The organism is Bacillus sp. NTK071, from assembly GCF_017303315.1.
Taxonomy (GTDB): domain Bacteria; phylum Bacillota; class Bacilli; order Bacillales; family Guptibacillaceae; genus Guptibacillus.
Window position 1 is genome coordinate 173015 of record NZ_JAFKOI010000004.1, and the last position, 57671, is coordinate 230685.

Sequence of the window (57671 nt, forward strand, 5' to 3'; positions counted from 1 at the left end):
TTGGCTTAATGTCGAGCGAGCTGAAACATAAAGATGAAACACCAAAAGCTGGTCTTGTCACAGTGGTTGCACTTACCTTTCTCTACATTCTATCGCTTTTCTTTGTGCTGTATATGGTTTCTTGGAGTGTCATTACGGAAGATGAAAGTCCATTCGTTACTGCTCTATCTCAATTCCACATCCCTTTTATCGGATCTATTTTCACTGTGATTCTAATTACTGCCGCATTCTCCACAATGGTTGGCGCTCTCTTTTCGATTACAAAAGTGATGGTTTCCCTCAGTCGTGCCGGTGATGCTCCAAAGGGGCTCAAAGTCCATACGAAGCGAGGCGTTGCCACAAGAGCCTTAGCTGTCAATGCTGTTGCACTCAGCTTCATGATTGTCATCTCATACGTTCTTCCAGATCAAGTATATGAATACTTAACAACGGCAGCAGGTATTATGCTTATCCTGAACTGGGTTGTGATCCTCGCTTCCCAAATCAAAAACCGTCGCCACTATGCTGAAGCTCCTACTAAGAAAACATATTTTAAAATGATGGGAGCACCTTTCACCTCATACCTTGGGATTGCTCTCATTGTAACAGCGATCGCAGGAGCAGCTTTTCAAGAAAGTGAACGGGTCGGTTTACTTATTAGCGCTGGGGTGATTGGAGCTATTTTCTTATCGTACCTATTTGTTAGGAAAAAGCAGGTATGAGATTTCTCCCCTCTCTTCATCTACTATATAAAAACATTGACTTTCAGCTCCGTTTGAATAAAACGAACTTTGAGAACCGATAATTGAATTTGAAAGGAGCTGATGTTGTTGGAAAAGAAATTACCTATTCTCTTAGCAAGCTGCTTAATAGCTGGGACGCTACTCGCTGGCTGTGGTTCGAATAGTTCTGAGGATAACAGTAGCCAAACGGAGAATAATTCTCCTAGTACTGGCATGGAGAACAATAGTGTGACGGAAGATTCTGCCGGTGGAGAAGGTGCCGGTAACGTGAGCGCTGATAGTGGAGTACAAGAGAATAAATCGGTTAACTTGGACGAAGGAATCAATACCGTCCTTACAAATCTTGAAGAATTGAAAAGCACGCTTGAAAATGCAAGCGATGACTTTGGTAAAATCAATGATTTGGGCATGTCTATCGATTCAAGTTGGGATGAAATCGAATCCCAGATCGAAGAGAACTATCCTGACGAATATAAAACTATAGAAGAAAGTCTTTATCCACTTATTGATGAAGCGAAAAAAGATAAGCCTGATGCTGATAAAATGAATCAGTTGCTAGATGAGACAGTTAAGAAAATGAATGAATTTAAAGAGAAGATGGCTACTTAAGAATTAGAAAGCCCCCTGCCTGATTACACTTAATCAGGCAGGGGGCTTTCTATATGTTAATACAATTTACCATGGCGATAGAGGATATTTGATAGCTTCATCACAGTGTGAATATAGCAGTTCTGTCTTAATGGGAATGGATCGCTGAAGAATTGTGGATAGATCGTATCCATTGTCTCCTTCATTTTCTTAAACAGCATTGTAAAAACTTCTTCTTCGCTGTAGAACTGCGTTTCCCTGCCCTGCAACCATTCGAAATAACTGACAATAACACCACCAGCGTTTGCAAGGATATCAGGGATAATTAGTACGCCATCGTCACTTAACTTACGATCGGCATCGAGCGTAATCGGACCATTTGCACCTTCAACAATCATGCGTGCTTTCACTTTGTCTACGTTATCTTCACGAATTTGATCTTCAAGCGCAGCAAGAATTAACACGTCTGTGTCGAGATAGAGTACGTCTTCTCGATCTTGAATTTCCGCTTTAATGTTATTCTGACTCAGCGCTTCGTTTGTTGTAGGCAAGTCACCCTCATGATTTGAAGTGAACTCAATTAGTCCTTTAATATCGAGTCCTTCTTCATTATATAGGGTTACGTTCCGATCGCTTACTGCAACCACTTTTGTATCGAGATAATTACAAGTGTACGATTCAAGAGCAGCGACTGAACCAACATTACCAAAGCCTTGGATTCCGATGGTTAACTGACGTTTTGTATGGTTCAGGGCTGTTTTCGCAAAACGGTTATCGTTTTTCTTAAACCATTCTTCGTTCTCGTTAACAAAATTATGAAGCATATAGCGTAGTGTATAGTACACGCCCTTACCTGTTGCTTCTCTTCGGCCTAATGATCCACCGTTTACCTGACTCTTCCCTGTAAAGCTTCCTCGGTATGGCCGACCGGGATGAATGCTTTTATACTCTCCCATCATCCAGTCCATTTCACGCTCTCCTGTTCCAACATCAGGTGCTGGGATATCCTTATCAGGTCCAAGAATGTCACTAAAATTATGAACGTACTTTTTGGAAATGGTATGTAATTCTTTTTCTGTGAATTCACGTGGATTAATCACCACGCCGCCTTTTCCACCACCAAACGGAACATCATGCAGGGTGTTTTTCAAAGTCATGAGTGTAGCAAGATTAATCACTTCATCTTCCTTTACCGTCTCATGAAATCGAATTCCGCCTTTATATGGCCCGACGGCGTTATTGTGCTGAACACGAAATGCTGGAATTCTGAGAATTTTACCGTTCTCAAGCGGCACACGTAGAAAGGATTTCTGAATTTGATTTGGTGTAGAAAGAATCGATTCAAGCGAAGTGAACGCTTTCTTTCTTTCCTCGTCTTTGAAATTAGGTAAAAATGATTCATCTTCTAATAGTGCATTTAATGATTCTTGTACGACTTCCCCATATTTACTAGCCAATTTCATCCCTCCAATAGTTGTCATCTATTAATATCGTACCCGTTTGAATCTAGTTCAAACGGGCTGAATGAAAAGGCTTACTACTTATTAACTATTGTCTGCCGGAAAAACCACACCGATTTGTTTGCGCGCTTCATCCATCACTTCAATTGAGAGAAGCGAATTTTCATGCGAATTGATATCTGATTCCGTCTTACTAGATTGAATCAATTCGATAAACTCCTTTGCTTCATACATCATCGTGTGTTGTTGAGGCTGACTTAGGTCTTCGACTGATCCATCCCGATACTGGATCTTCACATTCATTGGAGATCCAATTTTATCAATAAGGATGCTACCGTTCTCCCCCTGAATTTCAGATGGCATATGGGAATCTGTAATTTTAGAAAACATGATAACAGCCTCTTTATCATCATATCCAAGTAAAATACTGCCTTCACCATCAACACCAGAGTCTAGCATGACTCCTTCTGCTTTAATCGAATTCGGTTTACCGAGCATTGACACAACAGGGTAGACGCCGTACACTCCGATATCCATAAGGGAGCCGTTCGAGAACTCAGGGTTAAATGCATTCAACACTGTTCCCTCTTTATATGCATCATAGCGAGAAGAGTACTGTCCGTAATTCGCTACAAAGCGGCGAATCTTTCCGATCTTATGTAAATTCTCTCGCACCATTTGCATATTCGGCATAACAGTCGACTTCATCGCTTCCATGAGAAGAACTCCGTTTTCTTTGGCCACTTCAATCATTTGTTTCACTTCCCTCCCGTTTGACGCCATCGGCTTCTCACAAAGAACGTGCTTCCCAGCGTTCATAAAAATAACCGATTGCTCAGCATGAAGTGAATTTGGACTGGCGATATAAACAGCGTCAATTACATCACTATTCGCCATTTCCTCAAGACTTGTAAACGTTGCTTCTGCACCATGCTTCTCAGCAAACGCCTTCGCTTTTTCCTCTGTTCTAGAATAAACCGCAGCGAGCTTAAACTCACTTAACTCACTAGCCCCTTCCAGAAACATCTCTGTAATTTTGTTTGTCCCTATCACACCAAAACGTACCATCATAATTTCCTCCTATATTTCGACAAGTGCCTGGCACTACAGGAAGAAAGTCCTATGTTCACAGGCACCACTCGGATTTTGTCACTTTTTGTTCTATGGTTTAGTTTAGTCTTCTCTGATAGAGGATTCAATAGGGAGCACTTGAATAGAGTTTCCTGCGTTCACAAACTGATAGGTCTATGGAAGAAATCGTTCAACATAAACAATGGATAACTATGTTTAAAAGCGATGCCGCAATTAAGGCATCGCTTTTAAACATTCTATTCTATAAACCTACTCGCTCTTCACTTTCTCTTCCTCATATCGTTCATAGAAAGTTAGTAACATTCTCAGACTGTTCTCAAACGTTCCATGAAGATTGTGGTACTGAGTTTGTAACGTATCCCTTGAATGAGTTTCGGAGTCCCTTAAGTCATATACACTCTCTTCAATAGCAAGGCAATTTTCAATAACATATTTCAATTGGCTTATGACATTAGGTGAGTAGGTTTCTTCAAATGCTAGGGTAAGTAATAGATTTCGCGCTTCTTTCACGTCTAATGCAATCTGATCGATATCAGCTTGATTCATTTTGGCAGACTCTTCACTCATCATCCACTCCTGATCGTACATTTGGAGAAGATATTGTAGGTGATCATTTGTCATATCCTCACTCGAAACAGACTCAAAGTTATTAGTAAGATCATTCAATTGCTGCACGTAGTCCTCCACTAAATATGGGTCCGCATGATAAGTGAGAGATTTATTCAAGCTAAGTTCTGAATACGGATAGAACCAGCTTATGCCGAAGAAAAAAAGAATAATCATCCCTACTATAGAAAGGGCTATAACGTTGAGTTTGCTTCGCATTAACGTCCTCCCGAATTCGCAGGTGACAGGCACCACCCGGTTTATGTCAAACGTTGTCGAACATCTAGATCAAGCGCACACCTAGTTTTGCTTCAAGCCATTTTGGCACGACGAATCTTGCTGTCATAAGGGGATCGACGACCTGGCAGACTTCTACCTGTCCAATCGCACTCATGAGCATTGTAACTTCCCCAATCGGCATTCCAGTTCTCTCAGCAATTCGATCGATCATAAGCTCTGTTGCTTGTTTAACCGCTTCATCGAGGGTTTCTGCTGATGCAATCTGAGTAACAACTTCTTCATTCTCGAGCATCGGTTGAGACATAGGTTCGCCCTTGATTACTTCAAGTTTCACTGTTGCTCTTCCGGGCACTTCAATTCCGGAGACGCTCACTTCACCGTCTCCCATCGCAGCATGGAAATCACCAAGTCCAAATAGGGCACCTTCTGCGAAAACCGGGAAATATAGCGTTGCCCCTTCAGTAATCATCTTGTTATCCATATTTCCTCCATGAGCACCTGGTGTGCCACATGAGACACCTTCTCCTTCAGGTGCCACTCCGATTACACCGATCATCGGGTTTAACGGAATTTCGAGTTCATTAAATAGCGCTTTACCATTTTTAATCGGAATAATTTTTGATTCCATCTCTTTCAATCGATGCCCCATCACGCCAAGGTCTGGGCCAACAACCATGACACCCTGCTCCCCAATTTCAAGCTTTTCTATCGTTACCTTTAATACGTCACCAGGCAATGCATCCTGTACATAGATAGGACCAGTCGCAGGATTAACACGATCCCAATCAATCCCGGTAATTTCCGTGTCCTCCGTTTGTAGCTGGTTTTCGAAGCAATCGTAAGTCAAGATCTCAATCGTGGCACCTGAAGGCACCACCTTAACGGGCTGGTGGTCTTTATTAAAGTCATAAATAACCGATTCATTTGAAAGCAATTCCATCGTATGTATCCTCCTTTTATTGCTTTTGAACTATTATGACAATTTTATCAGTATTTTCATTTTTTTACACCATTTCGTCTTCGCTATTTTGGTACACCCTATCTATTGAAAGCTTTATATAAGCTATACGCATGAAAATATCCCTATGAAAAAAGACATACCTAGCAGGAATATCCAAGGGGTAATCCATTTATTAATCGACCTTTTCTACCAATTACGTCTAAACGTGTTGCATTCATGACGTCGTTTTCATTACGATCTAATTGGGAATGCAACTGATTATTATACAAAGATATTTTGACAACAAGACCTAATATTCGCTCTCATCACCTATTCTACGACCACATCGTTCGTCCCTATTTTCTTAACACAAACCTAACAATCTATTAATATCGCCTTTATCTTGGTCACGTACACTGTGGGGTGTGAGACAAAAACAATTCGGGAGGATTCATATATGTTTATCAAAAACGCTAAGAAAAAAATTATTCCTTTCGCAGTGATTTCGTCACTAGCGGTTGCAGGATTTGCTGGAAATGCACCGGGTATTGAAGCAAAATCTGATAAAGACCATAAAGATAAGAACGAAATCGAGAACGTAATTTTCTTAATCGGTGACGGTATGGGGCCAGCTTATACGACAGCGTACCGTTCTTTTAAAGATGATAAATCAACACCATATATGGAAGAAACAGCTTTTGACCAACATCTTGTTGGTGCTCAACAAACGTATTCTTGGGATCCTGAAGAAACTGTAACCGACTCTGCAGCAGCTGGTACAGCAATGGCAGCTGGAATTAAAACATACAATGGTGCTATCTCAGTTGACGTTGACAAAGAGGAAGTAAAAACAGTTCTTGAAGAAGCAAAAGAAAACGAAAAAGCAACAGGACTTGTTTCCACTTCACAAATTAATCACGCAACACCAGCATCATTCGGTGCACATGATGAGTCTCGTAATAACTATAACGATATTGCAGATGATTACTATGATGAAATGATTAACGGTGAACATAAAGTAGATGTTCTTCTAGGTGGAGGTACTTCTTACTTTGAACGTTCCGACCGTAATCTTACTGAAGAGTTCAAGAAAGACGGGTATAGCTATGTTACATCTAAAGAAGAGCTTGCTAAGGATAAGAACGAACAAATCCTAGGTCTTTTCGCTCCAAAAGGTTTGGATAAAGCGATTGATCGTACTGAAGATACTCCTTCATTAGAAGAGATGACAGATGCAGCACTTGACCGTCTGAAAAAAGACGACGACGGCTTCTTCCTAATGGTTGAAGGGAGCCAGATTGACTGGGCTGGCCATGATAACGATGCGGTTGCAGCCATGAGCGAGATGGAAGACTTCGAGAAGGCTTACCAGAAAGCAATTGAATTCGCGAAGAAAGACAAGCATACACTTGTTGTCACTACAGCAGACCACTCTACAGGCGGAATGACGATGGGTCGCGATGGTGAATACCAATGGAATCCTGCTCCACTTAAAGCAGCGAAAAAGACACCTGACTTTATGGCAGCTCAAATTGCTGAAGGTGCTGATGTAGAAGAAACATTGAACAAATACATCGACCTTGAACTTACTTCTGAAGAAATTGCCTCTGTAAAAGAAGCAGCAAAGACTGAAAAGACAGTAGAAATCGACGACGCAATTGAGAAAATTTTCGATCTACGCTCTGGTACTGGCTGGACAACTGGCGGGCACACAGGTGTTGACGTAAATGTATATGCATACGGTCCAGAATCTGAGAACTTCATCGGCCTTCACGATAACAGTGAAACAGGACAAATGGTTATGGATCTTTTAAATAAAAAGCAAGATAATGATCACCATAACAAAGATCACGACGATGATGAGGATCATAATAAAGACAAAGGTCACCGTAATAAGCACTAAAAAGAAAAACAAAAACTCCCGCTGCTTTAGTAAGGCAGCGGGAATTTTTCTTCATGATGAAGGAGGTCATTATAATGAAATATGTACTTCTTATTTTCCTATCGGCATCCCTTTTTCTTGGTGGATGTGCCGCAAATAACGAACAACAGAACGCTGGGTCTCAGGATGAGTCTTCAACAAATACAGCAGAACAATCCGATACGAATCAGAACACAGGCTCATCAACAAAAGAGTCCACTGAGAACAAGAACATCGTCGATAGCCCACAGGCTCCAGATGACAGCTCATTAACTGAAGTTGGTCAAACATTTGAGGATCAAGATGGCTCGATTACGTTAAAAGCAATCTCAGATTACAATGAAACCACTACCGTCGGAGATGTTGAATTAACTATTTCAGACGTGAAAGTGATGAACTACTCCCCTTCTCCAGATCTAGTTGATTTCTTCCATGGCTATTCAGATAATGAGACTCAGTTTAACTACGTGAAATTACGCGTAAGTGTGAAAAACACGTCAGATCAAACAGTTAACTTCGCGCCAGTCTCTGTTCTCGAAACGAACAATGAGAAAAAAGGTTTTGATGAAGACTTCTATCTGGAGAACTTATATGGAGACTTCGCACCTGGTGAAGAGAAAACTGGTCAGCTTGGCTTTGTCTTAAATAAAACGGATGTTGAAAAACTAGAATCTATTACGGTACACACGAGCGATGTATTCGATGAGAATAAAGAATCATTAACAAAAGCCAAATCTATTACAATCCCATTCTAAAGACTCCCCTTTGGGGGTCTTTTTGTTAGATTAGTGGATGTCCTCTAGCAATAGCTCCTTATTCAGACACACCCTTATACCCTTTCGATACAAACCAGAAGAAGTAAGTAACAAATGATAGACCGAGACCACTGAAAAGAAATACCGACTGAAGTCTGTACCCTTTATTCTCAACCATCCAATCCATCGCCAAATGAAAAACCGCTGCTAAATCTAGCATCAACATCTCCTCCTGAGTGTTTGATTACTAGATTATAAGCAAGCGGTCTTAAATATATGACTATTATTTATTGAATTGAATTAAGACGGTCGGTTAGTTCCATAAACAACTCTTGGTTACGCTGATCAAGAGCTTCGTCAATCTCTTTCTTAAGTTCGTCTTGTCTTTGTTCTATAGTGGAAGCATTGATGTGTTCGATAAGTTGTTCAACCATTTCCTGTCTCTTTTCTGAAATCTGATTCTGGTACACTTTTCGATTCTCCATCGCGCAATCCTCCATTCATATTGATAGAAACGTTGCTACGTTTGCTATGCTGTTAATTCTATTCTATCCGATTTTTAGAGAATATAAACAATAGTTTAGAAGATTCTAATAAAAAAGGTCGAATTTTGTACTATTTTACTAGATTTAAGCGTTATCATTTTCCATAGGATACCAATTAGACGCTTTTTACTATCAAAAGGTGAAAATTTTCATATCATAATTTCTTATAAAATTGCTAGGCATGTCTGCTTGGATCTCTGATGCTTAATTAAAGGGACTTTCCTCCAAGCCTTTTTGCTACCAACCATATCTCTTCAATCTATATTCTTCGTCCATAACGTTATAGACTTCATAACAAGCCAATCAATACTCAAAAAAGGGTATCTCCGAAATCTTCGAAGATACCCTTTCTACTTGCATCACCTTACTTAGTTACCGTACCAGCTTTTGTGGGCTTCAATCTCATCGTCGTGATCTTGATCCCAGTAGTCTACACTGTAAGAATAGTCATAGTTCATAATGCACTTAATACCACTTCCTTGCGCATCGTGGCTAAGACCGTAGTTGTGAGAGAATTCGTGCTGTGCAGCATGCCATGTGTTTGTCGCGCCTTGGTCAAGGTTAACAGAAACTGCACTACCGTTAGGTGAACCCGGATATACGTATGCAATACCACCAGAATTGAAGTTAGGGTCTTTCGTGAAACCTACAACAAAGTCATACCCATTGCCATTCCAGTCGCGATCCATGTCTTGAAGGATTTCAGAAGCGTTTGCTCCTTGAGAACTCCACTGACCAAGTGCTTTGATTTCAAAATCAATATTGTGGTCACGAGTAAATCCGTTATCTGCATTCTCAACAATGTTTTGTGTTAGTGTTTGCCAATCACTATGTGCCGCTCGATATTCTTCGTCAGCAGCGATCAATACCGTTACGACTTTAGCAGAGCCAGCTGCAGGCTCTTCTGGTGGTTCAGTTCCACCGCCACCACCGCAGAGGAAAATGCATAGTTCGCCTTCTGTTGCTTTACCGTTCTTTTTCTTTTCTTTCGCTGCTTTCTTTTCTTCTTTATCTACATTCTTGTTTATCTTCTTTTCGCTAAGCTTCTTCCCTTTTTCGTCCAATACGTCTACGACTGTTGAACGCTCAACTTTAGCAGGCTTATCGAACTTTTCCTTGCCTTCTGTTTTCGCTTTCGGAAGCCCATCGATTGTAACCTGAGTTCCTTGAGAATCTAAAGTTGTTGTTGCTGCACTTGCTTCACTGAATCCTGGAGCAATTAAAAGTGTTACTGCAAGAGATAGTGATGCGAATCCTTTAATCTTCATTCCTTTTCCCCCTAAGTTGTTTTTAGCACATCTCCTAATCTAGCATAGGAGCGCTAGAATTAAAGGGGCCAAAAGGTAGAAAACAGTCGAATTGTGTCTGGGGAAAAAGCACTCAATTTATTAACAATTCCACAATAATGTGAATCATTTCCTTTACAATTTCCTTTATGCCTCTATATCATCACTTGATTTAGGAATAAAGGTCTATCCTCTAATACCAAGGCACATAAGGACACAACCGTTTCAAAGTGATTAAAATAGGAGTTTAGTCACAGAACTCTATCATGTAAATTTCTCGAATGCCTACGGGAGCTTTAAATCTAGTATTGCTCAATCAAAATGAGAGGAAGAACGGATCATTTCTACAAACCTTCTTGCTGAAGGCGTTAGAGCATTTTCAGTTTCTAGACTAACCAAAGCTACCGATCGATTGATACCATGAAAATGGGTTGGCTCTAATCTAACTATTGTTCCGTTATCTATTAAATCTTGAGCTAGCGATTCAGTTAAGAGAGCAACGCCCTTTCCCCTTTGAACAAAATCTAATGCAGTTGAAGGCGGGAGTTCAATTGAATCCATTCCAAAAGAAAGCTGTGTTTTCTGCCAGTGCTTACTCTCTTCGCTCCAATCGGTCAAAATGTAAGGTTTACTATTTGCAAACACCTCTTCTACTGTGTAGCTTCTTTCTTTCCACTTATTAATTGGATGGTTTTTGTGAGCGACAAATATAAGAGGTTCTTTTATCAGATGAAGTTTTTTAAGATCACTATTGAAGAAAGGATACGTTATCAAGCCCATTTTAATAAAACCATCATAAAGCATCTCAATAATTTGTTGATTATGTCCGGTATGAATAACAAGATCGATCTCGGGGTAGTTCTCGTGCATGCTTGAGATCGTTGATGAGAACAAACCTGTTGTAAAAGTAGGTAAAGTACCTATTGTGATCTGTCCCCTCTTCCCTTCTTTAATCGATTGAGCCCTCTCCGCTCCTAAGACAAGAACTTCTAAAGCCTGACGAGCGTAGGGAAGAAACCCTTTCCCAAGGTCGGTTAGCTCCATCCGCTTCCCTACTCGTTCGAATAATGCTCCCTCTATGCTTTTTTCAAGCTCTTTTACTCGCAAGCTTACCGTAGGCTGCGAAACATCTAAATATCTTGCCGCTTTACTGAAAGACCCTAATCGAACAACATTGTCAAATGCTTTAAGTTGATTAATTTCCACAGAAACACCTCATCTATTAAAATAACTAATAGTATTTATATCTTTTATTATATTGTTTAATTGTAAGGATTTCATTACACTTCTACTAGCGCATTAAAATTAGCGATGAAAGAAGGTTTGAGATGAAACTATTAACCCAAGCACAGAGCATAATTGATAAGCAATACGGTAATCCCGAAGGGTGGCTAGGATGGTTCATTGGAGAGAAAATGGTAAGACAACATCGAATTGAAACGAAATGGACGATTAAACAATTACATCTTCAGAAAGACGAACATGTATTGGAACTCGGATGCGGTGGAGGGTACGCTATGAAGCTTCTCTTAACCAATCCAAATGTTCAGGAAGTAATAGGATTAGATGTTTCAAGAACTGTCATTCACTCGGCAACGATACGAAATCAGAAAGAAATCAAAAAGGAACGAGCTAAATTAGTGCATGGAAATGTCCATTACTTACCGTTTGAAGATAACCACTTTACTAACGTGTTTAGCATTCACTCCATTTACTTCTGGGAAGACTTACCAATAGCCGTTGCAGAGATTCATAGAGTGCTTAAACCAGGTGGAGCGGTTTCCATTGCGCTTTGCAACGGGAAAAACGGACAGGTGTGGGAAAGTGTAAATACGATGATCCACAACGAGCTTATCCCATTGATGGAGGATGCTAATTTTCAAGAAGTTAAACTAGTAAAAGGTCCTCTCTCGCGGCAGTATCAAACCGTTTTGGTTACAGGGGAAAGGTGTAAATGAAAGAAACAGAGCTCCAGTTTGGACCCCTGTTTCTAAACTTGTTTTTATTCTGACATAAACCCGTACTCTTTCAAAATATTCGTTGTAATCGTTTTGGCTTCCGTTCCTGAACCGTCGATCTTTGTCGCAAACACATACGAACGATCTCCTGTCTCAATAAACCCAACGAACCAACCAAGACCACTATCCGATAAGCGGGTACCCGTTTTTCCAAAGAGTGTATAATCGTTTGTCTCCTCTTGAATCATCATACGTTTAACGGTCTTCATGATCGTTTGATCAAACGGAAGCTCCTCCTCCACTAATTTCTCAATGAAATCCGCCTGTTCAAGTGGGCTGATTTCGAGCGAGCTATCTAGCCAGAATTGATCGATTCCGCCACTACTATTCATGTTTCCATATGATAGTTTCTTTAGCCACTCATCCATACGGGTGGCTCCAATATCACGCGCCATATCCTGATAGTACCAGATGACAGAGTAGCGCATTCCAGAGCCAAGTGTATGATCCTGATTCCAAATAGCGAACTCCCTTTCAACACCATCCCATCGCTTGACGTCATACTCGTCCCGAACGGCTCCCACTTGAAGGCCTATTAAAGCATTAGCCACTTTGAATGTTGATTCTGGAGTCTGTCTCTCGTTTGCTTGTTCTTCGTTATAGATGTAGGTTTTACCTTTCTTCAGATCGCGTAAAATAAACGTTCCTTCATAATCTCTGAAGTAGGATGAGACATCCATCTTATGGTGATCTTTTTTCATTGAAGGAGAGGAAGATGCACTTGCTTGACTCGTTACATTTGATGAACTAGCAACGACCAGAAGGATTGCAACAAAGAGTAGATATTTCTTCAATACGTCACCTCATATGTTGGATTTAATACCTTAAGTTTATTCTTTTGAAGGTGACTTGAAATCCTAATAAAGTCCTCTTTACGAGTAGTAGAATATAACCTTTTCCATACAAAAAACGAGTATACTGTCGACAGTATACTCGTTTACCTTGCTATGATTTCATATGCTTTCCTTTACCGAAATAAAAGAGACCAGACAATATACCGATAATTACCATTATAATGGCGAATATCAAACTTGTTACCGCCCCAAACTGCACGATGAAAGGAACAGAGAGTGCTGTAATGAGTCCACCACCTAAGAATGGTTCATAAACAAGCTGCTTATAGCCGAATGCTTCAAATGCTGGTGATTCGTTATTAGGATCTACGATGCGCATAAGAAGCAATCCTGTTGCAGTTACGCCCATTGATTGCCCAAAGTCACCGATTCCTCGTTCAAACCAGTAGTCTGGAATAATTTTCGGAGCAAGTTTAAGGAAGCCAAACAAGTTCCACGATATACCCGCTGCTGCAAGAATTAAGAATGGAACGAGATATTCACCGATTACATCAAGCGACACGGTAGCAATCGCCGTAATGATTAGAATATCAAGCGCAAGACCTTGAATTCGATTGATCATTCTACGATCAACTAGGTTGTATTTATCCTTTTTACTAAAGAATATTTGAAGAATAATACCGCCGAACATCGCGATTGGAAATAGCGGAATGTATTTCATGAAGCTTGAACCTGTCCAATTTGTAATCGTGATGCTTTCAAGCCCAATAAGACCTTGAAGAATCAACCAGCCTATTAAAATTGCCAGCATGACGATTGCTAAATGAAACGAAAGTGGTTCAATGGATTCAGGACGGGTTGTCATTTTACCAGCTGGTTCCCGGTTTTGGTACTCCATAATCCCTTGCTTACGAAGCTCGGAAAAGCCGTTCACATCTTTAATGATCTTCGTTTTCCCGCTACGAACACCCCAGTTGATTAGGATAATACCAAATACGACACCAGAAAGAACGCCGACTGTGGCTAGTCCAATCGCAAGGTCAAATGCTTCTTCGAACCCTAACTCTTCGAATGTACTTGCCATTCCGGCAGCTGTACCATGTCCACCTTCAAACGCTACTTCAATTAGCGCACCTGCCATTGCAGGAATATCGAAGAATGGCGTAAGAATAAAGATGGCAACAAGCAAGCCGATTACATATTGCCCCCAGCCAATTGCCCAACCTAAGGCGAGCTGAGGTCCGCCGAATTCCCATATATCGCGAAGCTTCGGCATCGTTGCTCCTAAGAATAATGACGCGAATACCACGTTAATCATTAAACCAGGTAATGCTGACCACACTTCAATGATTGTGCCTGTCATAATACCACTTGCTAGAAAGTGATCATCCGCCACAAATTGTGTCATGATCTTCCCGAGCACCTGTGGTCCTAATAATAATGCGACAAAACCGCCAATAATAGATGATGGCAGAAATAGATTTTGTAATACCTTTACTTTCAATCGAATGATCTTCCCTATAAGAAGAAACACACCTATATACAATAACGCAAATCCTATCTGTTCCGGATTCATTTCCTCTCACCTCTTTGGTCCATATGTTTTCCTCATATTGAGGCAACTGCCTCACCAAATGGGGTGATGTTAACAGTCCACTCTGAAGGTTCCACAAATAAATCTTACTAAAACGTCTTTAAATAAATTCAGATAATTCTTTTCACTTAAGGGTTCAGTCACATACCTGACGCCTTCTGAACTGTTCGACTACAGATTTCTATCAATTTGTATTAGAATAGAGGGAGCGAAAAATAGGAGTGGTAAAGATGGAAAAAGAAATTAAGCTTATAGCCTTAGATATGGACGGAACACTCGTCAATCATGACGGGGATGTTTCGAAAGAAAATGAAGACGCAGTTAAGCGTGCGAAGGAGCAAGGAATCCATGTAGTTTTAAGCACAGGACGCTCCCTGCCGTTCTGCCGTGATATTGCTGAACAGCTTGGTCATTCCGCTTATCTAGTAACTGTTAATGGTGGTCAGATTTTTGACAAGGAATTAAACCTTGTTGATAGCACGCATCTTACTAATGATCTTGTGAAGCGACTCTGGGATCTGAAAGTAAAGCATGATGTGTATTTCTGGTCGTCCACGACAGAAGGTGTATTCAATACGAAGAAACCATTTGAGAAAGAAATTGATGACTATAACTGGTTGAAATTCGGCTTTGATATTCAAGACGATAATATACGTAAAGTGATTACTGATGAAGTCATGGCAAATGAAGCGTTAGAAGTGACGAATTCTAGTCCAACGAATCTTGAAATTAATCCGGCAGGTGTGAACAAAGCAGCTGCGTTAATGAAAGTTTGTAACTGGCTTGATCTTTCAATGGACAATGTGATGGCAGTTGGTGACAGCATGAATGATATCGCCATGATCAGAGAAGCTGGCTTCGGTGTTGCAATGGGCAACGCGCAAGAGCGCGTGAAAGAAGCAGCGAACTGGATTACAAAAGACTACACAGAACACGGCGTAGCCCACGCAATTGACCGTGTATTGAAGAAGTAGTGCCTGGCACCACCCGAATAAGCTCGATAAATGTCGAAAGGCGGCGCAATGGAGTTTCTCCACTGTGTCGCCTTTGTTTATGCTTTTAACTATCCAGCGAGCTCTCTTTATACCGATCGATGCCCATATATTCCCTAGATCCTCATCCTTCTCCCTTTTATTTCTCTGTCACATTTAAAACATATGGTTTGTGAGTATGAAGCTCTTCACCTTTCTCCACATGAACTTTAAGCATGTACGTTCTTGGTTCAGAAATCTCTATTTTCCCTTCATACATACCTTCACCTTTCTCCTCCGCATCTGTGTAGGTATGCTGTTCTTCTCCCTCTTCCCAGTATTCAAAACGTACGTTAGCTTCTGTGAGCGACTGCTTGCCTTCTGTAACTGTAGTTGTGAGAAGTGTCGAATCCATTTCATCAGCTTTTAACATGATTCCGAGCTCTGATCCGTGATGATCACCATGATCCCCTTCATCATCTGAGCTATTTTCTGTAATTACGATATCTAATGTAGGTCCAGACATTTCTTCGACTTCATCATTACTCTCCATCGCCTCACCTGCCTCAGTCGAATTATTGTCATTATTATTCATCTGTTCCTCACTAGTCTCATTGGCCATTGTGTCATTACTTAATGAGTTATCTGCAGTGCCTGAACATGCAGCAAGTGCTAGAAGAAACACAATCCCAATCACTAGTGATACTTTTTTCATCCTATCCCACTCCTCTTTTCTCTATTTAACTAGCTAACGAAATAGGCGTAAAAATGGATCACTAACGTTTATCAGTGACAACAATAAACCCCCTCTTATAGATAAGAGGGGGTTCCTAACGAAATTATCGAATTTTACTAATCGAAAGCTTTTCTTGCACAACTTGAATAGCTTTAGCGAGTAATGGTGCAATGGATAAAACAGTAATTTTATCCAAATCATCTGATTCTGGCAAAGCAATTGTATTTGTAACAACGACTTCTTTGATGTTCGATTCTGCAATTTCTTCTGTAGCATTTCCCGAAAGGACAGCGTGTGTAAATGTAGCGTACACTTCCTTAACACCTTGTTCCTCTAGGATACGAGATGTAAATGCTACGTTTCGGCCAGTATCGATCATATCGTCGATAATAATAGCCGTTTTGCCTTTTACATCACCAATAACATTAACAGTGGATGGTTCTCCAGTATCGTAAGAGCGACGGTCAATGAGTGCAATCGGAACATCAAGAAGAGAACCAAGCTTACGTGCACGTAGAGCACTACTGTTGTCTGGTGCGACAACTATAATGTCTTCTAGGTTCTTTTTCTCGAAGTATTCAGCTAGAATCGGAATACCTGATACTTGATCCACTGGAATATTGAAAAAACCTTCAATTTGATTCGCGTGTAGATCAATCGTTAGAACGCGAGTGGCACCTGCACGCTCAAGCATATTAGCAATAAGCTTGGCAGTAATCGGTTGTCTTGGACCAGTTTTTCTATCTTGTCTTGCGTATCCATAATACGGTAACACGACATTAATCGTTTTTGCAGATGCTCGTTTCAAGGCATCAATCATAATCAACAGTTCCATAAGGTAGTCGTTCCCTGAACCAGCAATGGACTGAACAAGATAGGTATCGCAACCACGGATGCTTTCCTCAACGTTCATGTGGATTTCTCCGTCACTGAAGCGTTTCACGGAGCAATTCCCCGCTTTAATCCCAAGTACCTCAACAATTTCCTGAGCCAACTCTGGGTTCGAATTCAAAGCGAACACTTTCACATCTTCTTCATGGCGTAGCATAGCGTAGCTCCTTTATCGTTCGTTTATCAATTAGTATGCGTTTCATACGTATGTATTTAGTTTCAACTTCCTCTCCACTATACCATACACAACCAGTCAAATCCTGCTCAATTTATCCCAAAATCGATCAATCATTACAAATTGTGTTCTGTAGTTTTTCTGTATGCGCTTTAGTTTCAATATTACCAACCAGATTATCTAACCCGTCTATCTCTTTCGCACCGATTGGATAATATAAAGTAAAATTGAGCCAAAAATAATGGTTAGAAACAATGGCAATAATTCAGGCGAAAGTGCTTCCTGTTCTCCACTTCCAATCAAGAAACTTTCTCTCGTAAGCAAGGCAAACATAATCGCAATGGTATTTTTCAGAAAATGAATCAGTGTCACTGCACTCCGATACTGCAATGCAGCGTTTTCTTCTGTAATCCTAACAATATAATTGTATACATGTGGGTAACGCTCCAAAATCGAAAGTCCGATCCAAATAACAGTACCGATAAGAGGGAGTAAAAGAAGCATGCTTTTTGGCCCCCAATTATCAGGGTCACCTGACGCATCAAAATGAATAGGTACTTGTTCTGGTAGTATAGACCACTTCAACAAGACATACACAAAGCTAGAAAGTAGAAAAAGAATGGCAGCTATTTCAAATGATTTCTGTAGAAACGTTTTTTCGCTATCTAGCTTCAGTCTCTTTCCCATAATCTCCACTCCTTTTTAGTTAATATATATACGTACACTATCAATGAAATGTTTCATTACGATCCCTATGCTAGAATATGAAAAAACCGTACCTCATCGGGTACGGTTTCTCATCACATCTTCGCTACTTTACGCGATGCTTCATCAATTCTATTCATTTCTTCTTCCGTTAGCTTAAATCCAAGAACTTTCACATTGTCTTCAGCATGCTTTAATTTGGATGCGCCCGGAATCGCAACAACCGTATCACCGTGAAAGTGAACAAGCCAGTTAAGCGCAACCTGCCCTGCGCCCACTCCATATGCAGCACCAATTTCCTTAAGTAAATTGATTAACGGTAACGTTTTGGCTAATCCTTGAGGCTTAAATTGAGACATATGTTTCCGTGGTCCAGAAAGGTTCGCAATAAGATCAGGATTCTGGTGAAACTTCCCTGTTAAAATCCCTTGTTCTAGTGGAGAGTAAGCAATAATGGTAACACCATGTTGCTTCGCAAGATCCATTACGCCGTTCGTTTCAATTCGACGATCCAACAGGCTGTACTTCATTTGATTCGAAGCTAGACTTGCTCCGTGTGTATTCAATTCTTTAATGGCGCGGGCCATTTTATCACAATTAAAATTACTAACGCCGATCGCATCAATTTCCCCCTGATGGAGTAGTGACGCCATTTCTTTCATCTCTTTTTCAGGAGAAGAAAACGAGAATGGCTGGTGTACTTGATGAAGATCAATTCGTCTACCTTGTAATGCATTCTTTCTAGTTTGAATCGTTCCTGTTATAGAAGAAGCTGTTCTTAGTAATGGCCACCATTTCGTTGCGATGAGCGCTTTCTCCTCAGGAATATGAAGTCGATTTAGTGCACCTGCAAGTGCTTCTTCTGACTTTCCCTTACCGTATGCTTCAGCTGTATCGAACCAGTTAATTCCACCATCGAGACTCATTTTGACGATTGCGTCCATATCTTTTTCAGAGATTGTAGAGAAATAGCTTCCAATTAAACCACTACCCTGGCTAAATTGCCATGTGCCAAGTCCAATTGGTGATATTAAATAGTCTGTTTGACCAAGTTTTCTCAAAGTCGTGCACATCCCTTAGTTTGTCTTGATTCAAGTATAGCACTCGATAAAGTCCACCTTCTATCTTTAAGCTTGATGCTATAGCTCTTTTTTAAAGGAATAACTAACTCGTTGATATGACATCTTACCTTCATAGAAGCGATGCGCATCTTTTCTTTGAAGACCAGAAGAAAGCGCAACTGATTCATACCCTCGATTTCTTGCCCACTCTTCTATGAAAGAAAGAAGCTCCTTGCCATATCCTTTGGATCGATGCTTCTCACTAGTTACAAGATCACATACCCAAACAGATCGTCCATTGTATAGCGTAATCATTGGTTTAAATCCCGTCACCGCAACGATCGTATCACCTTCATAAAGAGCATAGATGCGATACATATCTTTTTCCTGTGCTTCTTTAACTAGCTCTAGAAAATTCTTCTCGTCTAGATGAGGTCTTAGTTCTTTCATAACTTGAAAAGCTTCAAGCCATTCATCCTTCGTATTCATTTCTTTAATCATTCATTTGCCTCCTGTACTTTTCAACGTTCATCTTGTTTTTAGTTTAAAATGGCTCGTAACTCACGTTCACCCTCTAATTCTACAAATTAAATACAAAACCTTTCTACCGTTCATTTGATAACGCTTACTTTAATTGCATAAATAGCGGTGGAAATAAAAAGTGGTTTACGTTCATTCGACAGAGGTTATTACTAAGACATGTCCGCATTTATACATTGTGATTGAAGTTTTATGTTAGGTATCCTTACATAAAAACACAATTATCTGTAAATATCATTAAAATGAACACTAACAAAAAAATTAAAGGTGAGGTTATTTAATCCATGACTCTAACGAAGAATAGTATTCAACAAGACATCATGAAGGAAGCAAAAGAAAAGAAAGTCGAATTTATTCGCCTTGAATTTACTGACATGCTTGGCGAAACGAAAAACGTAGAACTCCCAATTGAAGAATTGGAAAGCGTTATGAATAACGAAGCTATGTTTGACAGCTCTTCCATTGCAGGCTTCTCTGATATTCAGGAAAGTGACATGTATCTATTCCCAGATCTTGAAACCTTTAAAGTTCTTCCAGACGCTGTTGATCAGGATTGTATCGCTCGCTTTGTTTGTGACATTCATACACCCGATGGCGAGCCATTCGAAGGTGATCCACGTTATATTCTCAAAAGAGCTATGAAAGAAGCAGAAGACATGGGCTATACTGTTAACGTTGGTCCAGAACCTGAATTCTTCCTATTTAAATTAGATAAAGAAGGATACCCAATCCGTAAAATGAATGACCGCGCTGGTTATTTCGATGCATCACCAAAAGATAAAGGTGATCAAGTTCGTCGTGATATCGTTCGTACGCTTAAGAAATTCGGATTTGAAATGGAAGCTTCCCACCACGAAGTAGCACAGGGACAGCATGAAATTAACTTCCGTTTTGACAGTGTCATTAAAGCAGCTGATAACATCCAGACGTTTAAGAACGTTGTTAAAGATGTAGCAACTAACCACGACTATCATGCAACATTTATGCCGAAGCCAATCGCTGGTGAGAATGGCTCGGGTATGCATTGTCACCTTTCTCTCTTCACAAATGGCGAAAGCGCATTTTACGATGAGAACGATCCAGAAGGCATTTCAACGACAATGAAACAGTTTATGGCAGGTATCCTTTCTCATGCAAATGGACTGGCTGCTATTACAAACCCGAACATTAACTCATACAAGCGTCTCGTTCCAGGTTATGAAGCACCTGTAAGTGTTGCATGGTCTCACTCTAACCGTAGCTGTATGATTCGCGTTCCTACAACTCGCGGAATGGGCACTCGTTTTGAAATCCGTAACCCGGATCCAACAGCTAACCCATATCTAACACTTGCTGCTGTTATTCATGCAGGACTTGAAGGAATCCGCCACGAGCTTGATGCTGGAGCACCAGAATCACGTAACTTGTATGAAGTTGCAACGGATGATGTTCCGACACTTCCAACGAACTTGAAGGAAGCAATTAAAGCTCTTCGCGAAGATAAGGTTGTGATGGAAGCACTAGGCGACCATACTTCAAGAGTTTATATTGAAGCTAAGGAGAAAGAATGGATTGAATACTCCCTTAATGTTAGCCAATGGGAAGTCGATCGTTATATGAATAAGTAATTAAAAATGAGCTGTCTCTTGATGAGACAGCTCATTTCATTATTCTATATTGTTGTTTGATGCTTTCGTTTGCAATCTTTAAGCTTCTGGTAAAGAACGATCTTTGCATCTAATCGTTTACTTAGAAGAAGGGTTTTACCACTTGAATAATCATCTACTTCTTTCCCAAGATCATAAAGCACCATTCGCAAATTATAGATTTCATGTTCAAGCCGCTGCAGTAACATAGCGCTCTCCCTTATTATTTGTCTTTTCATTAGAGTAACATAAATTCCACCAATTAATTTCATTATTTTACATTTCACATAGTTTTTTACAACTATTGCAAAAGCAATTCAATTTCCCCGTCCGAAAGTTTGAAAACATTGAATACTAGAACATTATTTCAAATGATTGACCACCCTTTTGATCACTGTTATGATTTTCGTTATAAATTTAAACATAGAACTACCTTGTATAAGTTCAGGGATACGGCCTGAACGTTTCTACTAGCTACCGAGAATGGCTTGTCTACAAGGAATTATGACTATTTCATATTCCTTGTGATTTGACTTTGGCTCGTGTAGCCAGAGTCTTTTTTATTTGTTTGAAATCAGGAGGGTACACCATGAAGAATTTCTTCCAGTTCAATGAGAGGGAAACAACCTATAGAAAAGAGACGCTTGCAGGTATTACTACGTTTCTTTCTATGGCTTATATACTTGTCGTCAATCCGATAATTCTGAGTGAAGCAGGAATTGATAAGGGGGCGCTCTTTACAGCTACCGCCTTGTCAGCCATCGTTGGTTCATTACTGATCGGCCTTCTTGCTAATTTTCCAGTCGGCATTGCACCGAGCATGGGACTTAATTCATTCTTTACCTTTTCAGTTGTTATTGGCATGGGAATTGAATGGGAAATTGCGTTAACAGGTGTGTTTATTGCAGGTATTATTTTTATGATTCTTAGTTTACTCAAGATTCGTGAGAAAATAATCAATGTCATTCCACAGGATCTTAAACATGCAATCGCAGGTGGAATCGGCTTTTTCATTGCCTTCATTGGCTTAAAAAATGCAGGAATTGTTGTAAGTAATGAAGCAACATTTGTCTCTATAGGACAGCTAACAACTCCAAACACTGCCCTTTCCGCATTCGGATTCATTATTACATTAATGATGCTTATCCGCGGCATTCGTGGAGGGATTTTCTATGGAATTGTCATTTCAACGATAATTGGAATGATCATTGGACTCGTTCAGATCCCAACTTCTATCGTAGGACAGGTCCCGAGTCTTGAGCCAACGTTCGGTGTTGTGTTTCAACACCTCGGTGACATCTTTACACCTGAGATTCTTGCTGTTATTTTCACCTTTCTATTTGTTGCTTTCTTCGATACCGCTGGTGCTCTCATCGCAGTGGCTAGTCAGGCTGGTCTAATGAAGGACAATAAAATTCCGAATGCTGGTCGAGCACTACTTGCTGATTCTACTTCAGGCGTCATTGGTGCGATCTTTGGTACATCGACAACCGCTTCATTCGTTGAATCATCAGCGGGTGTCGCAGTAGGTGGACGAACAGGTTTCACATCCGTTGTGATTTCCATTTGTTTCTTTATCGCTCTCTTCTTCTCACCAATCCTTGGCGTTATTACACCCGAAGTAACAGCACCGGCGCTTATTATCGTTGGCGGCCTCATGGCTACAGAAGTAAAGCACATCAACTGGAATCGATTAGAAATTGTCATTCCGGCATTTGTGACAATCATTATGATGCCCCTCACATTCAGTGTTGCAACAGGAATTGCACTTGGCTTCATTCTTTATCCTTTTGCCATGATTGCGAAAAAGGAGTGGAAACAAGTTCACCCGATTATGTACACGCTTGGCTTTCTCTTTATTCTTTATTTTATCTATTTATAAACCAGAAACAGATTGTTCACTCATTCCCACACACTTTCATAATTTAATTGCAAACAAGTGAAGGTGCGCAATGAAAAAAACATTTGGAACTGCCCTAAACTGTATTGATGGTAGAACACAAATTCCAGTCACAAATTGGTTAAAGAGACACTTTAACGTGGATTATGTAGATTTAATTACAGAGCCTGGAATGGATCGGGTGTTATCTCATGGACCCTTCTATGAAATCGAAAGAATAAGAAAGAATGCCATCATTTCAATTGAAGCTCATTACTCAAACGTTATTGCGGTTGTAGGACATGATAATTGTGCTGCAAATCCAGTAAGTGACTGTCAACACTTTCGGGATATTGAGGTATCTGTCCATACGGTAAGATCATGGTGCTTGCCCGTTATAGTTGTAGGTCTATGGGTTGATGAATTCTCAGTTGTACACGTTATCTGTTCTTAACTGCTTTATTAGCTCAATAAAAAAACGAGAGGGCTATACATAGTCCTCTCGTTCATTCATTTATTATCTTTGTAAAGAGTCGAATTTTCTTCTCCATTGTTCTGCTTTCTCGAGGGCAATAGAGTCCTCTTTCACTTCACCAGGCTTTACTCCACTTCCAATAATATAATCTACAAACTCCATATTCACGAATTCGAAAATGTAGTTAAACTGTTGAATAAGTGGCAGCCCCTTCACTTTCGCACTACTTCCACCAGTTACAACAACATAAGCTTTTTTCTTCGTAAGCTCTTCTTTCAACTTAAGGTTTTTATCTCGTAAGTATTGCGACCACCGATCAAAGAAATTCTTCATCGTACCACTCATTCCGTACCAGTAAAGAGGTGTTGAAAAGATAATCGTATCATGTGTTAAAAGTAAGTTAAGTAGTTCTTCATAGTCATCATCTACTGGAGAAAAACCAGTTTCAGAATGTCTTTCATCGATAATAGGGTTAATTTGTTTATCAGAAAGCGACACAATCGTATGGTCCGTTCCTTCTAGAATCCTCTCTGTCAGGTATTGTGAGTTTCCATTTTGTCGTGTACTTCCTAAAAGAGCTAAGATTCGCAAGTATGACCTCTCCTTTACAATCCTTCATGTGATTTAACTGTTCGTGCCAAAACATAGCTGTGCTATATATCTTAATGATTTTTACAGGCTATCCGTTCATATAACTTTTTGTTTCTGCAGTAACAACTAACAAAACCACTGCGCCAAACACATCTTGTTGATGCGTCTTCCACCATATGTTCTTGTTTGCAGTATACCATTGCAGACATCATTGAGGTTATCTATAATTATCGATACATACTATCAATAATGTTGATGGAGGATCAATATGGACTTGAATTATTTCTATACTTTTAAAGCAGTTGTAAGATGTGGAAGCTACACTCAAACAGCAGAAGAACTTGGCTATGCCCAATCCAGCGTTACGACACAAATCAAGAAACTTGAAGAGCATTATCAAGTTAAACTCTTTGAGCGAGTTGGTAGGAAGATGCGATTAACACAACCAGGAGAACAGCTGTATGACTATGTAAATGGCATCACCAAGCTAGCAGACGAAGCTGAAGAACAGCTTCGAAATGATTCGAATTTAAGAGGGACTGTTCGAATTGGTACGGTAGAATCACTAGCTGCATATTTTATTACACCTTATATTAAATCTTTAAAACAATTGCATCCTGAATTGAGAATTCTATTTGAGTCAGGTCAATGTCCAAATTTAATTGAAGGCACAATGGATGGTACCTATGATATTGCGATTCTGCTTGATCGTCTTCGAAAGCATCCTGAATTAACGACGATTCCAATTCGACAGGAAGAAATGGTGCTAATCGCTCCCCCCCATCATCCACTAACAAAACTTAACGAAATGACGCTCAAGAAGCTTGAAACGGAAACGCTTATTTTAACTGAAGAAGGGTGCTCCTATCGTGTTCTCCTTGAGCAGTTATTACAAGAAGAAGAGGTACAAGCAAAATCCGTTATTTCATTCACTAGTCTAGAAGCGATTAAACAATGCGTAGCTGATGACCTCGGCATCGCCCTTCTTCCGAGGATAGCTGTTGAGCGAGACGTTCAAAGCGGTAAGGTAGTTGCGCTCCCCTTCCACCAAAATGCAATTAAAGTCTATACTCAGGTTGTTTATCAAAAGAAAAAATGGATTTCACCACCTTTAAAGCAATTCATCGCTTTACTAGAAGAATAGACTATTTTGAATGGCAGAATAGGCGTGCAGAACTATGCTCGACGCCTTCATTTTTTCGTGTCTAATTAGAGCTTCTTTTCTTCTTGAAATTTATAGAATGGAAGATGACAAAGGCTACTCCAACTCCAATCGATAAGGTAACCTCATAGTCAAAAAATCTTTGTTTACTATTTATGAAATAAATCACTGTTAAGGTAAGTCCAGTTAGACTAACAAGTACAATCATCATGAAAAATAATTTCATTTTTTGTTTGTTCATCGAAAGTATTCCTCCTAGATCTCTAAGCTTATTGAACTCTTTAGTGCCAAAGGTTTAGGCTTTTTTTCTTAACATCTCTCTCATTCCCTTTTCATTGACTTTATTATTGAACGGAGATATAGTTAAGACAACAAGGGGAGTAGCGACCGGTAACGGCTAATGAATCATCAATACGGTATTTTGATACCTGGTTCATTGGGCTAAGTTTTTAGTACGCAAGACCTTGGTACATTTTTATTGTGCCAGGGTCTTTTTGTATGCGCTGGCGGAGAGGAGTTACACATGATCATTCTTATCTTTCTACTTGCAGCAGCCGTTGTTGTAGGTGCCGCTATTTACCTGAATCAGTTCGGTGATGTTATTAGCAAGAAATCTTCCTTAAGCGGTGCTGTTGTTGGTACCTTCCTCATTGCTGGTGCTACTTCACTACCGGAATTAACAACAAGCCTGACAGCTGTCTATATCGATAACCCTGATATTGCAGTTGGAAACATGCTTGGTAGTAACGTTTTTAATCTTTTAATTCTAGCTGTGGTCGATTTGATTTATCGAAAACGAAGATTATTTCAGAAGATCAACACGAAAGCCAATGTTCCATCAGCCCTTGTTGGTTTACTATTTCTTATCATCTTAATAGTGTCCCTTCTCATTCCCGGGACGATTTCTATCTATGGTGTAGGAATTGAGATGATCGTAATCGTTCTACTGTATGTGCTATCAATGAAATACATTTCAAGTGATAACGGTGAGGCAGAAGACATTCCGACCAAAGATTACTCTCTTCGTACGGCAGTCATCGGTTTTATCGTCGCTGCTCTAATTGTCTTTGTATCAGGCAGCATACTATCAATTTCCGGTGATCGGCTTGCAGCAGCAACAGGTATGAATGCCAGTTTCGTTGGGAGCTTTCTAATTGCAGCCTCCACATCTCTACCAGAGCTTGTAACAGTCCTTGCCGCTTTTAAACTAGCAAACTATAACATGGCAATTGGTTCAATTCTTGGTAGTAATCTATTTAACATTCAATTGTTAGTTCTTACTGACGCACTATACCGTAAAGGCCCTATTCTTGAGGCAGTAGATGTATCACACATTTATACTGCAAGTCTAGGACTTGTGATGACGATCGTCATTCTCTATTTGCTTTTGCGACCATCCGTCATCCGCAACCAATGGCGTTATGCTGCCCCGTCGCTCGCGATGGCTTTGTTGTACATTGTTGTTTCATATGTAATATTCTAAACAGAAGCGTGCTGGCTAGCCAGCACGCTTCTGTTATGTTTTCATGTCTAATTAGTTAATCCCTGAATCCGCCGTCTGAATGAATGATTTGCCCTGTTATCCACCTCGCAGCATCGCTCACGAGAAAGCCCACGAGACGAGCAGCGTCTTCAGGAGTACCTATACGTCCTGTTGGGAATTTCTGTTTTAAGAAATCCTGTGTTTCCTTATCCATGCAGCCTGAGTCAGTTGGCCCAGGGTCGATCGCATTCACTGTAATATGAGACGAAGCAAGCTCAATTGCAAGTGACTTTGTAAAAGCTGAGATTGCTCCTTTTGTCGTAATGTAAGCAATATTTCCAGGTTGTGGACTCTTGTCTTGACCCGATACAAAGTTAACAATTCTGCCACTTTTCCCTTCTTTCTTGAGACGCTTGGCAAACTCTACTGTCAACATGCATGTTCCCCTTACATTGACTGCACAGTGTCGATCAAACAATTCAGTAGTTACCTCTTCATGCCCAACCTCAACACAGTAAGTTGCATTATTTACTAGAACCGACAGCTCTCCAGACATCTTCGCCACTTCGTTTATAAGTCGCTCTGGCGCATCTTGATCCCTTAAATCAAGCTCCATCGATGCAGCGTTAACACCAAAGTTACGTAATTCACGCTTAAAGTCTTCTGCAAAGTTATGATCAGCATCTTCATATCCAGTTGCTTGATCATAACTAGAAAGATGTGTGAAAAAGATGTCCATTCCATAGTTGGCTAATTCACGACAGATTGCAGCTCCAATTCCTTTAGGGCGACTTGCGCCTGTGACGATTGCTATTAGATTCTTTCTTGATTTATTCATTAATTTTCCCTCCTAATGAAGGAACACGCTGACCACGATGAAAGGAGATGATACTACTTAGAAAGAGCAGAGACCACTATTGGGTATCTGCCCTCGCCATTTATCAATCATGAACGTGGCATTCCCTGTTTTGGTAGTAGACGACAGACCTATCCCTTCCGCAGAAATAGATTTATCTAATTCATTCACCATTACAGGATCAACCCACACATGTTCACAATCCCCTTTCCCTATATCTCCATTCCTCACTATAGCAAACGCTTTCAATAGAAACAAGACATTCCTGCCTAACATGCGCAAAGCACATTCTCTTCCACTAAATACTCTTAATTCGAGAAGTATGAGTTTGAAGTAACTATTGAAGTGGAATTACATAAATATTACATCTAATACGAGGAGATAACTGCATGAACAACAAGAACAGAGTCATTCAACGAATGATCAATAAAGACAGAGATTGCTTGAATGAACTTTACGATAGGCACATTCATCACATTCAACGAGTCATGTCCACCAGTAGCTTAGATTCTATAGATCAAGAAAAGATAATTACTCAACTTTTTTGTACAATTTGGTCGTCTCCAGAAATCTTCAATAATGAGAAACACATCTCCGTTGCCATTACAAAACTATGCCTTGCTCTTACAAACTCAAAGATGACTAGTATTGGTTAAAAGAAGTAGACGCTCTCTCGAACATACGCTGTTGAAAATCTCCACTATAAGGTTCACTACTTTTCTTCCCTATTTCATTCTCCTGCAAATGTTCTATACACAAAACTCCAATCAGTAAAAGATGGTATACTTATTCCTATAATGTCGTCAGCACTAGCTTTGAATAGGAGGATATTCTTCAATGCAACGAAACAAAGAACTTCATAATTTCTTATTAAATAGAGCAGAACAACTTACAGAAGAATGGTATGAATCACTAGATAAAAGCGGCACAGGAGTATACTCTTCAACTGATCCTGAAGTTGTCCGTAACCTCAAGGCTCAAAATTTCGAGTTCCATCAACACTTATGCAAAATTTTCGTCATGGAAAAGAAAGCATTTTTTAAGGAGTTTGATGAGTGGGTTATTAAGATCGGGCGAGATCCTCAACATTTAAACACACCTACCCACCTCATCATGAGAGAGTTTTTGCGTGTTCGTGAACAATATATGGGTTTTATAAAGGAATATGTTGATTCGTTACATTCATCTACGTCCCAAGAATTAATCGATATTTGGAAATATGCGGTTATTGAAGCGATTGATGTCGTCATGACGCGGGTCGTCGAGGAAAAAACCAACCACCTTAACAAACGCATTGAGGAGCAACAGCAAACTATCAATGAATTGAGTTCACCGCTTATCGATCTTCCTGATGGAAAAGCACTATTACCGCTAGTTGGTGATATTGATTCTGATCGAGCAAGCGCTATTCTAGAAAATACGTTAGAGGGCTGCACAACAAAACAAGTTGATCATCTATTTATTGATCTATCGGGTGTTTACCTTGTGGATACACTTGTAGCTCAACAAATCTTTCAGCTCATCACTGGACTAAAATTAATCGGCGTAAACACAACACTATCAGGTCTGCGCCCAGAAATCGCACAAACCGCCGTTCAGTTAGGTATCGATTTTGGGGCGATTAACATTACCTCAAATCTCGCACGAGCCATCTCAATGAGAACGAATTAACAGGTTACCACGCATCTAGTATCCGCTCTTCGTCGAAGAGCGGATACTTTTATAGAATGAACTGTTCTATTCCCCTTATATATCTTTCAACAATCGATCCATTACCATTCATGCTATTAGTCATATATAGAAATTTACAGTTTGTTAAGAAAAATCTAGTACGCACTAAACAATCTTCCTTCAATGTATGAACTATACATAACGACAGGGAGGAAGAACATTGAAAAAAACACCACTCGCACTCGCAACAATTGTATCTCTATCACTCGTTTCAGGGTATCCATCATCCTCATCCGCTGAGATGGAACAGCTAACTACCTATCCAGACCAAGAGGAATTGTCCATTTCACTCGTTGGAAGATATAAAAGCGGAGCAGCTCTTGATGAAGGTGGAGCAGAAATAGTTGATTACGATAAAAAGCATCAGCGCGCTTTTGTGGTAAATGGAGCTGATCAATCACTAGATATTCTTGATCTATCGTCTTCTACTGAAAACAACGAAATTCCGCTTTATAAGAAAGTGTTTCTAAAAGACATTGACTTAGGCTCATTTGTCCCAGGTGATTTGACAAGTGTTGCCGTCCATCCAACTTCAGAATACGTTGCTGTTGCAATACCTGCAGAAGAGAAAACAGATAAAGGAATGGTCGCTCTATTCCAAACAGATGGCGAATTCATTAAAGCTTATGAAGTAGGCTCGTTACCAGATATGGTCACGTTTTCTCCTAATGGAAAACAACTTATCGTTGCAAACGAAGGTGAACCTAATGATGATTACTCCGTTGATCCTGAAGGGAGTGTTTCCATCATCGACGTAAGCAATGGGTCTCTGAACGCTAATGTGAACACAGTAGGATTTAGTTCTCTCGATGAGGAAAAGATTGATGAGGATGTTCGTGTGTTCAGCCCAAATGCTACGCCTGCTCAGGATTTTGAACCTGAATACATTCAAGTGACCCCTGACAATCGAAAAGCTTATATTTCCCTTCAAGAAAATAATGCGATTGCAGAGCTTGATTTAGAAACACAAACCTTCACAAGTGTGAATAGCCTAGGCTTTAAAGATCATTCCATGGAAGGGAACGGACTGGATGCTTCTAATAAATCCGATGAGGTGGATATTAAGCCAATGCCTGTTCTAGGTATGTATCAACCAGATGGCATTGTACTTTATACTGTCGAAGGGAGAAATTACATCATTACGCCAAACGAAGGCGATTCCAGAGATTACACTGCCTATTCTGAAGAAACTCGCGTAGCGGATCTAGAGGCTGAAACAGGTCACGCTATTAAGTTAGATGCAGAACATTATAAAGGCTTCACTCAAGAACAACTAGATAAAATGGTAAAAGACGGCTTATGGAATGAGGAACAGCTCGGTCGATTGAAAGTAACAACCGCAAATGGATTAAATGAAGATGGAGAATACGAAGCTCTCTATAGCTACGGTGGTCGATCCTTTTCTGTTTATGAAACAGAGGACTTCGAACAGCTCTATGATAGCGGTGATGAGTTTGAGCAAATTACATCTGAGGCATTGCCGAAAAACTTTAATTCAAGTAATGATGATAATGCATTCAAAAACCGTAGTGATGACAAAGGCCCTGAGCCAGAAACTGCTGAAGTTGGCGAAATTAATGGAAAGCAGTACGCCTTTATCGGTCTAGAACGTCAGGGTGGTATTATGGTATATGATATTGATAACCCTAAAGAGCCTCAGTTCGTCACATATTTTACAAGCCGTGATTTTTCATCTGAAGATGGATCTGTAAAAGGAGATAGTGCTCCTGAAGGACTTAAATTCGTAGCAGCAAACGACAGTGCAACGGGTAAAGCGATGCTCCTTGCTGCTCATGAAGTAAGTGGTACGGTTGTAGCTTACGAAATTGAAAACTTAACTGGCGAAGAGCGACTGGCAGGTACCGCTGAAGACGATGAAGCTTCCGGCGAGTCTAAAGCAGGAAAAAGCAACTTACCTAATTGGATTCAATATGTATATGAAAAACTGGGCATCGAGCAGTTTAAAAGCAATAATGGTCAGAGTCAAGAAATAGAAGAAGCTAATAAGTAGAAGTATAGATTAATAGAGCTCCATTTCACAAATCCCCTCCCGGTAATGGAGGGGATTTGTTATGGTAAGGGCGCAATCCCTCCCTCTTATTACTCTAGTACAGTTACCTTTGCCCATGTTCCACTCCAATTCTTTACGTTCACTCTTTTCTTGTAAATCTTAAATAGTTCATCTGATTGAGAAAAAGACGGGGTAGGCTTCACCACCATTTGTAAGACATCTTCTATTCCCAAAGGTGAGGCTAAAATCATGTTATCTTCCGAATCCAGCTTCACTCCGAGCGCAGTTGCTGTCTCCGGAAATTTAGCCATTGCATCAATAGAGGATTCATAAGGGACTAGTTTATTAATTCTGTGCATCCGCGCCTGATTTTTAACAGACCATGGTAGATCAGGGGCTTGTTTTATCAACTGTTCCTCAAGGACTTTTTCATGAGATTCATCTGTTACGTGTCGATCAAAATAAATGACGTCTATATCCGCCAAAGTTGTTCTCTGTTCAAATTCATGAAGGACATCCCATATCTTCGAGCGAACAAATCCAGCGCACACCCACCAATCAGGTAACTGCAATCGTTTTACTTCGAAAAGAATTTCCATCATCCACTTATCCTCAGAAATTAGTCTCACAACATCATCTTCATTACGCAGGCTCATTAGTCCTTCCCCACCCCTTTAGAATTATCAATAAAACCAAAATATGTATAAACGAATAAAAAGCTGAATTTTAGGCTCTTTCATCCTTTTATCCTAAATAAAATGTTAAAACAAAACAACAAAAAGAAGAAATACGTCGAAATGGCTTTCATTCATGAGGAAAGGACGTATAATGAACTTATGTTTTTTTTTTGAGAGGAAGTAGTAGATGTTAGATTACCATTATTACGAAAGCAATGGGAGCTGCAAAGAACCTATCATTTTATTACATGGGCTCGGTGGTAACTACGGTATTTTTAATAAACAGATTGCAGAGTACAAAAAGGAGTTCGATGTGCTTGCGATTAACTTGCCGGGTCACGGAAAATCACCCGACACCTCAAGTTATCAATCTCCCTTCAGCACAAATCTAGTAGTCAATGAAGTCCTAACGACTATGAACAAACTAAATATTGAAAAAGCCCATGTTGTAGGCATATCCCTTGGATCCGTCGTCATCCATCACATGCTACAGCGAGCACCAGACCGTGTTAAGAGCGCTGTACTCGGAGGTTGTATTACAAGGTTTACACCACTCTCCTTATTCTTGCTTCATACAGGGAGCCTGGTAAAAGGATTCGTACCGCACATGTGGTTATATAAGTTGTTCGCCCACATTATGATGCCTAAATCAAATCATGCAAGCTCAAGAAGAATTTTTATTCGTGAAGCAGCTAAAATGAAAAGAAGTAACTTTCTTGCATGGTATAAATTAGCACATGAGGTTAGAACAACCTATAAAAACGTTCAAAAGAATAGCGCCGATATCGCGAAGCTGTATATAACAGGTGAAGAAGACCATCTGTTTGTTAAGCCATTAGTTAGAGACACGATGAACGATGAGAGTGCGCAACATCTCATTATAGAAAACTGTGGTCATGTGTGTAATGTTGAGAAGCCAAGAAATTTCAACACCGCTTCCATCGCTTTTATTCGCAAGAACAGTTCATCCTCTCTTCCACTACACGCGGCTAAGTAAATGAAGGGAACGTCTTATGGACGTTCCCTTTTGGTTAGCTTTATTTTACGACTCTTGATTATTCTTTTTTTCCTCTGTATCCCACTTATATCCTGATTTACCCATGTAATAGAGAAAACCAGCCGTTGATAAGGTGGTTAAAATTGCTACGATTAATCCCATTGTATATTAACTCCTTTTACTGCTTTTTAACTTACTTCTACTGGTTCTAACTTCATAATAGAGCCGAAATATTGTTGTGCTGTAGTGAAACAAATAAATGCAAGGAGTTCACTAATCTCTGCCTCCGTAAATGATTGCTTTACTACGTCTAATATGGATGAAGAGATGTCTCCTTTTTGCTTAACAAATACTTCTGCAAACCCTACTGCAACAGATATCTTCTCATCAAATAGATCCGGGTCAGGTTTCCCTTTCGCTTTACAATATTCACATCCATTACTTTGAGCCAATGTTCGTCTCACTTGTTCTTTTAAGTCTGAAGAGAGTAGATCATCTACTTCTAGCACATTTCCTAATGTTGACCAGGCTTCCATCACTTTTGGATTATGACCTAGTAGTTTTTGAAATGGCGTATCGCCAATATTTGATGGATTAATAACCGTCATAGTTTTTCACCCTCACTCTGTTATTTCTACTATTCTATCACTTTACCAATTATTCCAAAAATAACCTATTAACTTAATCATTTTAATCAAAAAGAAAAACGCACTCCGCTAATAAAAGCGAAGGCGTTTTTAAATTAAACCGACTCACGATTTCTATGAGGAACTTACGCTACGCTTGTTGAGCTCTACTCTCATCCATATACATCACTTCCCAAAGATGATTGTTGATATCCTGAAAGCTCCATCCATACATAAATCCATGGTCAATAGGTTCTGTTGATTCTTTTCCGCCAGCTTCTAACGCTTTTTTCACGATTTCATCCACTTGTTCCCTGCTATTAGCTGAAATGGCAAAAATCGCTTCAGCATTTGTTGTAGCATCTGTTATTTCTTTATGCGTAAACGTTTTAAAAAATTCTTCAACTAATAACATGACAAAAGTGTTCTCGTTAATGATCATACATGTCGCATTGTCATCTGTGAATTGTGGATTAAATTCAAAACCAATTTTAGTAAAAAAATCGACTGTTTCCTTCAGGTTTTTAACTGGTAGATTAACAAACAGCTGATCTGATTGAAAACCCATATTATCACCCTTTGTCCAATTTGTTGTACAGTAGTAAAGTTCTCTATGGTGAGCAATAGTCCTTTAATAGACTTGTTAAAATTGAAAGGTTGTATTCGTAAACATGGTCGCTTTTGCTATAAGGGTAGTGGTTGATTGTTATACAAACCCCATTTGAAAAGAAACGAATGATTCCTATCATAGTATTAATGTAGCTAGCTCTAAAAGGTAGAAGATCCAGGCTAGTAGAATGAAGCCAGTTAGAAACAAAATCACACTTACGATTTTTCTACCGTTTTCTAAGCTGGTATATAGTTTTAAAAGAACGAAATAAATAGGAATAATTATTGAGATGAAGGTCATGCCTTGGACCATTTCTTCATTAGTATACTTATGCGAATACACTAAGAAATAAATGAGCCACGAAGCAAATGAACCATACCCGATGATTAATAGAATTTTTCTTTCTGACATAAAGCACCTCAGATCTATACAAGTCTCTTATCATTTACGTTAACTAGATCAGAATGTTTCACTAAATGTTAGAAACAACCAAAAGAGCGCTTCAAGTTAAAGCGCTCTTTTGGTTATATTCCGTTCTTGCTCATTCACCAGCATAGGAAGAAATATAATTCTTAACGACTTCATACACATATTCTTGATTTGCTGCCGCGGTATCTGGATTATATTGACCGTCATTGACTTTATTATTAGATAGTACGCGAATTCCAAGAAACGGTACATCATATGCAGCTGCAATTTGTGCCCCTGCCGCGCCTTCCATTTCTTCGACAGAAGTACCATATTTCTTATGGAACCAGTTAATCCGATCCACTTCATTATTCCATACATCCGCAGATCCGATCGTTCCCTCAACTACTTTCCCTTTTGTATAAGTATCTTTAGCCGCATTAGCGCTTGAGAGTAACTCTTGATCTCCATCATAGTAGCGAATGTTCTCAGCATCAGGATCTTCTCCAGCACTTCCTTCAGAAGCCATCAAATCCATTGGCTTCCATGTTGTTGGATCAATGCCTTCGCCTTCACCCTTATTGGCGGTTTTTAATGAGCCTATGTTAACGGTTCGTTTACCTAGAACTATATCAAACACGTCTAAATTAGGATCATGTCCACCTGAAGTCCCTTGATTGATAATGGCTACTGGATTATACTTCTCAATTGCTACAGCCGTTGCAGCCGCAGTATTTTCCATCCCTTTACCTGTTTTCGTAACAATAACAGGATAACCGTCTAGTGTACCTTTGTAGAATACGAACGTTCCTGATGTTTCTTCCTCAACGTCCTCTAACCTTTGTGCGAATTCCTCAGCTTCAATCGGCATTGGACCTTGAACAATAATAGGTCTTTGAGCAGTTTCCGCCTCAGCTGAAGACTGTGAATTTGATTGACATGCACCAAGGACAACTAGTAAGAAAATCCCCATCACCATTGAACTATATCTCACAAATGCTTGTCTTTTCATAAACCATCTCTCCTTAAAATGAAATTGATCAATTCTACTTCCCTCTCTTTTCTTGCTTGTTCTACACGTAGTTTCCCCCAAAAGAAAAAGGACTAGAACAGGTATGATTTCTACCTTCTAGACCTACGAAAGTTAAAGTATGAATGATCAAACTGAAAGAAGATTCTGTTCAATCATAAATAAGTTGCAGCTTAAAGAACAACCGATTACTTCAACTCGTAGTCCAGTTCTTATCTTGGGAACCAGGTAGAGACACTCGGACCATATTACCGAGGATATACGAGAGACACTATTAATGATTAGTACTGTGCCACTATATCAAACACATTATATAGAATCAACCTAAAAAACGAATATTAATTTGATTAATATAAAAAATGTTCGTTTTTTCAACATTTAGTTACAAATTAGATAAAATGAAAAGGACCAGCTGTTGGTAGCTGGTCCTTCTAAATTATGAAAGGTTCTTTTCTGTTGCTATAAGAGTAGTTGTTGATTTCCGCTCCCCGCAGGAGTCGAGCACCTTCCGCTACAATCAACTCAGATGCGTAAATACTTCCATACATAACCTTTTTCTAAAGCAACAATCTTTTAAATATCTAAAAATAAAGCCTAATGAGAAGAATTATTCTCAACACGCACCATACTCTTCTTTAACTGCCAGCTATTTGTGATGACACCTACAAAACCCGTTATAGCGAGAATAAGAGACATCGTGTTAGAGAATAACTCACCCCACCCGAAAAAGGAAATTAGGCCAGCGCAAAATAAAAAGAAAGAGCTTATCATAGATATTAAGCTATAAAATCCATTTCGCTTCACGTTAGTCCTCTACTTTAACTTCTCTATCTTTTGGCAGAAGGAAAGCTGCTGCAACATAGACGAGAAGAAATACCCCAGATGTAAAAACAGTTAATAGAACATAGATGATTCGTAACAGACTAGAGTTAATATTAAACGCCTCACTTAGACCACCTAGTACGCCAGAAAATACTTTATTAGAAGTTGATTTATAAAATTTCTTCATTGTTTGCCTCCATTTCTATATTTATCTCTATTTCTATTGTTTCCTTCTATTCGTACGTTACAAACATATAAAAGTTTCAACTCAACCCATTTCCTCGACTTGAAAAGCAAGATGTACCGTTGTTCCCTGACCGGATTTGCTTTCGTAAAGCAGTTCGCCACCCATAGCCTTCACAATACTGTGAGAAACCATCATACCTAGTCCCGTTCCTTTTTCTTTTGTTGTAAAAAAGGGTTCACCAATGCGCGAGAGTTGCTCTTCAGTCATTCCAACTCCTGTGTCTTGAATGCTAATTCTTAATTCATTTTCATTTCTAGATACTTGAATCGTTAACGTGCCACCTTCTGACATAGCCTCTATCGCATTTTTAGAAATGTTTAATAGACACTGCTGAAATTTCCGTTTTTCAGATTGCATATACGTTGGAGGCAGGTCTATCTTAGAGTTAATAGAGACATTCATCATTGAAGCAAGTGGCTGAATCACACTAATGCTATGTTTGATTTCACTAATAATATCTATGCGATCGACACTTTCAGGGTAAGGCTTTGCAAAGGTTAAGTAATCATTAATAATTTCAGTGGCACGATCAAGTTCATTAATGGCAAGCTTCATGTACCCTTTCTTTTCCCTATCTTTAAGGTCACTATCAATTAATTGAAGAAATCCTCGACTAACCGTTAATGGGTTCCTTACTTCATGAGAAATACTAGCTGCAAGATGGCTAACAACCTTTAATTTCTGTCCTTCCATGACAGAATGAAGAAGCTTAAATTGGTTGATAAAAACTTCATAAATGAGAGTGGCTAGAACAACACCGATGACACTAATACAACTAAACAAAATCCACATTGACAGTGGGATTTGAGAATTAAAAAAAGTAAGAGACACAAATGTTGAAACTACCCCTACTAAGCCATCCATTGAAGCAGCAACAAGTAATTTTTTCTTTAAATCAAGATTAAGAAAATGAGCAGAAACGATGGAAGTTGCAATTGTGACAAGAGAGAACGAAAAAAGAGTAGGATAAAACCCATCACCACCGAGTGAGTAACGATAGCTTAACATAACAATTAAATAAATTAATCCAACCCATTTCCCACCATATAGAGCACCTAAAATAAAAGGAATTCTTCTAAAATCCAGAATAAAGTTATCGTTAATGACAACTGGATAGATCATACAAAGAATTACCGATAACAAAGGAAACAATGTTAGCAACCATCCTGATGATCTCTTTAAAAGGTTCGTATATTTTAGAAGATAGAGGATTTGCATAATACTTAAAGGGGCGAATACGAGTAAGAGATTTAAAAGAAAAGACTTTGCTGTGAGAAGCACTAATTTTCACCCCTCTATTTTTTATGTAATACAATTAACTTCTTTATTGTAGGTCTTACTCCTCTATTTAATTGCAAAAGAAAAAAAGAGAACATGACCAATTTACCATCGAACATGCCTCTTTGAGTAGAAATTACACTATTTCACTCTACTAAACCCATATTTATCTTCTATAACAAGCATATACATCTAACGCCTTTCCCCTCTTCACGAGCTGTGTTTCGCGTTTCATTCCGATGCGTTCTGCAACCTTAATCGAAGGCTGATTTAATGGATCGATCAGCGATAATAACTTAGGCAGTTCCAAATGTTCAAAACCATATGCTTTGCATGCTTTGGCAGCCTCCGTAGCATACCCCTTCCCCCAATGCTGCCGTGCAAAAAGGTAACCAATTTCCACTTCTACAGACTTTTGAATCTTATGTAGAACAAGTCCACATTGCCCGAGAAATTTTTCTTGTTCTTTCTCTTCCACGATCCAAAGACCAAACCCATACTTCTTATAGTGATTCATGGTCCATTGAATCCATTTCATTGTTTCTACTCGATTCTTAAGCGAGGGATAATACTTCATCGCTTCTCTGTCGCTAAAGATTTCTAGAAGACAATCACAATCATTCTCTTCCATTTCACGTATGATCAGACGATCTGTTGTTATTACTCTTCTTGTCATCTAGAGACCCGCCTTATAACAGCTTTAAGAGCATTAGAAAAAGCTAACATCAAATGCTGACGTTAGCTTCATTACTATTTAGCATATACCATTTCAGTGAAAACATTCTTTTCGTAAAAAGGGGGACGCTCAAACTCTTCATCATTCCGATCGTTTACTGTTAAGTATTCTCGTGATGATCATGCTGGCGATGTTCACCAAATTCAATCGCCTCCAAAATAGCTTCTTCTGAGAAGCCTGTGAGTATGGAGATTTGCCTAATGTCACACGTCCTAGATTGGTACTGCTTAATGAATTGGATGGCTACCATTACCTGATACAGTACTTTTGTATACTTGCTTAATAGCTGATGACTCATTGAGCGTCGGCCACTTCCTCCCCTGAAGATGAGAAGAGAGGAGCATCTCTCCCTTGTCTTTAAACCTATCATTATTCCTCTCGGCTTCCAATATAAATAACAATATTTAATAAACAATTAATATGAATTTTCTAACTTCTAGGTAACCTTCCTTTATTTACAGACGTAGGGTCTATGATTATACTAAAGTCTATATCATTGGACCTATAGGAGGCATAGTAGCATGAACGCAGTAAAGATTAATACAGAAGAAGAATTGAAAAAAGCCTTTTACATTCGAAAAAAAGTATTTATTGAAGAACAGGGTACACCTGAGGAGGATGAATATGATCAATATGACTCATTGGATGCAGCTGAACATATTCTTATTCTAGACAAGAATGAGGCTATCGGAACAGCAAGATGGCGTGTCGTTGATGGCATTGGGAAATTTGAACGTATATGCATACTACCTTCTCATCGAAAGCTAGGTATCGGTAACATGATTGTAGAGACACTAGAAGAACTCGCAGCTCTAAAAGGAATCGATCATGTTAAGCTTCATGGTCAAGTACAAGCAGAAGGATTCTACCAAAAGCTTGGGTATAGAACCGATTCCGAAGTTTTCATAGAAGATGGTATTCCACACGTGCTTATGAGGAAGAAACTTCCTGAAACCTTATCGTCACATCAATCGTAAGTTAGACGAGTATGAATAATGGGAACACCAATTAAGTAACTCTAACTCAAGAAAAGGATGAGGACGACATGATGCGAAGCGGAAATCCCGTTCTAAAAAATAATACATTCAATCGAACACGCGATCAGGGTGAAGCAATGACGATTGGCGGAACCGTAGCCAAAACGTTCTTCCTGTTCCTTTTTCTACTTGGATCGTCAATCTACACCTGGTACCGTTATTCTCAAGGTGAAGATATCTATACGATGATGGTCATCGGGGCAATTGGAGCACTGATTTTTGCTTTAATTACAGCTTTCTTCCACCGTGCTGCACCAATTACTGGTCCGATTTATGCAACGCTTGAAGGGTTTGCGATTGGTGGTCTATCTGCCATCCTTGAATCTCGTTACCCTGGGATTGTCATTCAAGCTGCTGCACTCACCTTCTCTGTGATGGGCGTATTGCTCTTTCTGTATGCGGCAAGAATTATTAAAGTAACGAAGAACTTTAGACTTATGATTGTATCTGCAACGCTTGCGATTTTCGTTGTTTATATTATTGATCTTGGTCTTAATCTCTTTCTTAATGCAAACGTACCGTACCTTCATTCGAATGGCTTAATAGGGATTGGCATTAGCCTCTTTATCGTAGCGATCGCAGCACTTAACCTTGTACTCGATTTTGACTTTATCGAAAACGGTGCAAACCGAGGTGCACCAAAACACCTCGAATGGTACGGTGCTTTCGGATTGATGGTAACTCTTGTATGGCTTTATATTGAAATTCTCCACCTATTACAGAAAATACGGAGATAACAAAGAGGGCGCACACTTGCGCCCTCTTCTTTACTTTGTAGTGCGGTAGTATAGCCACACAGCTCCTTTATCACCTAGTGGTTTTGTTTCAATTAACTCAAGATTAGTAGCTTCTAGTAGTGAAGATAGATCTTCACAATCAAATATGGTCGGTGTTTTCTTCCCTCCAATTGCAAGTGGAGCTAGAACAATACTTATTTCATCAATGAGTCCTTCTCGCAAAAACGCACCATTAATTGAGCCACCACCACTAAGACCAAGCCGCCTAAATCCAAATTCATAGAGCATTTCAAGTGCCTTACCAAGGTCAATATGCTCCCCACTGCCCGCCTGCACATATGTAATGTTTTTACTCTCTAACTGGTCAATATATGTCGTATCTACATTTTCTCTCGTTACAACAACAAGGCCATCCGTTTGTCCCCAATCCATTCGCCCTCTTCCATCAAACACAATATATGCCTTAGACTTTTTGGGTTCTGTAATTGGATTTTCTAATTCTACCCAATCTCCACTCCAGACGATAAGACTTTCACTGCCGGATACGAGGCTATCGCAATTCAATTCATCATAAAGTCTGTGGGTTAGATCATTTGCATCTCCATCTACGCCCTTCTCTGTCCACTCCATCACATTAGCGCAGTGGTTATTCGTCCATCAACTGATGAGAAAATATTGAGTACAACTTCAGGTCTTTTTTTCACATTCATCACCCTTTCGTTCGATTCCCTATCATTATAGAATTTCCAGAAAATGAATGTCAGTGTTTTTGGTAAATAAAAAAAGACGTAGCTACGCCTTTGTTATCCGTATTTCTTTTGATGCTCTTTCTTTTTCTCTAGATACGCTTCATCTGTTCGAACGATTTTCCACTTTTCCTCAAAAATCCTAGCAGATTCAGCCTTTTCCTCATCATTTTCTCGTTCGTTTACATCACCATCTTTATCATACTTTTTACCACCTTTATAGTTCGCATACCGCCTTGCTCTTGTGTAGCCCATTTGAATAAATTTTCTCGCCATATCCATACCGACGAAGTCATCATTTTTCTGATAATCTTTGAACATCTCGAAGATCTTCTCTGAAGATTCTTTTGCAATGTCAGGTGTTTTAAAGCGCCAATGAGGTAAGATCTCACTTTTATACGGCTCAACCATTAACACACCCTGTTCACCCCGGCCTACACGATATTTCTCAGGTTGTTCACGGAAGTTAATGTTATCGAAATCAAGATCGTAATTGAAAGCCATTTAGAACACTCCTTTTGTGGGAGTATTCCCCAGGATTTTCAAAATGTAAACAAGGGAAATATTTTTTTCATTAGAAATCCCACATCTAGAGGTTTTCGCTTGCCCTTATAGAGGTAAGATAGGAAAAAGGTATGAGCAGTGGTTAAGGAGGTCTAACGTGGTTATTTTCGATTACTGGATTTATGTCCTATTATCTATTTTGAAAATCTACTTATTCAGTTTCTATACATCTACAGCTTTCAACTTTAGCTTCCTCATTGTCAACTTGGCAGGAATCTTAATTCTTTCTAGTTGGACCTTACTACTTAACGTGAAGAGAAGAAGATGGGTCCTATTTACTTTGCTTATATTGCATAGCACCTTGCTGCTATCAGACATGTGGTATTACCGATACTTCAGTGACTTGCTTTCGGTTTCACTACTTTCTCAAATGCTTCAAATGAGTGATGTCGGTGGTGGCTTTATGACGCTCATTCAATGGAAAGACTTTCTCTTCTTCTCAGAACTAATCATCTTCAGTATCGTCATCTATTGGATGCGTAAGAATGAGAAGAGGATAACCAGAAAGAGAAGACTACTGTTTACAGGTATGACTTTGGTGACGGGTCTCGTTCTATTTGTTACTCCTCTCTTTACCAGTTATATAGAGAAAGATAAATGGTTGGTCCATTCATCTATTTCAAATATGCGTGAATATTATCATCTAGGATTCTGGGGCTATCATGCAGCTGATCTTCTAGATGTCGTGAAGCGAAAGATGAATGAAGATACCGAAGTTAAATTAAATGTTAAGAACAGTCAACCTTTCAATAAGGAATCTGGCGAGAACAAACCAAATATTATTCTTGTTCAGCTTGAATCATTTCAGGATTCTCTAATAGGGCAGAAAATAAATGACCAAGTACTAACACCAAATTTAAACGCATTAAAGGAAGAGTCGCTCTATTTTCCATCGTTTTATCATCAAACTCATGAAGGCAGAACATCTGATGCTGAATTCATTACGAATACTTCCCTCTACCCGTTAAAGTCAGGTTCTGTTTATACAAGATATCCAACAAATGAGTTTGCTGCATTACCAGAGCTTCTTCGAAAGGTAGGGTATGAAACAGCAGCGATGCATGCCTATGAAAAAGATTTTTGGAACAGAGATCGCAGCTATGAAAACTTAGGTTACGACCACTTTTTCAGTGATAAAGATTACCCAAATGGAGAAAAAATCGGAATGGCACTGAATGACAAGCGTTTTTTCACATCGTCTATTGGACATATGGAAGAGCTGAACGAACCATTCTTTGCATTCCTGGTTGCCCTTAGTAGTCACACCCCATATGAAATACCTAAAGATGAACGAGGATTAGATTTAACTGGCTATGATAACTCCCTACTAAAACGTTATTATCAAACAGTACACTACGTGGATCAGGCCGCGGGGGTTATGATTGAGGAATTGAAACAGAAAAACATGTGGGACGATTCTCTCGTCATTTTCTATGGCGATCATGACAGCGGACTCACAAAACCCGGCGGAGAAATGGCAGAAAAAGCAGATGCCGAAAGTCCAGTAGACTATTTTGAGTTGGATCGACAAGTCCCACTCTTTATTAAGCGTCCCAATTCAGATCAAGGGAAAGTGGTTAACACCAATGGCGGACAAATTGATATTGCTCCAACGATTCTGGATATTCTAGAAATAAAACCTCCTTACATGATGGGCGATTCATTACTTAATAATAAGGCGAATCTTACCGTTTTTCGTGACGGATCATTCCGCTATCAAGACCTCTATTACAAGCCTGATTTAACGAAGGATATTAGTGAAGGAACGTGCTATTCTGTTTCTACAGAAAAAGAAGTTTCGATTAAACAATGTGAGAAACACGTGGAGAAAGCTGCAGACCAGCTCAGATTATCAGATCGAATAATTGAGAGAAATGGCTTAGAAGAATGATAGTGACTAAAACGCATTGAACGATTTTAGATTTCAATGCGTTTTGTATTGTATGATATAGCGTAGTCCTAGAACATTTGCCTCATGTCCTTATTCACTCTATCTTTTTTTCGAACATTACTAGCATAGAATTCTGTCGATACATCCGTTATACCAATGCTAAGTACCTACTCAATAACTGGAAAATATAGCTAAATAGTTCCTTGTTAAAAAGTCAGAATATTCCTATAGTTATACTGACAAGACACTAAACAAAACTATGGGAGGGTTTTATGAAAAAATGGTTGATGTCATTGCTCGTTATGGTTCTCTTGTTTGCACCGTCGCTCAATGAAGCTCATGCAGGAATTCTCGGCAAAGGGGATGCTACTGGGACGCCAGGAGAATGGTATATTGGCGATAAGCCTGCATCCGTTAAAGCAGGTTCACTACCAATTGTATTTGTTCATGGATTAAACAGTTCCTCAAACATCTGGATTGATCAGAACGATATGGATGAGATCACATACAACGAGAACTATCAAACAGCATTCATCGACCTTTATCCTACGAAAAACATGTGGGATAACGGCCAGCTCCTTGCTACGAAACTATCCGAAATGTATACGTACTTTGGAAAGAAAATGATCCTTGTTACCCATAGTAAAGGAGGCGTGGATACCCAAGCTGCTCTTGTCCATTCGAATGCCGAGAAGTATGTTGAGAAAGTGATTACGCTTTCTACTCCACATCACGGGTCACAGCTAGCTGATCTAGCTTATACCAATTGGGCCGGCTGGATTGCTGCTATTATCGGAAATCGAAATGATGCAACGTACTCTCTTCAAACTGGTTACATGAGCTATTTTCGCTCAGTGACCGATTCTAACTCAAAAGCTTCCCTTACACCCTACTACACCTTTGGCGGAACCGATTGGGGTAGATTCGGCGGAACTTTATACTGGGGCGGGTTATACCTTAGACAATTTGGTTCAAACGATGGAGCTGTGACCGTTACTAGTTCAAGACTTCCATATGGAAATGAAGTCAAAATAGGAAAGTGGGATCACTTTGCTATTAAGAACGGGAGTACAGTCTTCCCTTCAATTGAGCCTTACTTAACCAAGTCCGTTCCGGCATCTCTTCAATCGTATGCTACTGCACAAGAGGACGATCAGGAAGCAAGTGTCCTCCTACGAGGTGGGGAGTTTACTGGAAAGAAAGTAGAAACATTTGAAGTAGAAGAAAACACGAAGAGCATTGCATTTGATTGGATGAGTCAAAATACGGATTCTGTTATTACTCTAGAAGGACCTAACCAACAAACTTATTCTAATGCCGTAACAGCAAAGGATAAAGAAATGTTCCAGGGCGCAACTCACCACCAATTGAATGTTAACGCTCCTGAAGCTGGTACTTGGAAAGTAACTGTGGATCAGCCGAAGAAAGAAAGTTATCTCATGCAGGTAGCATACGAAAGTGAATTAAATGCTGATCTGAGTATAGAAGCAAGCTCTCAAAAAGAGGTTAAGCTTCAAGTTAATACAGCCAAAGTTGATCGCAAGTCCATTAACGGAAATGTCGTTATTCAGTATAGTAAGAATGGAAAAACGAAGCAAAAGAAAATCTCAGAACAGAAGTTCAACTCCTTGGACTCGCTCCCAATTAAACATGTAGGCGAAGGTATATATCATGTCACATTAGATGTAAAGGGCAAGACGAGTAAAGGGAATCCGTTTGAGCGAACTATTCTGTACACGATGTATGTAGATCAGAATGGAAAATTGTATAAACCATAAGGAACAACAAGAAATCCAGGCTCAAGGCGCCTGGATTTCTTTTGTATTACCTCCTCTTTCGATACCACTCTAACGCTTTCTCTTCAATTTCTTTAACTAAAGAATTCTTACCGTTAATATAGGCTTCCATATCAAAAGGATACCTATTGGCAAGGTCCTCTTTTTTCTGACTGTAGCGTTTTTGATCGATCGGATGTTCGCTTAAGTAATCTCGAAACGCTAGATGACGATCGATGTCTGGGTTTCCAGTTTCGAATACATGAACGTGATGGGAGCGAGTATCGCCACCCTTTTGAAAATAACGACGGTCTCTTATTCCGTTCTCACCTTTCGCTTCATATCCAATCTCTTTCATTGATTCATTCTTCAAATCAACAAGCGAAAGATCATTAACAACGGGCATGAGATCGATGACAGGCTTTGCTTTCATTCCACTCACAGCTGTACTCCCTATATGGTGAATTTCAATGACATTACCTCCAAGAATACGCTCTAATTTCTGCGCTTCTAGCTGAAACATTTCTAACCAAACTTCTTTATAGTCGTGAACCTCGACTTTCCTCATATCCTTCACCTCACAGTTAATCTCGAAGTTTGAACAGCGCTGTCTATAAACCAGCCACTCCAAATACTTGCTCATCACCAAATGCCACCGTAAAACCTAGACCACCTTTCAGGCTCCGCTCCTGATAAACTTCTAGATTTGACAGTCCTGTACCTCCCAGTCCCCTCTTCAAAAAGGCAAAAGGAGCTTGCAGCCGTTTTATTGTCCACTTTTTCGTTTTATTAGCCAAAATCGAATTATATTGTCCAAATTCAAAATATATTGGCCAAAATTCAATTTTATTAGCTAACTAGAGTTAGTCTAATTACTGACGAAGCAACAGCTTCTCCTCCATTGTCTGACTACTTCTTGCTCCAAACAAGAGGTTTGTAAGCTGAGAAGTTTAGGAGTATAATTTGATAATTGATTATAGAAAATGAACCCTTTTTCTGAACTTATGTCTATGAAATTAGCTTTCTATAAAATGATCAAAGAAAACGAGAGGAGGTTGCGAGTTGACGACTCAACCTTATAATAAAGTCCTCATTGCCGCGATATTGCTGGCGGGGTCTTTTATTACGATATTAAATCAAACCCTTATGATTACAGCGATTCCTCCTATTATGGAGGAAATGAACATTACAGCTAACACAGCACAGTGGCTGACAACGGTGTTCATGCTTGTTAATGGGATTATGATTCCGATTAGTGCTTTCTTACTTGAACGATTTACATCTCGGCAGCTGTTTATGTCAGCGATGGGAATCTTTGCTGTCGGAACAGTTGTTGGTGGTATTGCCCCTAACTTCGGCGTCTTGCTTATGGGAAGAGTCATTCAATCGGCTGGAGCTGGAGTTATGCTACCACTGATGCAAACGGTGTTTCTAATGATTTTCCCTGTTAACAAACGAGGAGCAGCAATGGGTTACATTGGTCTTGTTATCTCATTCGCTCCTGCGATCGGACCTGCATTGTCTGGTTGGATAACAGCGAACTATTCCTGGCGATTGCTTTTCTGGGCAATTCTACCGCTAGCCCTACTCATTCTCATTATTGCACGCTTTGTTATGAGGAATGTAACAGAGCTTACGTATCCGAAGGTCGATCCGATCTCTATTATTCTTTCATCAATCGGCTTCGGTGGTTTGCTTTATGCGTTCACAAGTGCGGGCAACTATGGTTGGGATAGTGCGAGAACCATCGTTGTCCTCCTCATCGGAACGATTACGCTAACTATTTTTATCCTAAGACAACTAAAAATGTCGCACCCTATGCTTGAATTCAGGGTATTCAAAGACAAGATTTTTACGATCACAACGATCATCGGTATGATTATGTTTCTTGGATTAATTGGTGCGGAGACATTGATCCCGCTTTATATGCAGAACATGAGAGGTTTCACTGCATTTGAATCAGGATTAGTCCTATTACCGGGTGCAGTCATTGTGGCTTTCATGTCTCCACTAACAGGACGGATATTCGATAAATTCGGTGCACGCGTGCTTGCGATCGTTGGATTAACGATTGTAACTGCAGCAACATTTGGCTTCTCATTCCTTGGTACAGCCACAACGATTACGTTCTTAACAGTCATGTATGCCATTCGAATGTTTGGCTTATCGATGGTGATGATGCCTGTGACGACAGCTGGTTTGAATCAAATGCCGAGGCACCTCATCCCTCACGGGGCAGCGATGAATAACACAATGCGCCAAATCGCTGCATCCGTTGGTACAGCTATTCTAGTCACTGTGATGACAACAACAGCCCAAACAGCGCAGCAAGAACCTTCTATTTCTAACCCTGATATTTATGGAGTGAACGTGGCTTTCCTAGTCATTCTTGCTCTTACAGTTGTTGGATTGATTCTGACGTTTTATATCAAGAAGAATGGTCCTAGTGAAGAAAATGCTTCTAACGAAATTCCACAGGTCGAGGAAGAAAATTCTGCTAAGACAGTGAATATGTAACCTATAGAAAAACGCTCAGCCAACATGCGCTGAGCGTTTTTTTTAAGTTATGATTCTAGCACTCTCTCCCTTTGAAACATTCTCGTTTTAGAAATGGCACTCACCAGCAAGCTAACAGCAAAGCAAAGCATCAACACCGAACCTGTGACGACACTAAATCTTATGGAAACCAGCTCAGCAAGTAACCCGCATGCTAGCATCACAAGTATGGTAAACACCGCTTCTACGAAACGATATAGACTTCCAATTCTACCCATAACGTCAACTGGTATATTGTTTTGATAGAACGTGTAAAACCCCGTATTCATAAAAGCTAGCGAAAAAGATAGGACGAAGCATCCAATTGAAGCTATTGAGAAACTAGAAGATAACGTAAACACTAGATAACCACATGCAAGAATGGTAGCTCCTATGCCAATTAGCCAGGATTCCGATACTTTTGTTACGACTAACGCATTGATGATGGCACCAAGCAGGATACCCGCTCCCGCTACACTAACTAAGAAGCCGTATTCCGTATTCGTTAACAACAACACTTCTTTAGCAAATGCCGCTTCAAGTGAATCCACTCCCCATGTCATCACTGTAACCCCACTGAAAAGAGAGTAGATGAGAATCACATAGCTTGATCTTCGGCTAAAGTGATATACAACGAGCCAATCTTCTTTTAGTGTTGCTAGGGAAAGTGTATTTGAAGTCATTCTTGTTATGCTTCCTTTCTCTACATCAGGTAACAAGAAAAATAGAAATCCTGCTAGTAGAACAGCAGCTGCATTTATGAAAATAGCGTCCATAGGTGTTCCAATCATAAACAGTAGCCCTGCTATTGCAGGCCCGATAACGAAAGCGCCCGAATCAACTAAACTTCTTATTGAGTTAAATCGTTTTCGCCGGTTTACAGAAATTAACTTCGTGATATACGTCATCGAAGTTGGATGAAAAACCGAGCTCGCCATATTAATAACAAAAACAAAACCATACAGAACCCAAATCGATTCTAGATAAGGAAGACAGGTGATGAGACTTGCTTCAAAGATCGTAAGTCCAATCATTAATCTTCTTTTATTCAACCGATCAATTAACGTTCCAGACCATCCATTCGTAAAAAGAATAGCGATAGGTTTAAGTAAATAAAGTCCTATCACCGCAAGCGCCGATCCTGTTTGATCAAGAATAATTAAATTTAGTGCAATGTGGTAAATCCACCCTCCAATATTCGAGATTCCTATACCAATTAAAAGAATGAATCGATTTCGCCATGCCTTTTTCATAAATAGCCCACTCCAATCGCGATAAGTAATATGAAACCAATTAAAAAAATCTCACCCCCAGGACGTGTAGTCCTGGGGGCGAGATACCTTATCGCGGTGCCACCCCAGTTCAGTCATGTGTCGCCACATAACTCTTATCAGGTACGGCATTCTCTGCTTATACCTTAGCTCTATAACGGGAGCGCCCGTTACACCATCACCACAATTGGCTCCAATGCACAGCTCAGAGGCTTGGTTCGAATACATCATTCTCACTCCTTCTCAGCAAACGGAGCTCTCTGTATAGAATCATGACATCTACTCTTCTCTTCATCGCATTTAATTTGTTATAGATTACCAGAACAATAGAATAAATGTAAACACTTTTCTGAAATCATTTAGCTAGATCATTTGAACTAGCAGCAGTTACTTTGAACTACAAACTTTTGGTTCCGCCTGCAAAACCACTAGTTACTTTCGATTATTTGTCGGAAATGCTAAAGGACTATGTAGAAAGCTGTTGAATCCTCTCCTTAATCCGAAGAGAAAACCCTTTTCGGAAATACACTAGAGGAGTGATTGAAGAATGTTCAAGCGTCTCGCAGCATTTGCTACAACTGCAACTCTACTTATGTCCGTGGCTCTACCAGCTTCAGCTACAAATTTGGAAGGAAAAGAAGCGCCTAGCTATTCTAGCGAGCAACAACTTGCTCCACAAGAACTAATCGTTCATTTTAACGATTCAGTTAAATCTACATATGCTAAAGAACTTGTTGCTAAGTTTGGCGGCAACGTAATTGAAACCACAGATGAATTTATGGTTGTAAAAGTGAACGGTTCCGTTACTGATGCAATTAAAGGTCTCGAAGGAAATAGCTTTGTTGAGTATGCAGAACCGAACTCAATGTTCCATGTTAATTATGTCCCTAACGACCCTTTCTACAAAACAGAACAGTACGCTCCGCAAAAAGTAAAAGCTGAGCAAGCATGGGACGTGACTCAGAGCAATTCCTCAGTGAAAATTGCAGTTATTGATACTGGGGTAGATTACAATCACCCAGATCTTGCTGGTAAGGTCATCAAAGGATATGATTTTGCAGATAATGACAACGATCCGATGGATGAACATTACCATGGTACGCATGTTTCCGGTATTGCCGCAGCTAACACAAATAATGGAATTGGAATCGCAGGTCTATCACCGAACGCTTCCATTCTAGCTGTGCGTGTACTTGATGAAAGTGGTAGTGGTTCACTTGATGACGTGGCGCAGGGTATACGCTATTCCGCAGATCAAGGGGCTCAAGTCATCAACTTAAGTCTCGGTGGCATTCTTGGTTCCGAGACATTGAAGGATGCTGTTAACTATGCATGGAACAAAGGGTCAGTGGTTGTCGCAGCAGCTGGTAACGAAAGCTCACCCAAGCCAAGCTACCCAGCATATTACTCCAATGCTATCGCAGTAGCAGCTACAGACCAGAACGATACAATCGCTTACTACTCGAACTACGGCACATGGGTTGATCTTGCTGCACCAGGTTCTAGCGTCTATTCCACTATGCCTGGTAATAGCTATGACAACCTATCCGGTACGTCTATGGCATCACCAGTTGTCGCAGGTGTTGCAGGACTTTTAGCTGCACAAGGTCGAAGCGCTTCAGAAATTCGCACAGCTCTTGAAGAGACGGCAGATTACGTTACTGGAACAGGCACCCTTTTTCAAAACGGGCGTGTGAACGCAGCTAATGCTGTTCAGTACTAAGGAAATAAACTAGTAAAAGAGGATGCTCAAGTTCCGTAAGTAGTACAGTTTTGGAGTGTAAAAAGTGAAATTACACATCTAATTGAGTATCAAATTGCAGGTCGATTTGATGCTCTTTTTTCGTAGTTGTAATAGGCTATACATATGTTTTAGCACCCACACGCACTTGAAAATGCAAATCGAATTTCATCTATACAATAATTATTGTGCATCCGTAAATTCAGGTGTTGAAACGCGTGTAATTTAGCTATCAAAACCGTGTGAAATTCTAATAAAAAAGACAAATAAAAAAACAGACGCCTAAATTAGCCCAGCTCCTGTTTTTAGATCATAACTCCTAAAGCTCCCGTTAAATAAAGACTCAGTATCAAGATATCTTCTTCTTTAACACCATTACACTTCTATTATTTGATAAGATCACTTTTAATAATTGAATACATATATAAATCATCAAATTTACCAAGAGTATATTCATAGTGCCTAAGTAAACCTTCTTTTGTAAATCCTTGTTTGCTAACCAACTTTTGTGATTGAATATTACCAGGCTCTATCAAAGCCTCTATCCGTTCTAACTGATAGTGATTAAATCCATACCTAATAATAGCTCCTAGCGCTTCAGAAGCTATGCCTTTTCCCCAATAGTTTTTACTTAATTCAAATCCAACTTCAGCTCTATAATGTTTATGCTGCATATTTAAATACCCGCAACTACCTATAACCTTATCTGATTCTTTTAAAGTAACTCCCCACCTAATACCTGTACCTTCCTTAATAATTGAGTGATACCAGTCAATTTCATCCATTACTTCTTCAACACTTTGGGCAGGCGGTAAACCCATGAATCGGCTACACTCAGTTAGACAAATAAATTAAGGTCAGATAGACTTTATTAAAACCTTTATTAGAGGAGCGTCTATTATGACCAAACGAACACGCCGTACGTTTACTAAGGAATTTAAACAACAGATGGTTCAACTACATGAAAACGGTAAGCCAAGAAGTGAAATTATTAAAGAATATGAGTTAACGCCATCTTCATTGGATCGGTGGATCAGTCAGTTTTCGAAAAGCGGTTCATTCAAGGAAAGCGATAATCGTTCTTCTGAAGAAACGGAGCTCATGAAGCTGCGAAAAGAAAACCAGCGTTTAGCGATGGAGAATGATATTTTAAAGCAAGCCGCGCTGATCATGGGACGAAAGTAAATGTGATTCACAATAATCGTCACAAATACTCTGTATCAGCAATGTGCGACGTCCTACAACTGCCTCGAAGTACCTTCTATTATGAAGCGAAAGTGTTAGAATCAAATGACGATGAACTGAAAGAGGTCATTCGAAAAATCTTTTACAAAAGCCGCCGAAACTATGGAACACGTAAAATCAAGATTGAACTCAAGAAACAAGACTGGATTGTTTCAAGGCGCCGGATTGGACGTATTATGAACGAATTGGGCCTTGTTTCAAAATATACAATCGCTCAATTCAAACCTACTAAAAGCTCGTGTAATGAGTCTGAGCAGGCAAATGAATTGAATCGAGAATTTCATCAAAACCAACAGTTGAAGGTCGTTGTCAGTGACTTGACTTATGTTCGTGTGGGTCAAAAATGGCACTACATCTGTGTCTTTGTCGATCTATTTAACCGCGAAATAATTGGCCACAGTGCAGGTCCACGAAAAGACGCCAGGCTTGTCTATCGTGCTTTCTCTTCCATTAAAGGAAACCTGCATGACATTGAGCTATTTCACACGGACCGTGGCAACGAGTTTAAGAATAAGTTAATAGACGAGGCCTTAGAAACCTTCCAAATTAAACGCTCCTTAAGCTTCAAAGGATCGCCTTATGATAATGCGGTCGCTGAGGCGATGTTTAAGGTCATTAAAACTGAATTTGTTTATCATGCCCACTTCGAAAACCAGGCACAGCTTGATATTGAACTTTTTGATTACGTGCACTGGTACAACCACATAAGAATCCACGGTACTTTGGACTATTTAAGTCCGATTGAATACAAGTCTAGGAACCTTAATATAGCTGTCTAGTTTAGTGTTGACATTCCACCATATGTTTTACGACTTCTTCATCGGATAAATAGTGATACATATCCAAAGCATCCTCTGATGTTACTTCTCTTAAAATTAATCGTTTTGTTTCAATTATTGGAGTTTGTTTTTCCATTAATGTTCCTCTCTTTACCGTAATTCAATTTCTTAAATAGCTCCCCATATTAAGAGGAGGCGAAATCTATGTATAGATCTTTAGTTTTTGCTCCGAGGTAGTGGAAGACTTGAATTCGAGATACCTTTCTTGCATCTCAATATATGTAAAACGACACAGTATTCACTTTATCGAAGTGGTAGGTGCATTTTCCTTGTTGGGTTATAAACTTCTAGCCAATTTTCTGTTTCGGACTCAATCCATCTTCCAAATCGATCCAAGAATTTCAATGTCTCTTCTGAGCTTGACAAGGGGTTGATTGCATACCAGAGAGCTGTTCTCATCTCTGGCTCTTTTTCCGGATAATGCTTCGAAAATAGTTTATAAGCTGGGTATAGATCTCTTGTGTACGACTGTTCTTGAACAATGACAAGTGCACCACCAGCCCTCACAATAATTCTCATTATCCATGAACAGCAATCTTTAATATCCTCAATGTCGTCATTTCCTGTTAAATCATACTTGGCTTTATCAATAAGAGGTGTTAGGTGGATAAGGTGTTCATTAGCCAAGGAACTGTCAGGCTTATAATCAGGGAGCTTACTTATCAAGTTATCTCCATAAATACAAACCCCGTAGGTTTTTAGAATGAAAGGAATCATGGAGCAATATTTTGACTCTTCAACCTCACTTAGAGGACTGAAACCTAATTCTACCCCGTTTATAAAAGAAAATTTCTGATCAATAAATCGTTCCCTGTCCTCCACCCACTCTAGGTCAAGTTCCTCAGGATCGGAATAGGTTATAACTATTACGTCCACATCCGACACACCTTCAATGTCTAACCCCCTTGGTACAGAGCCTCTTATGTAAATACTATGAATATCTTTTGGTAAAGCGGAAAGACAGCTTTCGTTTATAAGTCGAATGACTTCTTGAAATTTATTATTAATTTTTTTATGATCAGACTGGTTTAGGATATAACCTTTGTCGTCTAATGAACATAAAGAGCCTATTTCTTTAATTACAGTCATACTTACAAGTCCCCATTTCATTGAATTTATTAAATAAAATAATCTTTTTACATACTAAATGCGCAAGTCTTATTCAAGATAAGCTCCGAGATTGTTGAATACTTGCTGAACTGCAAGAGCAAGCTATTAACTTCAATAAACAGTCTGATTGTTATAATAATTCGAATTCTGATCTTAGTATATGAATGAGAAATGACTCAAGCATTAGATAAACGATTTTTACCACGCTTTAATTCCAATTATTTCAAAACCAAATCACTTACTCAACCTTTTTGATAGAAAAAGACGTAACTCCTTCCTGAGGAATTACGTCTGATAAGTAAATAATGTTTTTCAAGTTTGTGATCTTTATCACTCAAAAAATTATTGACTATTCTTTCGAGAACTCTCTAAAAGAACCACGCCATCCTTATCTTCTACAATTAATTTATAGGGATCTTCCTGAACGTAAGGAGCTGCTTGTTCCGATTCTATAAACTCTTCAATAGTGCTTACTATTTCTTTTGCTTCATCTTTTTTTTCAGGATCTGCGGAGTTAATAGTCGTTTTAATATAGAGTGTTATAGAGGATGTATTGTTTGAATAGGCAACCTCTGTAACATTCAGGTCGCTTTTCTTTTCCAGCCCGTCAGAGATGATACTAATCACGTCTGTCCATCGATCTGCCAGATCACGTTTCTCCATATCAATTATTGTTTCTTCAATTACGAGTTCCTCATGGTTGTTTTTCGCTAATACATCCTTAATATAGGCTTTAATTTCTTTAATATCGTCCTTTGACTCACTGTTAGCAATATCGATTACCACTCTCTTCAAGCCTATATCAACACCATAGGACAGTACGTCATATTTGTCTTCAAGTAGAAGTGGCTCAAGCTCTTTTAAGATTTGTTCTTCTTCTTTATTGATACGTTTTTCATCTTCACTTCGGCTATAGTTATCATCATAGGGAATAAAGCGTTCGACACGTATATCAAATCCATTGTAGTTATGGTGAGTTAATACCTCTTTAAGGTCATGAACAATATCAGATTTTACTTTTTGAATGTATTCTTCATCACCTTTTATAGAAACTGTAATTTGTTTGTCTTCGTAATCTGAATCCAGTCCTCTAACATTTGGTTCAATGTTAAGTAGTGTTTCTCCAAGCTCTTTTGTTACTTCCATATCTGATTTCTCTTCTAGAAAAAAACTACTCAAGTATGGAAATTTAGCTAGGACTCCTGCCATTGAAGGAGAGAAAAATGCTGATCCAATGAATAAGATAAGCACAATCATCGCAATGCTAAGAGTGTAGTAAACACGTTTGGACCGTCGATGATGATCGTTGTTAACCTTAGTTATTACGCCATCTTTAATTTTCCCACTAATCTTATCTGAGTATTGGTCTTCATACTTCAATTTAGCTTTCTTTAACTCTTCATCCATTGAGGTTCGCCTCCTTCTGATCTAGCATGTTTTTTTTCAACAAATTGCGAGCTCTAGATAACCTCGTCTTAACGGTGTTCAGATTTAAGTCTAAAGCCTGACTAACCTCTGTAACGGTTTGCTCATGAAAGTAGTGCAGCACAATGACTTCGCGATACTTTCTGGAGAGGTCATAAACATAGTCAAGTACCTCTCGATTTCCTTCACGCTCTATGTAAAGTTGCTCAGAACTTTGAGATCTTAAGAAATTATCAAAAAAACCAGTTGGATTTTTTAAGAGTTGAAAACTCTTTTTGCGCAAATGATCCTTCGCTGTATTTACAGTGATTCTGTAAAGCCAGGTTTGTACGGACGCCTCTCCTCGAAATCTCTTGAGGTTCTTATAGCATTTTAAAAAGACTTCTTGAGCTATATCTTCTGCTGATCCTTTATCTTGCACGTAAGAGTATGCAAGTAAATAGATTTTTTTGGAGTGCTCATCAACCAACTCAGCTATTTGAACTTCTAGTTTCTCTTCACCCACTTCACCCGTTAAAGACGGGTCGTTCTTTTTCATCTTCAAAACCCCTTCCGATCCTCTTGCCACCTTTAGACTCTTATAGAAGTTAAATGGTTTCATATATCTAATAGACCTCAACTATTTTTCTTTTAATACAAACGAAAAGGACCTCCTTCCAAGGAAGTCCTGCTAACGTTAAACTCAAAGATTGATTGTTCAAAATGAATAATGTTAATAGCTTAATTTTAACTTGATATCTCAATAAAATCTTTTCCGTTTTTCAACAATAGGTGAATCGTATACTCGTCATTTTTTATATACTCTCTTGTTTCAGGTAAAGACAAGTATTCTTTTATCGACAATTCAATTTCTTGGATTATTTCTTTAGAAGGAGGTTCATTATAATCAGTTTTGATTGATACATAGGAATGTCCATCCTTCACTTTGTAAGATAACCCTGTCAGTTGATAAGTTGATTTTCCTACCATTCCATCATAGATATCAGATGAAATAAATGCCCAACGATTATCTTGTTTTCGATGTTGAAGATTAAACTTATTCACTTCAATGTCTTTTACATCTAACTCTTGTGATTCTATTTTTTTCTCGATCTCATTAATGATTTTATTAGACTCTTGAATATGGTCTGGCATCTCAAGTGTAATAATATTTGAAAACCAGGATTTCTTAAGACCAACCAATTCATTATCTGCTTCTTCAGCGTATCCATACGATGCAAAAACTTCTTTCACGATCTTTCTTACTTCGTCATAAAGAATGTCTGTTTCATCCTCTTGATCATTAGAATATGTTTTATTTGTTTCTGAAATCTTTAGAACATATTTGTCGTATCCACTTTCACTTAAATAATTTTCAATCTTAGGTTCCAGATCTTCCGTTGCTTGTTTCAAGGTAGAATTCTTTAAATTGAGTGAGATTTCTATTGTATAAGGAGATGGTGTTAGGTTTAAAGAATTAATGGCATACCCTTCACTTTCAACTAATTCGTAGAGACGAGACGAAAGCTGTGTATCTTGCTCTCCTGAAAAACTTGGAGCGATCGAGATCGGTAATATTTTCTCCATAACACTTGCCATTGTAGTAGAGTAAAAAGGCGAAGATAGTAAAAATAGAATGCTGATGGCTATGAAAATCCAGCCCATTTGTCTTTTCGGTTTACGTTTATTATTTTTATGTACTGCTTGTAAAATGTTACTTCTAAGTTGAAACTTAGACGCCTCTTTTATTTTTAGATGCTTTTCAAACTCCTTAAACTGATTATCTGAAAATTTCATTCGTAACACCCCATTTCATTAATTCATTTTTCAGTTCAGCTAAAGCTCTTTTCAAAGTCATTTTCACTTTACTTTCTGAACACTTTAAAACAATG

Annotated in this window: 57 protein-coding genes, 2 pseudogenes, 2 riboswitches and 1 other annotated feature (2 of these 62 running past the window's edge); of the genes and pseudogenes, 21 read left to right on the forward strand and 38 right to left on the reverse strand. The window is 39.3% G+C overall.

Annotation, left to right across the window (positions count from 1 at the left end):
- A protein-coding gene (locus JI666_RS09880) for an amino acid permease (RefSeq protein WP_206891308.1) crosses the window boundary here: on the forward strand, positions 1-701 show its 3' portion. It extends 694 nt beyond the left edge of the window; only the last 701 of its 1395 coding nucleotides appear in the window; its start codon lies off the left edge, out of view; its stop codon occupies positions 699-701.
- A 108-nt stretch (positions 702-809) separates the two neighbouring features.
- Entirely contained in the window at positions 810-1331 is a 522-nt protein-coding gene (locus JI666_RS09885) for a hypothetical protein (RefSeq protein ID WP_206891309.1), read from the forward strand.
- 56 nt (positions 1332-1387) lie between these two features.
- On the opposite strand, the gene JI666_RS09890 is transcribed toward JI666_RS09885, so the two are convergent.
- From JI666_RS09890 to JI666_RS09905, 4 genes are all read right to left on the reverse strand, one after another.
- Positions 1388-2767, reverse strand: coding sequence for a Glu/Leu/Phe/Val family dehydrogenase (locus JI666_RS09890; protein WP_286170712.1), 1380 nt, complete (start codon positions 2765-2767; stop codon positions 1388-1390).
- A gap of 87 nt (positions 2768-2854) precedes the next feature.
- Positions 2855-3838: a Gfo/Idh/MocA family protein gene (locus tag JI666_RS09895; RefSeq protein WP_206891439.1), complete on the reverse strand. Its 984-nt coding sequence runs from the start codon at positions 3836-3838 to the stop codon at positions 2855-2857.
- A 273-nt stretch (positions 3839-4111) separates the two neighbouring features.
- Complete coding sequence (locus JI666_RS09900) at positions 4112-4687, reverse strand: hypothetical protein (RefSeq protein ID WP_206891310.1); 576 nt, start codon at positions 4685-4687, stop codon at positions 4112-4114.
- Between the two features lie 64 nt (positions 4688-4751).
- Positions 4752-5648, reverse strand: a complete 897-nt coding sequence (locus JI666_RS09905) for an acetamidase/formamidase family protein (protein ID WP_206891312.1) — start codon at positions 5646-5648, stop codon at positions 4752-4754.
- A 457-nt stretch (positions 5649-6105) separates the two neighbouring features.
- Here JI666_RS09905 and JI666_RS09910 point away from each other — a divergent pair, with 457 nt between their 5' ends.
- Positions 6106-7551, forward strand: coding sequence for an alkaline phosphatase (locus JI666_RS09910; RefSeq protein ID WP_211201480.1), 1446 nt, complete (start codon positions 6106-6108; stop codon positions 7549-7551).
- A 74-nt stretch (positions 7552-7625) separates the two neighbouring features.
- Entirely contained in the window at positions 7626-8324 is a 699-nt protein-coding gene (locus JI666_RS09915; RefSeq protein WP_206891314.1) for a DUF4352 domain-containing protein, read from the forward strand.
- A 58-nt stretch (positions 8325-8382) separates the two neighbouring features.
- Here the strand turns inward: JI666_RS09915 and JI666_RS09920 are convergent, their stop codons facing one another.
- The 4 genes from JI666_RS09920 to JI666_RS09935 all read right to left on the reverse strand — a co-directional run bounded on the left by JI666_RS09920 (position 8383) and on the right by JI666_RS09935 (position 11361).
- Positions 8383-8544 carry a hypothetical protein gene (locus JI666_RS09920; protein ID WP_206891315.1) on the reverse strand — a complete coding sequence of 54 codons (162 nt, stop codon included), beginning with the start codon at positions 8542-8544 and terminating at the stop codon, positions 8383-8385.
- A gap of 67 nt (positions 8545-8611) precedes the next feature.
- On the reverse strand, positions 8612-8809 hold the full coding sequence (locus tag JI666_RS09925; protein ID WP_206891317.1) for an IDEAL domain-containing protein: 198 nt from the start codon (positions 8807-8809) through the stop codon (positions 8612-8614).
- Positions 8810-9237: 428 nt separating this feature from the next.
- Complete coding sequence (locus tag JI666_RS09930) at positions 9238-10137, reverse strand: zinc-dependent metalloprotease (protein WP_206891319.1); 900 nt, start codon at positions 10135-10137, stop codon at positions 9238-9240.
- Positions 10138-10467: 330 nt separating this feature from the next.
- Positions 10468-11361, reverse strand: a complete 894-nt coding sequence (locus JI666_RS09935; protein WP_206891320.1) for a LysR family transcriptional regulator — start codon at positions 11359-11361, stop codon at positions 10468-10470.
- 122 nt (positions 11362-11483) lie between these two features.
- Between JI666_RS09935 and JI666_RS09940 the strand changes: the two genes are divergently transcribed.
- On the forward strand, positions 11484-12113 hold the full coding sequence (locus tag JI666_RS09940; protein ID WP_206891321.1) for a class I SAM-dependent methyltransferase: 630 nt from the start codon (positions 11484-11486) through the stop codon (positions 12111-12113).
- A gap of 44 nt (positions 12114-12157) precedes the next feature.
- Here the strand turns inward: JI666_RS09940 and blaOXA are convergent, their stop codons facing one another.
- Together blaOXA and JI666_RS09950 are read right to left on the reverse strand one after the other, a co-directional pair.
- Positions 12158-12967 (reverse strand): class D beta-lactamase, encoded by an 810-nt coding sequence (blaOXA, locus tag JI666_RS09945; RefSeq protein ID WP_206891322.1) that lies wholly within the window; start codon positions 12965-12967, stop codon positions 12158-12160.
- A 151-nt stretch (positions 12968-13118) separates the two neighbouring features.
- Positions 13119-14543: a sodium/glutamate symporter gene (locus JI666_RS09950; protein ID WP_206891323.1), complete on the reverse strand. Its 1425-nt coding sequence runs from the start codon at positions 14541-14543 to the stop codon at positions 13119-13121.
- 233 nt (positions 14544-14776) lie between these two features.
- Between JI666_RS09950 and JI666_RS09955 the strand changes: the two genes are divergently transcribed.
- Positions 14777-15535, forward strand: coding sequence for a Cof-type HAD-IIB family hydrolase (locus tag JI666_RS09955; RefSeq protein ID WP_349769321.1), 759 nt, complete (start codon positions 14777-14779; stop codon positions 15533-15535).
- 157 nt (positions 15536-15692) lie between these two features.
- Here JI666_RS09955 and JI666_RS09960 read toward each other — a convergent pair whose 3' ends face one another.
- The 5 genes from JI666_RS09960 to JI666_RS09980 all read right to left on the reverse strand — a co-directional run bounded on the left by JI666_RS09960 (position 15693) and on the right by JI666_RS09980 (position 19601).
- Positions 15693-16247 carry a FixH family protein gene (locus JI666_RS09960; RefSeq protein ID WP_206891328.1) on the reverse strand — a complete coding sequence of 185 codons (555 nt, stop codon included), beginning with the start codon at positions 16245-16247 and terminating at the stop codon, positions 15693-15695.
- Positions 16248-16371: 124 nt separating this feature from the next.
- Complete coding sequence (locus JI666_RS09965) at positions 16372-17316, reverse strand: ribose-phosphate diphosphokinase (protein ID WP_206891329.1); 945 nt, start codon at positions 17314-17316, stop codon at positions 16372-16374.
- Positions 17317-17523: 207 nt separating this feature from the next.
- Positions 17524-18021: a DUF1648 domain-containing protein gene (locus JI666_RS09970; protein WP_206891330.1), complete on the reverse strand. Its 498-nt coding sequence runs from the start codon at positions 18019-18021 to the stop codon at positions 17524-17526.
- Between the two features lie 113 nt (positions 18022-18134).
- Positions 18135-19100, reverse strand: coding sequence for an aldo/keto reductase (locus JI666_RS09975; RefSeq protein WP_349769320.1), 966 nt, complete (start codon positions 19098-19100; stop codon positions 18135-18137).
- A gap of 78 nt (positions 19101-19178) precedes the next feature.
- Positions 19179-19601: a GNAT family N-acetyltransferase gene (locus tag JI666_RS09980; protein WP_206891333.1), complete on the reverse strand. Its 423-nt coding sequence runs from the start codon at positions 19599-19601 to the stop codon at positions 19179-19181.
- Positions 19602-19924: 323 nt separating this feature from the next.
- Between JI666_RS09980 and glnA the strand changes: the two genes are divergently transcribed.
- A complete protein-coding gene (glnA, locus tag JI666_RS09985) occupies positions 19925-21247 on the forward strand; it encodes a type I glutamate--ammonia ligase (protein ID WP_206891337.1) in 1323 nt (440 codons plus the stop codon).
- A gap of 44 nt (positions 21248-21291) precedes the next feature.
- Here glnA and JI666_RS09990 read toward each other — a convergent pair whose 3' ends face one another.
- Positions 21292-21474 (reverse strand): aspartyl-phosphate phosphatase Spo0E family protein, encoded by a 183-nt coding sequence (locus tag JI666_RS09990; protein WP_206891347.1) that lies wholly within the window; start codon positions 21472-21474, stop codon positions 21292-21294.
- A gap of 205 nt (positions 21475-21679) precedes the next feature.
- Positions 21680-21780: riboswitch (purine riboswitch) on the forward strand.
- Positions 21781-21854: 74 nt separating this feature from the next.
- Between JI666_RS09990 and JI666_RS09995 the strand changes: the two genes are divergently transcribed.
- Positions 21855-23147 carry an NCS2 family permease gene (locus JI666_RS09995; RefSeq protein ID WP_206891349.1) on the forward strand — a complete coding sequence of 431 codons (1293 nt, stop codon included), beginning with the start codon at positions 21855-21857 and terminating at the stop codon, positions 23145-23147.
- Positions 23148-23217: 70 nt separating this feature from the next.
- Complete coding sequence (locus tag JI666_RS10000; RefSeq protein WP_206891351.1) at positions 23218-23598, forward strand: carbonic anhydrase; 381 nt, start codon at positions 23218-23220, stop codon at positions 23596-23598.
- 63 nt (positions 23599-23661) lie between these two features.
- On the opposite strand, the gene JI666_RS10005 is transcribed toward JI666_RS10000, so the two are convergent.
- The gene (locus tag JI666_RS10005) at positions 23662-24210 is read right to left on the reverse strand and encodes a flavodoxin family protein (protein ID WP_206891352.1); all 549 of its coding nucleotides are present in this window, start codon (positions 24208-24210) and stop codon (positions 23662-23664) included.
- 268 nt (positions 24211-24478) lie between these two features.
- Here JI666_RS10005 and JI666_RS10010 point away from each other — a divergent pair, with 268 nt between their 5' ends.
- The gene (locus JI666_RS10010) at positions 24479-25354 is read left to right on the forward strand and encodes a LysR family transcriptional regulator (protein WP_206891354.1); all 876 of its coding nucleotides are present in this window, start codon (positions 24479-24481) and stop codon (positions 25352-25354) included.
- A gap of 61 nt (positions 25355-25415) precedes the next feature.
- Here the strand turns inward: JI666_RS10010 and JI666_RS10015 are convergent, their stop codons facing one another.
- Positions 25416-25613, reverse strand: coding sequence for a hypothetical protein (locus JI666_RS10015; RefSeq protein ID WP_206891355.1), 198 nt, complete (start codon positions 25611-25613; stop codon positions 25416-25418).
- Between the two features lie 282 nt (positions 25614-25895).
- Here JI666_RS10015 and JI666_RS10020 point away from each other — a divergent pair, with 282 nt between their 5' ends.
- A complete protein-coding gene (locus JI666_RS10020) occupies positions 25896-26855 on the forward strand; it encodes a sodium:calcium antiporter (protein WP_206891357.1) in 960 nt (319 codons plus the stop codon).
- A gap of 55 nt (positions 26856-26910) precedes the next feature.
- Here the strand turns inward: JI666_RS10020 and JI666_RS10025 are convergent, their stop codons facing one another.
- Positions 26911-27693: an SDR family oxidoreductase gene (locus JI666_RS10025; RefSeq protein ID WP_206891359.1), complete on the reverse strand. Its 783-nt coding sequence runs from the start codon at positions 27691-27693 to the stop codon at positions 26911-26913.
- 855 nt (positions 27694-28548) lie between these two features.
- Here JI666_RS10025 and JI666_RS10030 point away from each other — a divergent pair.
- Entirely contained in the window at positions 28549-29382 is an 834-nt protein-coding gene (locus tag JI666_RS10030; RefSeq protein WP_206891360.1) for an STAS domain-containing protein, read from the forward strand.
- A gap of 220 nt (positions 29383-29602) precedes the next feature.
- A complete protein-coding gene (locus JI666_RS10035) occupies positions 29603-31453 on the forward strand; it encodes a choice-of-anchor I family protein (RefSeq protein WP_206891362.1) in 1851 nt (616 codons plus the stop codon).
- 89 nt (positions 31454-31542) lie between these two features.
- On the opposite strand, the gene JI666_RS10040 is transcribed toward JI666_RS10035, so the two are convergent.
- Positions 31543-32109: a nucleotidyltransferase family protein gene (locus JI666_RS10040; RefSeq protein ID WP_206891364.1), complete on the reverse strand. Its 567-nt coding sequence runs from the start codon at positions 32107-32109 to the stop codon at positions 31543-31545.
- A gap of 208 nt (positions 32110-32317) precedes the next feature.
- Between JI666_RS10040 and JI666_RS10045 the strand changes: the two genes are divergently transcribed.
- Positions 32318-33127, forward strand: a complete 810-nt coding sequence (locus JI666_RS10045) for an alpha/beta fold hydrolase (RefSeq protein ID WP_206891366.1) — start codon at positions 32318-32320, stop codon at positions 33125-33127.
- A 188-nt stretch (positions 33128-33315) separates the two neighbouring features.
- On the opposite strand, the gene JI666_RS10050 is transcribed toward JI666_RS10045, so the two are convergent.
- The 7 genes from JI666_RS10050 to JI666_RS10080 all read right to left on the reverse strand — a co-directional run bounded on the left by JI666_RS10050 (position 33316) and on the right by JI666_RS10080 (position 39182).
- Positions 33316-33735: a carboxymuconolactone decarboxylase family protein gene (locus tag JI666_RS10050; RefSeq protein ID WP_206891368.1), complete on the reverse strand. Its 420-nt coding sequence runs from the start codon at positions 33733-33735 to the stop codon at positions 33316-33318.
- A gap of 169 nt (positions 33736-33904) precedes the next feature.
- Positions 33905-34321, reverse strand: a complete 417-nt coding sequence (locus JI666_RS10055) for a VOC family protein (RefSeq protein ID WP_206891370.1) — start codon at positions 34319-34321, stop codon at positions 33905-33907.
- A 583-nt stretch (positions 34322-34904) separates the two neighbouring features.
- Positions 34905-35744 carry a 5'-methylthioadenosine/S-adenosylhomocysteine nucleosidase gene (locus tag JI666_RS10060; protein WP_286170722.1) on the reverse strand — a complete coding sequence of 280 codons (840 nt, stop codon included), beginning with the start codon at positions 35742-35744 and terminating at the stop codon, positions 34905-34907.
- Between the two features lie 238 nt (positions 35745-35982).
- Positions 35983-36086: riboswitch (purine riboswitch) on the reverse strand.
- A gap of 520 nt (positions 36087-36606) precedes the next feature.
- On the reverse strand, positions 36607-36810 hold the full coding sequence (locus tag JI666_RS10065; protein ID WP_206891374.1) for a PspC domain-containing protein: 204 nt from the start codon (positions 36808-36810) through the stop codon (positions 36607-36609).
- An 81-nt stretch (positions 36811-36891) separates the two neighbouring features.
- Positions 36892-38088, reverse strand: coding sequence for an ATP-binding protein (locus JI666_RS10070; protein ID WP_286170723.1), 1197 nt, complete (start codon positions 38086-38088; stop codon positions 36892-36894).
- A 226-nt stretch (positions 38089-38314) separates the two neighbouring features.
- Positions 38315-38824, reverse strand: a complete 510-nt coding sequence (locus tag JI666_RS10075) for a GNAT family N-acetyltransferase (protein WP_206891385.1) — start codon at positions 38822-38824, stop codon at positions 38315-38317.
- Between the two features lie 160 nt (positions 38825-38984).
- Positions 38985-39182, reverse strand: coding sequence for a hypothetical protein (locus JI666_RS10080; RefSeq protein WP_206891387.1), 198 nt, complete (start codon positions 39180-39182; stop codon positions 38985-38987).
- 223 nt (positions 39183-39405) lie between these two features.
- Between JI666_RS10080 and JI666_RS10085 the strand changes: the two genes are divergently transcribed.
- Both JI666_RS10085 and JI666_RS10090 read left to right on the forward strand, forming a co-directional pair.
- A complete protein-coding gene (locus JI666_RS10085; protein WP_206891392.1) occupies positions 39406-39861 on the forward strand; it encodes a GNAT family N-acetyltransferase in 456 nt (151 codons plus the stop codon).
- Positions 39862-39932: 71 nt separating this feature from the next.
- Positions 39933-40658 carry a Bax inhibitor-1/YccA family protein gene (locus JI666_RS10090; RefSeq protein WP_206891441.1) on the forward strand — a complete coding sequence of 242 codons (726 nt, stop codon included), beginning with the start codon at positions 39933-39935 and terminating at the stop codon, positions 40656-40658.
- Positions 40659-40688: 30 nt separating this feature from the next.
- Here the strand turns inward: JI666_RS10090 and JI666_RS10095 are convergent, their stop codons facing one another.
- On the reverse strand, positions 40689-41288 hold the full coding sequence (locus JI666_RS10095) for a RibD family protein (protein WP_206891393.1): 600 nt from the start codon (positions 41286-41288) through the stop codon (positions 40689-40691).
- A gap of 173 nt (positions 41289-41461) precedes the next feature.
- Positions 41462-41908: a DUF4385 domain-containing protein gene (locus JI666_RS10100; protein WP_206891394.1), complete on the reverse strand. Its 447-nt coding sequence runs from the start codon at positions 41906-41908 to the stop codon at positions 41462-41464.
- Positions 41909-42065: 157 nt separating this feature from the next.
- On the opposite strand from JI666_RS10100, the gene JI666_RS10105 reads away from it, so the two are divergent.
- Together JI666_RS10105 and JI666_RS10110 are read left to right on the forward strand one after the other, a co-directional pair.
- Entirely contained in the window at positions 42066-43859 is a 1794-nt protein-coding gene (locus JI666_RS10105) for an LTA synthase family protein (protein WP_206891395.1), read from the forward strand.
- Positions 43860-44131: 272 nt separating this feature from the next.
- A complete protein-coding gene (locus JI666_RS10110) occupies positions 44132-45637 on the forward strand; it encodes an esterase/lipase family protein (RefSeq protein ID WP_206891397.1) in 1506 nt (501 codons plus the stop codon).
- Between the two features lie 46 nt (positions 45638-45683).
- Here the strand turns inward: JI666_RS10110 and JI666_RS10115 are convergent, their stop codons facing one another.
- Positions 45684-46202 (reverse strand): GrpB family protein, encoded by a 519-nt coding sequence (locus JI666_RS10115; protein ID WP_206891399.1) that lies wholly within the window; start codon positions 46200-46202, stop codon positions 45684-45686.
- Between the two features lie 494 nt (positions 46203-46696).
- Here JI666_RS10115 and JI666_RS10120 point away from each other — a divergent pair, with 494 nt between their 5' ends.
- On the forward strand, positions 46697-48151 hold the full coding sequence (locus JI666_RS10120) for an MDR family MFS transporter (protein ID WP_206891401.1): 1455 nt from the start codon (positions 46697-46699) through the stop codon (positions 48149-48151).
- Between the two features lie 47 nt (positions 48152-48198).
- Here JI666_RS10120 and JI666_RS10125 read toward each other — a convergent pair whose 3' ends face one another.
- The gene (locus JI666_RS10125; protein ID WP_206891402.1) at positions 48199-49422 is read right to left on the reverse strand and encodes an MFS transporter; all 1224 of its coding nucleotides are present in this window, start codon (positions 49420-49422) and stop codon (positions 48199-48201) included.
- Between the two features lie 71 nt (positions 49423-49493).
- Positions 49494-49744, reverse strand: a binding site (T-box leader).
- A 243-nt stretch (positions 49745-49987) separates the two neighbouring features.
- Here JI666_RS10125 and JI666_RS10130 point away from each other — a divergent pair.
- Positions 49988-51163 carry a S8 family peptidase gene (locus JI666_RS10130; protein ID WP_206891403.1) on the forward strand — a complete coding sequence of 392 codons (1176 nt, stop codon included), beginning with the start codon at positions 49988-49990 and terminating at the stop codon, positions 51161-51163.
- Positions 51164-51567: 404 nt separating this feature from the next.
- Here JI666_RS10130 and JI666_RS10135 read toward each other — a convergent pair.
- Positions 51568-52008 (reverse strand): annotated as a pseudogene (locus JI666_RS10135) (GNAT family N-acetyltransferase); the annotation flags it as partial.
- Between the two features lie 73 nt (positions 52009-52081).
- On the opposite strand from JI666_RS10135, the gene JI666_RS10140 reads away from it, so the two are divergent.
- Positions 52082-53205, forward strand: a protein-coding gene (locus JI666_RS10140; RefSeq protein WP_206891408.1) for an IS3 family transposase whose coding sequence is annotated in 2 segments (ribosomal slippage) — positions 52082-52331 and positions 52331-53205 — 1125 coding nt in all. Because the reading frame shifts where the segments join, the coding sequence is not laid out codon by codon here.
- A 19-nt stretch (positions 53206-53224) separates the two neighbouring features.
- Here JI666_RS10140 and JI666_RS10145 read toward each other — a convergent pair.
- From JI666_RS10145 to JI666_RS10170, 6 genes and pseudogenes are all read right to left on the reverse strand, one after another.
- Positions 53225-53341 (reverse strand): annotated as a pseudogene (locus JI666_RS10145) (GNAT family N-acetyltransferase); the annotation flags it as partial.
- A 167-nt stretch (positions 53342-53508) separates the two neighbouring features.
- Positions 53509-54354 carry a nucleotidyltransferase domain-containing protein gene (locus JI666_RS10150; protein WP_206891412.1) on the reverse strand — a complete coding sequence of 282 codons (846 nt, stop codon included), beginning with the start codon at positions 54352-54354 and terminating at the stop codon, positions 53509-53511.
- Between the two features lie 363 nt (positions 54355-54717).
- Positions 54718-55782: a DUF4179 domain-containing protein gene (locus tag JI666_RS10155; RefSeq protein WP_206891415.1), complete on the reverse strand. Its 1065-nt coding sequence runs from the start codon at positions 55780-55782 to the stop codon at positions 54718-54720.
- Positions 55775-56338 carry a sigma-70 family RNA polymerase sigma factor gene (locus tag JI666_RS10160; protein ID WP_206891417.1) on the reverse strand — a complete coding sequence of 188 codons (564 nt, stop codon included), beginning with the start codon at positions 56336-56338 and terminating at the stop codon, positions 55775-55777. The genes JI666_RS10155 and JI666_RS10160 overlap by 8 nt, the downstream gene beginning before the upstream one ends.
- A 188-nt stretch (positions 56339-56526) precedes the next feature.
- The gene (locus tag JI666_RS10165; RefSeq protein ID WP_206891418.1) at positions 56527-57576 is read right to left on the reverse strand and encodes a DUF4030 domain-containing protein; all 1050 of its coding nucleotides are present in this window, start codon (positions 57574-57576) and stop codon (positions 56527-56529) included.
- Positions 57560-57671: the end of an RNA polymerase sigma factor gene (locus JI666_RS10170; protein WP_286170714.1), read on the reverse strand. Its footprint extends 404 nt past the window's final position; 112 of the gene's 516 nt are visible here — the last part of the coding sequence; the start codon falls outside the window, past its right edge — the gene reads right to left on this strand; it ends in the stop codon at positions 57560-57562. Before JI666_RS10170 ends, JI666_RS10165 begins: the two co-directional genes overlap by 17 nt.

What these genes read in the sequence shown, in the direction of transcription:
- JI666_RS09895 (WP_206891439.1), bottom strand. Translation starts at nt 3,838, where the DNA reads ATGGTACGTTTTGGTGTGATAGGGACAAACAAAATTACAGAGATGTTT.
- JI666_RS09900 (WP_206891310.1), bottom strand. Translation starts at nt 4,687, where the DNA reads ATGCGAAGCAAACTCAACGTTATAGCCCTTTCTATAGTAGGGATGATT.
- JI666_RS09905 (WP_206891312.1), bottom strand. Translation starts at nt 5,648, where the DNA reads ATGGAATTGCTTTCAAATGAATCGGTTATTTATGACTTTAATAAAGAC.
- JI666_RS09910 (WP_211201480.1), top strand. Translation starts at nt 6,106, where the DNA reads ATGTTTATCAAAAACGCTAAGAAAAAAATTATTCCTTTCGCAGTGATT.
- JI666_RS09915 (WP_206891314.1), top strand. Translation starts at nt 7,626, where the DNA reads ATGAAATATGTACTTCTTATTTTCCTATCGGCATCCCTTTTTCTTGGT.
- JI666_RS09920 (WP_206891315.1), bottom strand. Translation starts at nt 8,544, where the DNA reads ATGCTAGATTTAGCAGCGGTTTTTCATTTGGCGATGGATTGGATGGTT.
- JI666_RS09925 (WP_206891317.1), bottom strand. Translation starts at nt 8,809, where the DNA reads ATGGAGAATCGAAAAGTGTACCAGAATCAGATTTCAGAAAAGAGACAG.
- JI666_RS09930 (WP_206891319.1), bottom strand. Translation starts at nt 10,137, where the DNA reads ATGAAGATTAAAGGATTCGCATCACTATCTCTTGCAGTAACACTTTTA.
- JI666_RS09940 (WP_206891321.1), top strand. Translation starts at nt 11,484, where the DNA reads ATGAAACTATTAACCCAAGCACAGAGCATAATTGATAAGCAATACGGT.
- JI666_RS09950 (WP_206891323.1), bottom strand. Translation starts at nt 14,543, where the DNA reads ATGAATCCGGAACAGATAGGATTTGCGTTATTGTATATAGGTGTGTTT.
- JI666_RS09960 (WP_206891328.1), bottom strand. Translation starts at nt 16,247, where the DNA reads ATGAAAAAAGTATCACTAGTGATTGGGATTGTGTTTCTTCTAGCACTT.
- JI666_RS09965 (WP_206891329.1), bottom strand. Translation starts at nt 17,316, where the DNA reads ATGCTACGCCATGAAGAAGATGTGAAAGTGTTCGCTTTGAATTCGAAC.
- JI666_RS09970 (WP_206891330.1), bottom strand. Translation starts at nt 18,021, where the DNA reads ATGGGAAAGAGACTGAAGCTAGATAGCGAAAAAACGTTTCTACAGAAA.
- JI666_RS09980 (WP_206891333.1), bottom strand. Translation starts at nt 19,601, where the DNA reads ATGATTAAAGAAATGAATACGAAGGATGAATGGCTTGAAGCTTTTCAA.
- glnA (WP_206891337.1), top strand. Translation starts at nt 19,925, where the DNA reads ATGACTCTAACGAAGAATAGTATTCAACAAGACATCATGAAGGAAGCA.
- JI666_RS09990 (WP_206891347.1), bottom strand. Translation starts at nt 21,474, where the DNA reads ATGTTACTGCAGCGGCTTGAACATGAAATCTATAATTTGCGAATGGTG.
- JI666_RS09995 (WP_206891349.1), top strand. Translation starts at nt 21,855, where the DNA reads ATGAAGAATTTCTTCCAGTTCAATGAGAGGGAAACAACCTATAGAAAA.
- JI666_RS10000 (WP_206891351.1), top strand. Translation starts at nt 23,218, where the DNA reads ATGAAAAAAACATTTGGAACTGCCCTAAACTGTATTGATGGTAGAACA.
- JI666_RS10010 (WP_206891354.1), top strand. Translation starts at nt 24,479, where the DNA reads ATGGACTTGAATTATTTCTATACTTTTAAAGCAGTTGTAAGATGTGGA.
- JI666_RS10015 (WP_206891355.1), bottom strand. Translation starts at nt 25,613, where the DNA reads ATGAACAAACAAAAAATGAAATTATTTTTCATGATGATTGTACTTGTT.
- JI666_RS10020 (WP_206891357.1), top strand. Translation starts at nt 25,896, where the DNA reads ATGATCATTCTTATCTTTCTACTTGCAGCAGCCGTTGTTGTAGGTGCC.
- JI666_RS10025 (WP_206891359.1), bottom strand. Translation starts at nt 27,693, where the DNA reads ATGAATAAATCAAGAAAGAATCTAATAGCAATCGTCACAGGCGCAAGT.
- JI666_RS10030 (WP_206891360.1), top strand. Translation starts at nt 28,549, where the DNA reads ATGCAACGAAACAAAGAACTTCATAATTTCTTATTAAATAGAGCAGAA.
- JI666_RS10040 (WP_206891364.1), bottom strand. Translation starts at nt 32,109, where the DNA reads ATGAGCCTGCGTAATGAAGATGATGTTGTGAGACTAATTTCTGAGGAT.
- JI666_RS10045 (WP_206891366.1), top strand. Translation starts at nt 32,318, where the DNA reads ATGTTAGATTACCATTATTACGAAAGCAATGGGAGCTGCAAAGAACCT.
- JI666_RS10050 (WP_206891368.1), bottom strand. Translation starts at nt 33,735, where the DNA reads ATGACGGTTATTAATCCATCAAATATTGGCGATACGCCATTTCAAAAA.
- JI666_RS10055 (WP_206891370.1), bottom strand. Translation starts at nt 34,321, where the DNA reads ATGGGTTTTCAATCAGATCAGCTGTTTGTTAATCTACCAGTTAAAAAC.
- JI666_RS10060 (WP_286170722.1), bottom strand. Translation starts at nt 35,744, where the DNA reads ATGGGGATTTTCTTACTAGTTGTCCTTGGTGCATGTCAATCAAATTCA.
- JI666_RS10065 (WP_206891374.1), bottom strand. Translation starts at nt 36,810, where the DNA reads ATGAAGAAATTTTATAAATCAACTTCTAATAAAGTATTTTCTGGCGTA.
- JI666_RS10070 (WP_286170723.1), bottom strand. Translation starts at nt 38,088, where the DNA reads ATGCAAATCCTCTATCTTCTAAAATATACGAACCTTTTAAAGAGATCA.
- JI666_RS10075 (WP_206891385.1), bottom strand. Translation starts at nt 38,824, where the DNA reads ATGACAAGAAGAGTAATAACAACAGATCGTCTGATCATACGTGAAATG.
- JI666_RS10080 (WP_206891387.1), bottom strand. Translation starts at nt 39,182, where the DNA reads ATGAGTCATCAGCTATTAAGCAAGTATACAAAAGTACTGTATCAGGTA.
- JI666_RS10085 (WP_206891392.1), top strand. Translation starts at nt 39,406, where the DNA reads ATGAACGCAGTAAAGATTAATACAGAAGAAGAATTGAAAAAAGCCTTT.
- JI666_RS10090 (WP_206891441.1), top strand. Translation starts at nt 39,933, where the DNA reads ATGCGAAGCGGAAATCCCGTTCTAAAAAATAATACATTCAATCGAACA.
- JI666_RS10095 (WP_206891393.1), bottom strand. Translation starts at nt 41,288, where the DNA reads ATGGAGTGGACAGAGAAGGGCGTAGATGGAGATGCAAATGATCTAACC.
- JI666_RS10100 (WP_206891394.1), bottom strand. Translation starts at nt 41,908, where the DNA reads ATGGCTTTCAATTACGATCTTGATTTCGATAACATTAACTTCCGTGAA.
- JI666_RS10110 (WP_206891397.1), top strand. Translation starts at nt 44,132, where the DNA reads ATGAAAAAATGGTTGATGTCATTGCTCGTTATGGTTCTCTTGTTTGCA.
- JI666_RS10115 (WP_206891399.1), bottom strand. Translation starts at nt 46,202, where the DNA reads ATGAGGAAAGTCGAGGTTCACGACTATAAAGAAGTTTGGTTAGAAATG.
- JI666_RS10125 (WP_206891402.1), bottom strand. Translation starts at nt 49,422, where the DNA reads ATGAAAAAGGCATGGCGAAATCGATTCATTCTTTTAATTGGTATAGGA.
- JI666_RS10130 (WP_206891403.1), top strand. Translation starts at nt 49,988, where the DNA reads ATGTTCAAGCGTCTCGCAGCATTTGCTACAACTGCAACTCTACTTATG.
- JI666_RS10150 (WP_206891412.1), bottom strand. Translation starts at nt 54,354, where the DNA reads ATGACTGTAATTAAAGAAATAGGCTCTTTATGTTCATTAGACGACAAA.
- JI666_RS10155 (WP_206891415.1), bottom strand. Translation starts at nt 55,782, where the DNA reads ATGGATGAAGAGTTAAAGAAAGCTAAATTGAAGTATGAAGACCAATAC.
- JI666_RS10160 (WP_206891417.1), bottom strand. Translation starts at nt 56,338, where the DNA reads ATGAAAAAGAACGACCCGTCTTTAACGGGTGAAGTGGGTGAAGAGAAA.
- JI666_RS10165 (WP_206891418.1), bottom strand. Translation starts at nt 57,576, where the DNA reads ATGAAATTTTCAGATAATCAGTTTAAGGAGTTTGAAAAGCATCTAAAA.